The sequence below is a fragment of the Paenibacillus sp. FSL R7-0345 genome, from assembly GCF_038595055.1.
Lineage (GTDB): Bacteria > Bacillota > Bacilli > Paenibacillales > Paenibacillaceae > Paenibacillus_AQ.
Window position 1 is genome coordinate 5,723,015 of sequence record NZ_CP152002.1, and the last position, 57,671, is coordinate 5,780,685.

59 protein-coding genes (1 of these 59 cut by a window edge) are annotated in these 57,671 nt (G+C 50.7%); 12 read left to right on the forward strand and 47 right to left on the reverse strand.

Features of this window, described 5'->3' with window-relative positions:
• The 11 genes from NST84_RS24640 to NST84_RS24690 form a co-directional block, all read right to left on the reverse strand.
• Positions 1 to 589 carry the 5' portion of a beta-N-acetylglucosaminidase domain-containing protein gene (locus NST84_RS24640; protein ID WP_342562735.1) on the reverse strand. Its footprint begins 1,172 nt before the window's first position, so only the first 589 of its 1,761 coding nucleotides appear in the window; the start codon lies at positions 587 to 589; the stop codon falls past the left edge of the window.
• A gap of 24 nt (positions 590 to 613) precedes the next feature.
• Positions 614 to 2,347: a family 10 glycosylhydrolase gene (locus NST84_RS24645; RefSeq protein ID WP_342562736.1), complete on the reverse strand. Its 1,734-nt coding sequence runs from the start codon at positions 2,345 to 2,347 to the stop codon at positions 614 to 616.
• Positions 2,348 to 2,393: 46 nt separating this feature from the next.
• Positions 2,394 to 4,040: an extracellular solute-binding protein gene (locus tag NST84_RS24650; RefSeq protein WP_342562737.1), complete on the reverse strand. Its 1,647-nt coding sequence runs from the start codon at positions 4,038 to 4,040 to the stop codon at positions 2,394 to 2,396.
• A 34-nt stretch (positions 4,041 to 4,074) separates the two neighbouring features.
• The gene (locus tag NST84_RS24655; protein ID WP_342562738.1) at positions 4,075 to 4,965 is read right to left on the reverse strand and encodes a carbohydrate ABC transporter permease; all 891 of its coding nucleotides are present in this window, start codon (positions 4,963 to 4,965) and stop codon (positions 4,075 to 4,077) included.
• Positions 4,966 to 4,992: 27 nt separating this feature from the next.
• Positions 4,993 to 5,919: an ABC transporter permease subunit gene (locus tag NST84_RS24660; RefSeq protein ID WP_342562739.1), complete on the reverse strand. Its 927-nt coding sequence runs from the start codon at positions 5,917 to 5,919 to the stop codon at positions 4,993 to 4,995.
• A gap of 24 nt (positions 5,920 to 5,943) precedes the next feature.
• Positions 5,944 to 7,242 carry a 6-phospho-beta-glucosidase gene (locus NST84_RS24665; protein ID WP_342562740.1) on the reverse strand — a complete coding sequence of 433 codons (1,299 nt, stop codon included), beginning with the start codon at positions 7,240 to 7,242 and terminating at the stop codon, positions 5,944 to 5,946.
• Between the two features lie 2 nt (positions 7,243 to 7,244).
• The gene (locus NST84_RS24670) at positions 7,245 to 8,216 is read right to left on the reverse strand and encodes a BadF/BadG/BcrA/BcrD ATPase family protein (RefSeq protein WP_342562741.1); all 972 of its coding nucleotides are present in this window, start codon (positions 8,214 to 8,216) and stop codon (positions 7,245 to 7,247) included.
• Positions 8,217 to 8,237: 21 nt separating this feature from the next.
• Positions 8,238 to 9,227 carry a LacI family DNA-binding transcriptional regulator gene (locus NST84_RS24675; RefSeq protein WP_342562742.1) on the reverse strand — a complete coding sequence of 330 codons (990 nt, stop codon included), beginning with the start codon at positions 9,225 to 9,227 and terminating at the stop codon, positions 8,238 to 8,240.
• A gap of 705 nt (positions 9,228 to 9,932) precedes the next feature.
• Entirely contained in the window at positions 9,933 to 10,910 is a 978-nt protein-coding gene (locus tag NST84_RS24680) for a LacI family DNA-binding transcriptional regulator (protein ID WP_342562743.1), read from the reverse strand.
• 233 nt (positions 10,911 to 11,143) lie between these two features.
• The gene (locus tag NST84_RS24685; RefSeq protein ID WP_342562744.1) at positions 11,144 to 11,905 is read right to left on the reverse strand and encodes a SagB/ThcOx family dehydrogenase; all 762 of its coding nucleotides are present in this window, start codon (positions 11,903 to 11,905) and stop codon (positions 11,144 to 11,146) included.
• Between the two features lie 155 nt (positions 11,906 to 12,060).
• On the reverse strand, positions 12,061 to 12,285 hold the full coding sequence (locus NST84_RS24690; RefSeq protein ID WP_039876697.1) for a helix-turn-helix transcriptional regulator: 225 nt from the start codon (positions 12,283 to 12,285) through the stop codon (positions 12,061 to 12,063).
• Between the two features lie 305 nt (positions 12,286 to 12,590).
• On the opposite strand from NST84_RS24690, the gene NST84_RS24695 reads away from it, so the two are divergent.
• Both NST84_RS24695 and NST84_RS24700 read left to right on the forward strand, forming a co-directional pair.
• Positions 12,591 to 13,073 carry a DUF2975 domain-containing protein gene (locus NST84_RS24695; RefSeq protein ID WP_342562745.1) on the forward strand — a complete coding sequence of 161 codons (483 nt, stop codon included), beginning with the start codon at positions 12,591 to 12,593 and terminating at the stop codon, positions 13,071 to 13,073.
• A 10-nt stretch (positions 13,074 to 13,083) separates the two neighbouring features.
• Positions 13,084 to 13,296 (forward strand): helix-turn-helix transcriptional regulator, encoded by a 213-nt coding sequence (locus tag NST84_RS24700; RefSeq protein ID WP_342562746.1) that lies wholly within the window; start codon positions 13,084 to 13,086, stop codon positions 13,294 to 13,296.
• Between the two features lie 109 nt (positions 13,297 to 13,405).
• Here NST84_RS24700 and NST84_RS24705 read toward each other — a convergent pair whose 3' ends face one another.
• Positions 13,406 to 13,591, reverse strand: coding sequence for a hypothetical protein (locus NST84_RS24705; protein ID WP_342562747.1), 186 nt, complete (start codon positions 13,589 to 13,591; stop codon positions 13,406 to 13,408).
• 387 nt (positions 13,592 to 13,978) lie between these two features.
• Between NST84_RS24705 and efeO the strand changes: the two genes are divergently transcribed.
• The 8 genes from efeO (at position 13,979) to NST84_RS24745 (ending at position 23,517) form a co-directional block, all read left to right on the forward strand.
• Positions 13,979 to 14,881, forward strand: coding sequence for an iron uptake system protein EfeO (gene efeO / locus NST84_RS24710; RefSeq protein ID WP_342562748.1), 903 nt, complete (start codon positions 13,979 to 13,981; stop codon positions 14,879 to 14,881).
• A gap of 5 nt (positions 14,882 to 14,886) precedes the next feature.
• The gene (efeB, locus tag NST84_RS24715) at positions 14,887 to 16,203 is read left to right on the forward strand and encodes an iron uptake transporter deferrochelatase/peroxidase subunit (RefSeq protein WP_342562749.1); all 1,317 of its coding nucleotides are present in this window, start codon (positions 14,887 to 14,889) and stop codon (positions 16,201 to 16,203) included.
• 98 nt (positions 16,204 to 16,301) lie between these two features.
• Positions 16,302 to 17,336: a hypothetical protein gene (locus NST84_RS24720; protein WP_342562750.1), complete on the forward strand. Its 1,035-nt coding sequence runs from the start codon at positions 16,302 to 16,304 to the stop codon at positions 17,334 to 17,336.
• A gap of 32 nt (positions 17,337 to 17,368) precedes the next feature.
• Positions 17,369 to 18,157, forward strand: a complete 789-nt coding sequence (locus NST84_RS24725; protein ID WP_342562751.1) for an FTR1 family protein — start codon at positions 17,369 to 17,371, stop codon at positions 18,155 to 18,157.
• 255 nt (positions 18,158 to 18,412) lie between these two features.
• Positions 18,413 to 19,291, forward strand: a complete 879-nt coding sequence (locus NST84_RS24730) for a MurR/RpiR family transcriptional regulator (protein WP_342562752.1) — start codon at positions 18,413 to 18,415, stop codon at positions 19,289 to 19,291.
• Positions 19,291 to 20,019, forward strand: a complete 729-nt coding sequence (gene nagB, locus NST84_RS24735) for a glucosamine-6-phosphate deaminase (RefSeq protein ID WP_342562753.1) — start codon at positions 19,291 to 19,293, stop codon at positions 20,017 to 20,019. Before NST84_RS24730 ends, nagB begins: the two co-directional genes overlap by 1 nt.
• The gene (gene nagA / locus NST84_RS24740) at positions 20,007 to 21,206 is read left to right on the forward strand and encodes an N-acetylglucosamine-6-phosphate deacetylase (protein WP_342562754.1); all 1,200 of its coding nucleotides are present in this window, start codon (positions 20,007 to 20,009) and stop codon (positions 21,204 to 21,206) included. The genes nagB and nagA overlap by 13 nt, the downstream gene beginning before the upstream one ends.
• Before the next feature lie 907 nt (positions 21,207 to 22,113).
• Positions 22,114 to 23,517 carry a transposase gene (locus NST84_RS24745; RefSeq protein ID WP_342562755.1) on the forward strand — a complete coding sequence of 468 codons (1,404 nt, stop codon included), beginning with the start codon at positions 22,114 to 22,116 and terminating at the stop codon, positions 23,515 to 23,517.
• A 425-nt stretch (positions 23,518 to 23,942) separates the two neighbouring features.
• Here the strand turns inward: NST84_RS24745 and NST84_RS24750 are convergent, their stop codons facing one another.
• Entirely contained in the window at positions 23,943 to 25,004 is a 1,062-nt protein-coding gene (locus NST84_RS24750; RefSeq protein WP_342562756.1) for a YhcN/YlaJ family sporulation lipoprotein, read from the reverse strand.
• A 182-nt stretch (positions 25,005 to 25,186) separates the two neighbouring features.
• Between NST84_RS24750 and NST84_RS24755 the strand changes: the two genes are divergently transcribed.
• Positions 25,187 to 26,257, forward strand: coding sequence for a glycosyltransferase family 4 protein (locus NST84_RS24755; protein WP_342562757.1), 1,071 nt, complete (start codon positions 25,187 to 25,189; stop codon positions 26,255 to 26,257).
• 78 nt (positions 26,258 to 26,335) lie between these two features.
• On the opposite strand, the gene NST84_RS24760 is transcribed toward NST84_RS24755, so the two are convergent.
• The 27 genes from NST84_RS24760 to NST84_RS24890 form a co-directional block, all read right to left on the reverse strand.
• A complete protein-coding gene (locus tag NST84_RS24760) occupies positions 26,336 to 27,382 on the reverse strand; it encodes a glycosyltransferase family 4 protein (protein ID WP_342562758.1) in 1,047 nt (348 codons plus the stop codon).
• Positions 27,379 to 28,101 (reverse strand): glycosyltransferase, encoded by a 723-nt coding sequence (locus tag NST84_RS24765; RefSeq protein WP_342562759.1) that lies wholly within the window; start codon positions 28,099 to 28,101, stop codon positions 27,379 to 27,381. Before NST84_RS24765 ends, NST84_RS24760 begins: the two co-directional genes overlap by 4 nt.
• Before the next feature lie 27 nt (positions 28,102 to 28,128).
• Positions 28,129 to 28,704: a class I SAM-dependent methyltransferase gene (locus NST84_RS24770; RefSeq protein ID WP_342562760.1), complete on the reverse strand. Its 576-nt coding sequence runs from the start codon at positions 28,702 to 28,704 to the stop codon at positions 28,129 to 28,131.
• Between the two features lie 41 nt (positions 28,705 to 28,745).
• Positions 28,746 to 29,465: a glycosyltransferase gene (locus NST84_RS24775; protein ID WP_342562761.1), complete on the reverse strand. Its 720-nt coding sequence runs from the start codon at positions 29,463 to 29,465 to the stop codon at positions 28,746 to 28,748.
• Entirely contained in the window at positions 29,462 to 30,424 is a 963-nt protein-coding gene (locus NST84_RS24780; RefSeq protein ID WP_342562762.1) for an NAD(P)-dependent oxidoreductase, read from the reverse strand. The genes NST84_RS24775 and NST84_RS24780 overlap by 4 nt, the downstream gene beginning before the upstream one ends.
• Positions 30,421 to 31,260, reverse strand: coding sequence for an SDR family oxidoreductase (locus NST84_RS24785; RefSeq protein WP_342562763.1), 840 nt, complete (start codon positions 31,258 to 31,260; stop codon positions 30,421 to 30,423). Before NST84_RS24785 ends, NST84_RS24780 begins: the two co-directional genes overlap by 4 nt.
• Positions 31,257 to 32,243, reverse strand: a complete 987-nt coding sequence (locus NST84_RS24790; RefSeq protein ID WP_342562764.1) for a polysaccharide biosynthesis protein — start codon at positions 32,241 to 32,243, stop codon at positions 31,257 to 31,259. Before NST84_RS24790 ends, NST84_RS24785 begins: the two co-directional genes overlap by 4 nt.
• Entirely contained in the window at positions 32,236 to 33,327 is a 1,092-nt protein-coding gene (gene wecB / locus NST84_RS24795) for a UDP-N-acetylglucosamine 2-epimerase (non-hydrolyzing) (RefSeq protein WP_342562765.1), read from the reverse strand. Before wecB ends, NST84_RS24790 begins: the two co-directional genes overlap by 8 nt.
• Before the next feature lie 218 nt (positions 33,328 to 33,545).
• A complete protein-coding gene (locus NST84_RS24800) occupies positions 33,546 to 35,021 on the reverse strand; it encodes a glycosyltransferase family 4 protein (RefSeq protein ID WP_342562766.1) in 1,476 nt (491 codons plus the stop codon).
• A 326-nt stretch (positions 35,022 to 35,347) separates the two neighbouring features.
• Positions 35,348 to 36,481, reverse strand: a complete 1,134-nt coding sequence (locus tag NST84_RS24805) for a glycosyltransferase (protein ID WP_342562767.1) — start codon at positions 36,479 to 36,481, stop codon at positions 35,348 to 35,350.
• A 29-nt stretch (positions 36,482 to 36,510) separates the two neighbouring features.
• On the reverse strand, positions 36,511 to 37,599 hold the full coding sequence (locus NST84_RS24810) for a glycosyltransferase (RefSeq protein WP_342562768.1): 1,089 nt from the start codon (positions 37,597 to 37,599) through the stop codon (positions 36,511 to 36,513).
• Between the two features lie 780 nt (positions 37,600 to 38,379).
• Positions 38,380 to 38,553 (reverse strand): aspartyl-phosphate phosphatase Spo0E family protein, encoded by a 174-nt coding sequence (locus tag NST84_RS24815; RefSeq protein WP_342562769.1) that lies wholly within the window; start codon positions 38,551 to 38,553, stop codon positions 38,380 to 38,382.
• A gap of 89 nt (positions 38,554 to 38,642) precedes the next feature.
• Positions 38,643 to 40,079: a hypothetical protein gene (locus tag NST84_RS24820; protein WP_342562770.1), complete on the reverse strand. Its 1,437-nt coding sequence runs from the start codon at positions 40,077 to 40,079 to the stop codon at positions 38,643 to 38,645.
• Between the two features lie 8 nt (positions 40,080 to 40,087).
• Positions 40,088 to 41,995 carry an LTA synthase family protein gene (locus tag NST84_RS24825; RefSeq protein ID WP_342562771.1) on the reverse strand — a complete coding sequence of 636 codons (1,908 nt, stop codon included), beginning with the start codon at positions 41,993 to 41,995 and terminating at the stop codon, positions 40,088 to 40,090.
• A gap of 195 nt (positions 41,996 to 42,190) precedes the next feature.
• Positions 42,191 to 43,390 (reverse strand): hypothetical protein, encoded by a 1,200-nt coding sequence (locus tag NST84_RS24830; protein ID WP_342562772.1) that lies wholly within the window; start codon positions 43,388 to 43,390, stop codon positions 42,191 to 42,193.
• On the reverse strand, positions 43,390 to 44,040 hold the full coding sequence (locus NST84_RS24835) for a sigma-70 family RNA polymerase sigma factor (RefSeq protein WP_342562773.1): 651 nt from the start codon (positions 44,038 to 44,040) through the stop codon (positions 43,390 to 43,392). The genes NST84_RS24830 and NST84_RS24835 overlap by 1 nt, the downstream gene beginning before the upstream one ends.
• A gap of 538 nt (positions 44,041 to 44,578) precedes the next feature.
• Complete coding sequence (locus NST84_RS24840) at positions 44,579 to 45,217, reverse strand: ABC-2 transporter permease (protein ID WP_342562774.1); 639 nt, start codon at positions 45,215 to 45,217, stop codon at positions 44,579 to 44,581.
• Positions 45,210 to 46,079, reverse strand: coding sequence for an ABC transporter ATP-binding protein (locus NST84_RS24845; RefSeq protein WP_342562775.1), 870 nt, complete (start codon positions 46,077 to 46,079; stop codon positions 45,210 to 45,212). The genes NST84_RS24840 and NST84_RS24845 overlap by 8 nt, the downstream gene beginning before the upstream one ends.
• Positions 46,076 to 46,456, reverse strand: coding sequence for a GntR family transcriptional regulator (locus NST84_RS24850; RefSeq protein ID WP_039876742.1), 381 nt, complete (start codon positions 46,454 to 46,456; stop codon positions 46,076 to 46,078). Before NST84_RS24850 ends, NST84_RS24845 begins: the two co-directional genes overlap by 4 nt.
• A 136-nt stretch (positions 46,457 to 46,592) precedes the next feature.
• Positions 46,593 to 46,943: a hypothetical protein gene (locus tag NST84_RS24855; protein WP_342562776.1), complete on the reverse strand. Its 351-nt coding sequence runs from the start codon at positions 46,941 to 46,943 to the stop codon at positions 46,593 to 46,595.
• 254 nt (positions 46,944 to 47,197) lie between these two features.
• On the reverse strand, positions 47,198 to 47,413 hold the full coding sequence (locus tag NST84_RS24860) for a hypothetical protein (protein ID WP_342562777.1): 216 nt from the start codon (positions 47,411 to 47,413) through the stop codon (positions 47,198 to 47,200).
• 423 nt (positions 47,414 to 47,836) lie between these two features.
• Positions 47,837 to 48,046 (reverse strand): hypothetical protein, encoded by a 210-nt coding sequence (locus NST84_RS24865; RefSeq protein ID WP_342562778.1) that lies wholly within the window; start codon positions 48,044 to 48,046, stop codon positions 47,837 to 47,839.
• A 53-nt stretch (positions 48,047 to 48,099) separates the two neighbouring features.
• Positions 48,100 to 48,306: a hypothetical protein gene (locus NST84_RS24870; protein ID WP_342562779.1), complete on the reverse strand. Its 207-nt coding sequence runs from the start codon at positions 48,304 to 48,306 to the stop codon at positions 48,100 to 48,102.
• Between the two features lie 11 nt (positions 48,307 to 48,317).
• Positions 48,318 to 48,881 carry a hypothetical protein gene (locus NST84_RS24875; protein ID WP_342562780.1) on the reverse strand — a complete coding sequence of 188 codons (564 nt, stop codon included), beginning with the start codon at positions 48,879 to 48,881 and terminating at the stop codon, positions 48,318 to 48,320.
• A gap of 127 nt (positions 48,882 to 49,008) precedes the next feature.
• Entirely contained in the window at positions 49,009 to 50,244 is a 1,236-nt protein-coding gene (locus tag NST84_RS24880) for an IS110 family transposase (protein ID WP_342562781.1), read from the reverse strand.
• A gap of 218 nt (positions 50,245 to 50,462) precedes the next feature.
• Positions 50,463 to 50,720, reverse strand: a complete 258-nt coding sequence (locus tag NST84_RS24885) for a hypothetical protein (RefSeq protein ID WP_342562782.1) — start codon at positions 50,718 to 50,720, stop codon at positions 50,463 to 50,465.
• Positions 50,717 to 51,514, reverse strand: a complete 798-nt coding sequence (locus NST84_RS24890) for a recombinase family protein (protein WP_342562783.1) — start codon at positions 51,512 to 51,514, stop codon at positions 50,717 to 50,719. The genes NST84_RS24885 and NST84_RS24890 overlap by 4 nt, the downstream gene beginning before the upstream one ends.
• 182 nt (positions 51,515 to 51,696) lie before the next feature.
• Here NST84_RS24890 and NST84_RS24895 point away from each other — a divergent pair, with 182 nt between their 5' ends.
• On the forward strand, positions 51,697 to 51,906 hold the full coding sequence (locus NST84_RS24895; RefSeq protein ID WP_025694734.1) for a helix-turn-helix transcriptional regulator: 210 nt from the start codon (positions 51,697 to 51,699) through the stop codon (positions 51,904 to 51,906).
• A gap of 251 nt (positions 51,907 to 52,157) precedes the next feature.
• Here the strand turns inward: NST84_RS24895 and NST84_RS24900 are convergent, their stop codons facing one another.
• The 7 genes from NST84_RS24900 to NST84_RS24930 all read right to left on the reverse strand — a co-directional run bounded on the left by NST84_RS24900 (position 52,158) and on the right by NST84_RS24930 (position 57,593).
• Entirely contained in the window at positions 52,158 to 53,063 is a 906-nt protein-coding gene (locus NST84_RS24900; protein ID WP_342562784.1) for a hypothetical protein, read from the reverse strand.
• 133 nt (positions 53,064 to 53,196) lie between these two features.
• Entirely contained in the window at positions 53,197 to 53,814 is a 618-nt protein-coding gene (locus NST84_RS24905) for a helix-turn-helix transcriptional regulator (RefSeq protein WP_342562785.1), read from the reverse strand.
• A 121-nt stretch (positions 53,815 to 53,935) separates the two neighbouring features.
• Positions 53,936 to 54,385 (reverse strand): hypothetical protein, encoded by a 450-nt coding sequence (locus tag NST84_RS24910; RefSeq protein WP_342562786.1) that lies wholly within the window; start codon positions 54,383 to 54,385, stop codon positions 53,936 to 53,938.
• 11 nt (positions 54,386 to 54,396) lie between these two features.
• Positions 54,397 to 55,185, reverse strand: a complete 789-nt coding sequence (locus NST84_RS24915) for an RHS repeat-associated core domain-containing protein (protein ID WP_342566517.1) — start codon at positions 55,183 to 55,185, stop codon at positions 54,397 to 54,399.
• A gap of 27 nt (positions 55,186 to 55,212) precedes the next feature.
• Complete coding sequence (locus NST84_RS24920) at positions 55,213 to 55,983, reverse strand: DUF4163 domain-containing protein (RefSeq protein WP_342562787.1); 771 nt, start codon at positions 55,981 to 55,983, stop codon at positions 55,213 to 55,215.
• Complete coding sequence (locus NST84_RS24925; RefSeq protein ID WP_342562788.1) at positions 55,980 to 57,029, reverse strand: WG repeat-containing protein; 1,050 nt, start codon at positions 57,027 to 57,029, stop codon at positions 55,980 to 55,982. Before NST84_RS24925 ends, NST84_RS24920 begins: the two co-directional genes overlap by 4 nt.
• Positions 57,030 to 57,116: 87 nt before the next feature.
• On the reverse strand, positions 57,117 to 57,593 hold the full coding sequence (locus NST84_RS24930) for a hypothetical protein (protein ID WP_342562789.1): 477 nt from the start codon (positions 57,591 to 57,593) through the stop codon (positions 57,117 to 57,119).
• Positions 57,594 to 57,671: the final 78 nt, after the last annotated feature.

Below are 57,671 nucleotides of genomic sequence, written 5' to 3' on the forward strand. Positions count from 1 at the left end.
CAATCCGGGCAAAGGTATCCTCCGGATAAGGCTCACGCCACAGCTCACGGTGATAGGGGTCATCCTTGGGGGCATACATAAAAGTGTTCATCCGGTGAGCCGCCATATACTGTACAGCATCCTTCCGGTCCTCAAAGCTCCACGGTGTGCCATAGAATCCCTCAATGATGCCGCGGACCGGAAAAGAAGGCTCATCGTGTATGGCCGCCACCGGCAGCCTGCACTTGCCGTCTTCAATGCCCAGCAGCCGGTGCAAGGCGTCTATCCCGTACCTTAAGCCTCTTTTGTTGGAGGCGGCCATTGTTATTTTACCGTCCTTACTGATGTCCAGCCGATAACCGTCCGGCTTAAGCGTAGCCTCATACTCAAGCTCCAGAGTAACATTAGCAGGCTGACCCGGCTCCCCTCCTTCCGTCTCTTCAACAATTACAACCGGACCATCTTCTGCAAGCGGACTCCCGAGTTTCTGGGTCATGGAAAATTTCGATGACAGCTTGCACCGCAGCTGCTGCCCTTCCAGTATCAGCTCCTCACCCTGATCGTAATAGTCGCGGAAGTAATACTGCCGTTCTCTAAGCGGCATAACCATATTTACGCCTCCATTGCGTTACACTTAGTTGGTAATCTTCACATTCCCGAACACGGCCTTATTCCGTGAGTCATCTCCGGGATTACTGACGGCCAGGCCGATATACACCTTGCTCGTCATCGGAACCTGAACCGATCCGACCGTCTGCCAGCTTGTTCCGTTGGAGGAAATCGCCCCGGTGAAGGTATTTCCGCTCCGGGTCAGCTTCAGCCATTTAGGAGCCGTTGCAGCGGTAGTATGGTCGGCGGTAATACCGGTGGTCGCTGTACGGTACTGGAAGCTTGCGCCGTTCTCAGGAGTAAGCATCATATCGACATGCTTCGCATCATGATTAAGTGTCTCGCGGATCATGACTCCCGCCTTGGCCCAGCCGTCCAGACGGCTGAAGGACTGCACTTTGACCACAATCTCGGCATTGCCTCTCAGGGATTGATAAATATAGTTCAGCTGATCACCATTTCCCCAGATATCCGTAGAGCTGCTGCTCACTGTGAATTGCTTATTAGAGGAACTGTAAGTAACAGTCCCCGGCAGGGAACCGATATTCCGCGCCTTCCAGCCGGCCGGCAATTGGGCAGCATAGTCCTCATCCTCAGGTGACGTCCAGTCCGGTGTCGGCCAGGTTTCACGTTCATGGATTTTGATCAGCTCGGATTCCGGCCATGCCCCGTAAGCAAAGAAGGACAGCCGCTTTACGCCCGGGTAATTCTGGCGGATTCCCTGATAAATCTCCTGATATTGATCGTCGGTCCAGTCATTATCCAGCGTCGCGACAATTTCCGCACCGCTGCCGCTGATCCGGTCGCTCGTATCCTTCAGGATTCCGTAGGATGTGCTGTATACCCAGTCGCTGTTGAAATCCCAATCGTCAAAGTAAGCCATCGGGGCGACAAAATCGATATCATCCTTGAATTTGGCTACATTCTGCCCGACTTCCGTAAATTCAGGCGGCAAAATATACACGCCGAGCTGCACATCCGGGTTAGCGGACTGGTCAATATCCTCCCGGATATCCCCTACATACTCGCCAATCTGCTCTGTTCTCCATTCATTCCACTGCTGGCGCTTTGCCGAATCTGTATTGAAATTAATGGTGAGCGGGGAATAGCCGAACTGCGCCTGGTATTTTGCCACCGTGTAATCGCTGACGTCCATGTTGTAATTGTCGAAACGGATCCAGTCCAGCACAACCCCGTCAACATCATAATTATCGATTACTTCCTGAATGATGGAGCGTTCATACTGCTGCACTTCTGCGCGGATCGGATTAACAAAATATTCGTTGCCGTTCGAACCCTTAAACGGTATCCGAACCCCGTTAACCAGCGCCTGCATCTGCCACTCCGGGTGTTTCAGAAAGGCCTCCTGATCATGGAACTGCGGAATCCAGGCATGAACCTTGATCCCTGCGGCATGGGCAGCCGTAACTACCTCCTGCAGGGCATCGAAATTCTCATAGCCTTGGGCAATCGGCGCGATATCGCTCTGATAGAACACCCGGCCGGACGGGACCTCGTCATCCTCATCCTGCTTCACGTTCATGCTGATGACATCAACACCGTAGGTTTGGGACAGCGCGATGAAATTTGTGACATCCGTCTTGTTCTTGAACTGATTGACCGTCCGTACAATAACTTCTGTTTCAAAAGGAGTGTTGCTCTCCCCCGCTGCCTTGACAGGAGCAGAAGTGCCGATGACCGGCATAACCAATAAGAAGCTCAGCGCCGCAATGAATCTCTTTTTGAATCCAAATGTCATAATCCCGCCTCCGTAATAGTAGTCTTATTCAGCCTTCAAACAAGCATTATTTCGTCGCGTTAATTTTTTGCACATTCTCCTGCCACTTTTCAGTCTTGAACGCAAGCAGCTTATCCAGTCCGGCTTTATCGGCATTCTTTCTGGCCTTTTCCAGCGCTGACAGCACTTCTTCATCGGATTTCGCCTGCACCATCTGGGCAAAAGCCAGCGTATGAATATCCTGAATATTCTGCGCGATGATGCCGGTTTCTGTCTCCGGAACCGGATCGGTATTTACGAATTCCGTAATATCCAGCGCGGTCTTCCAGGTGACTGTCGATTGCGCCACCGTTTCCCACGACTTCTGGTTGGCGGAGAGCGAAGCCTCAAGGCTCATTTTGGCCGTATCGATAAAGGTTGTGTTGCCCGCCCAGTTGAAGTCCTCGAATTTGCGCATCGTTTCCGTACGCTCGTTGGCCGGCGTTGTCTTGTATTTCTCATTTGGAACCGGCGCCCCGTCCGCATCCTCTTCATCCCAGTACAGGCCTTTCGGACCGAAGAACAGCACCTTCTGCCCCTCCGGACCCGTGATCCAGTCAAAATAAGCGAAGATCGCCTCCGGATCCTTGGCTTTGGTCGTAATGACGTTTACGTTCCAGCCCAGCGTCTCAAATCCGCTGACAAACACCTTGTTTTTGTCCAGTCCCGCTTTGTGCACCGGCCAGATGATCTCATATCCGCTATCCGGATTGCCTGCTGTCAGTGCCCGGTGACCTTCGGCCCCGTACGTTGTGATATTGGATTCGACCATAACCGCTACACGCCCGGTATTTACCTTTTCTTTAACCGCATCCTGGGTCTGCTGCAGCGCATCCTGGGTGATCAGCCGTTCCCGGAACAGCTTGTTGATGTACAGCATCATCTCCTCGAACGCAGGATCATCATAGACCGGGAGCAGCTTGTCACCTTCCGGGTAGCCCATGAGCGAAATGAATTTGCTGGTGGCATTTTCCCGGAAACCTCCGTACATGATCTCCAGGCCAGCCCCCTTCTCACCGACCTCGAGCGGCACTACATCCGGATACTTGTCTCGTACCTGGAGCAAATATTGATACAGATCGTCGAAGGTTTCCAGCTTCGGTTTGCCGAGCGCATTGTATATATCCTTATTAACCATCCAGCCGCCGTTGCCGAATTGCCCTGAGGTGTACCAGTTCGGGATCTGATAGATCTTGCCGTCTTCCGAGCGGAGCAGGTTCAGGGTGGATTCTTTTACATATTTCTTGAAATTCGGATACTTCTCATAGTAATCGTCCAGCGCAACGAGTCTTCCCGCCTGCACCAGCCGTTCCACTGTGGATCCCCTGTCGGTGAAAATAACATCCGGCAAATCGCCGCTGACGATCATAGTGTTAAGCTTTTCGGCGGAGGCTCCCCCCGATTGCACCGGTTCAACGGTAACCTTCCGGTTCTCCTGAATCCAGCGGGTCGCCTCATTCTCCGCCCAGGGCGCTGTCGTCAGCCAGTCATAGTTGCCATAGAAGCTGAAGGTTACAGGTTTAATTCCGCTGCCGTCCTCCGCCACAGTTCCGGTATTCGAGGGCTCCCCGTTTGTATTTTGTGAAGATCCGGAATTTCCGCCTCCGCTGCAGGCCGTGAGCAGCAGCAGCAGGGAGAGCGACAGAAACGATACCCCTTTCAAGACATTGCGCATTGCGTTCCCTTCTTCCTACATAAGATGGAGACTGCTATTCTTTCAATGAACCAATCAGCACACCTTTAACGAAATATTTCTGGAGAAAAGGATACGTTAAAATAATCGGAATCGTAGCAATCATCATCGTCGCCATCGTCAGCGATTTCGTGGTAATCGTCCGGTTCCGGTTCATATGATCCAGGGCAATGGCATTCGAGGACCCGATTTCGGTCATAATGTTGGAGTTCATAATTTGCCGCAGCAGGGTCTGTATCGGCAGCAGATCATCCTTGGTAATGTAGATCGCCCCCGTAAACCAGTCGTTCCAGTAACCCACCGCCGTAAATAAAGCAATCGTGGCAAGCACCGGACCCGAGACCGGAATGACAATCCGGAAAAAGATGCCGTAGTTGCTGCAGCCGTCCATTTTTGCCGATTCCTCCAGCCCGTCAGGCAGCGCAGCGAAAAAGGTGCGGATGACAATCATGTTATAGACGCTGATGATGCCCGGGATAACCAGGACCCAGAAGGTGTCGAGCATCCCCAGAGAGCGGATCAGCATATAGGAGGGAATCAGCCCTCCGCTAAAAAACATCGTAATCATAAAAAACACCATATATTGCTTGCGGAACAGCAGTGTCTTTTTGGACATGCCGTAGGCTAACAGTGCCGTGAAGAAAACGGATAATGCCGTGCCGCTCAAGGTTCGCAGAATCGTAATCATGAATGAATTCAGCAGCCGGTGATCCTGAAACACAATATAATAGTTCTCCAGCGTATACGCTCTCGGCCACAGGGTTATGCCGCCGAGTGCCGTATCGCTTCCCTGATTAAAAGAGATGACCAGCGCATTCCAGAACGGGTAGAGCATGATCACCGACATCAGTGCCAAGAGGAGATAAATACTCCGCTGCATCATTTTGTCGCCCAGGCTTAGCCTCATTGTTCGCCCCTCCTATAGGTTACAGGTCTACCAGAGACTGACGTCGGCCTTGCGGGCGATTTTGTTGGCTGTTACCAGCAGAATTACACTGATTACCGCTTTGAACAGCCCTACCGCTGTCGCATAAGAGAATCTGGCATTAAGTATTCCAACACGGTACACATAGGTGTCGATAACATCGGAGTAAGGCCGCAGGATTGGATTGGTTGCCAGCAGCAAAATGTCTTCAAAGCCCGCACTGAGCAGATTGCCGATGGCCAGAATCATAAAGATGATAATGACAGGAGAAATACTGGGGAGTGTTATAGAAAAGATTTGCTTAAACCGGCTTGCGCCGTCGATCGAAGCGGCCTCATACATAGCGGGGTCAACACCGGCGATTGCAGCCAGGTAGACGATGCTCCCGAATCCAATCTCCTTCCACACATTGACGCTCACCAGAATGGACCAGAAGTACTCCGGTACTGCCAAAAAGTTCACCGGCTCCTGTATCAGGTTCAGCCGTTCCAGCAAAAAGTTCACCGTTCCGTTGTCCACAGACAGCAGCGAGAACACAAAGCCGGAGACAATGACCCAGGACAGGAAATAAGGCAGATAGCTGACGGTCTGGACAAAGCGTTTAAAGCCCATATTCCCGACTTCGTTCAGCATCAGGGCAAGCAGGATCGGAGCCGGAAAGGTGATAATAAGCTTGAGCAGGCTGATGACAATCGTATTGCGCATCACATTCCAGAACTCGGGCGCTTCGAAGAACATTCTAAAATGCATTAACCCGGCCCACGGGCTTTCCAGAATACCGTTAAAAATATCGTACTGCTGAAACGCCATTACCACGCCGTACATCGGGATATAACTGAATATGGCAACAAAAATAATTCCCGGCCAAACCATGGACTGCAAATCCAGCTGATTGGTCCATTTCTTCCATAAACCTGGTTTAACGGCCGCCTTCATCCGCTTCTCCTCCTCTGGCGCCAACTAGTTAAATAACGGCAGGTACGTTTTATTCTTCTCCAGCATTTCGTCCAGCAGCTGCTCCGCCACAGTGACCGAAGGCACCAGCGGATGATGGACCAATGCCTGCAGGGCAATATCGCGGTCTCCGTGTACGGCAGCCTCGATGGTCAGGCTCTCGTACTGCTTGACTGCGGCCAGCAGACCTCCGACGGACTGGGGAATCTTGCGCAGCGGAACCGGCAGCGGACCTTGCTTGGTCACTATACAGTTGACCTCAATCGAGGCATCGTCCGGCAGGAAGCTGATAATGCCGTTATTGCGCACATTCAGCGTCTGGATATCGCGGGCATCATTATAAATCGACCGCATCAGCAGGACTGCCGCCTCCGAGTAATAGGCCCCGCCGCGCTGCTCCAGCTGCTTCGGCTTCTCCTGCAGCTCTTCGTTCCGGTACAGCTCGAACAGCTCCTCTTCGACCCTCTTCACCACCTCGGCGCGCGAGCCGGTTGTGGCTGCCGTTTCCTTTTGCTCTGCCAGCATGGCGTCCGTCATATAGAAATAGCTCAGATAATAGGAGGGAATAGCCTTAAGCCCGTTCAGGAACCGGTGGTCCCAGGAATCAAACGGCACATTGCTTGCCTTATAGCTCTGGGGATAATCTATCAGCTCCTGCAGCTTGCTCTCTCCGTTCACCACAACATCGGATACCCAGTGCAGATGATTGATGCCGACAAATTCGGAGTAGATTTTCTCGGCCGGCAGGCCGAAGAAGCCGGAGAGCCATTTTTGAAAACCGATCGGCGAATTGCACAGGCCCACACTCTTAACCGACGAGTACTTGTGAACCGCCTCGGTGACCATGCCTGCAGGATTCGTAAAATTCAGCAGCCAGGCATCCGGTGCAAGCTCCTCAATATCCCTGCAGATATCCAGAATGACCGGGATCGTCCGCAAGCCCTTCATCATTCCTCCCGGGCCGGTCGTTTCCTGGCCGATGACATTGTACCGAAGCGGAATAAGCTCATCCCATTTGCGTGCTTCCAGCATGCCCACCCGGATTTGCGTGCAGACAAAATCCGCTCCGGCGACGGCCTCTCTGCGGTTAAGTGTTTCCACTACGGTAATAGGCAGCCCGGCCTTGGCAACCATACGCTTGCTCAGCTCCGCAATCGTATGCAGCTTCTCTTTCCCTTCCTCAATATCTACAAGCCATACTTCACCAACGGGCAGCTCATGGTGATGCATGATGATGCCTTCCATAAGCTCGGGCGTATACGATGATCCCGCTCCGATAACAACCAGCTTCAATGCCTCTTTCATGATCATAGCCCCTCTTCACCCTGTGATAGACGATCAAGAACCTCCTGATACACATTCATACCGCTGCTTTCCATTGCCAGAACGACCGATCCTACAACCGGCTCCCGGGTTAAAGCCCTTAAAGTGCCATTTGGAGCCAGTGGTTTCACTCTCTGCTCTATGGCCCGCCGGATGATGCCGGAGCGGTCCCCTTTGGACAGCAGGCTGCCTGCAAGGACAATGTCAAAGCTGTCCTGCTCCATAGATAATTTCCGGATTGTTGCAGCAGCGGCTAATCCCAGCTCATCCCCTTGCCTGGCCAGCAGCCCGGCGGCCACCTGGTCTCCTTCATCTGCCGCCTGAAACAGCAGCTCGGCTATACGGGGAGGCAGCTCCCTGTAATGATCCAGATAATCCTCTCTCATCTCTGAAACAGTGGTATAACCCAGTAAATGAATCAGACGTTCACTTAAAACCGTCTTGTCGCCTCTTCCATCATCTGCACGCAGAACGCTGCGGAACACCTCAACACTTAAATCATAGCCGCCGCCAAAATCACCGAACCGGTAGCCGAACCCGCCGCACTGGTATTCAGCTCCTTGCGGATTTTTCCCGGCGCAGTTCACACCGGAGCCGCAGATCAGCACGACTCCATAGCTCTTGTCTGTCCCGGAGCGCAGCGCATTCCAGGTATCGCAGGAAATCCCGGTCCGCGGATGGCCGAAGCGGCTGATCATCGGCCGCAAAATCTGAAAGTCCGTCTCCCGGTCCGCCCCTGCCAGACCGAACCAGGAGTACTCCAGCTGGTCCTTGGTCAGCCCCGATGCCTTAAGCGCTTCCGAGACGGCCTGCTGCAGACTGCTCTCTGCCTGCTCCCGGTTTTTCTGATGATTTCCGTTCCCTCCCCGGCCTGTGCCAATGACTGCACCCTGTTCATTGGCAATCATGGCGTACGTTTTACTGCCTCCTGCATCTACTCCCAAGTAATACTTCACAGATCCGTTCACTCCTACTGTTCAGGTTAATCTTACAGATGCAGTCGATTCCCGCACGAGAAGCTGAGGAGCAAGCTTGGTGACAGCGGGCGGCATCGCCTCTTCATTGATCCGTTTCATCAGCAGATCAACGCCGATGCTGCCCATTTGCGCTTCAGGCTGCCTGACCGTCGTCAGCCGCGGATAGAATTCACCTACGATCTGCTGATCATCAAAGCCGACCACCGAGATATCATGGGGAACGCGGATGCCCTCTTCCCGCAGCGCCTGCACCAGTCCCAGGGCAATAAAGTCATCCCCGCAAAAGAATGCCGTCGGCAGCTTATCCTCACGCATCCACCGCTTGGCTACCTCATAGCCTCCGCTGACCGTAAATCCGCAGGAATCTGTGCCGAAGGGCGCCAGCCCTGCTTCATCCAGCGCCTGGATAAAGCCCCGTTTGCGCTCCGCTACGCTCAGGAACACTGAAGGGCCGCCGATATAAGCAATCTGGGTGTGTCCAAGGCCAATCAGGTGCCGGGTAGCCTCATATCCTCCCAGAAAGTTGTCGACGACGACGCTGGGAACATCCTCATGCTGGAACTGGTTATCCAGCAGGACAAACGGAATGTTCTTCCGCTTCAGCTCTTCTACGTATTCCTTCTCCTCAAGCGGGGACAGCAGGATGATTCCGTCGACGCGGTCCTTCTGAAACAGAAAGTTTACGCCTTCCTCCTCATTTCCGGCAATGGACAGGGCCAGAAAATAACCCTGCTCTGCCAGCTTCCGGTTCACCACGCGAATCACCCGGTCATAGAAAGAGTCGTTAAAGTTGGTAATCGACATCCCGATGACCCCTGTCTTGCCGCGTACGAGACTCCGCGCCGCCGAATTGGGCGAATAATTCAATTCCTCCATGGCATTTAGCACTCTCTGCCTGTTGCTCTCACGTACAGATGGTGAGTTGTTAAGCACTCTGGATACGGTTACTACAGAGAGCCCCGACTTTTTGGCTACATCATGAATATTCATCTAAGCTTCCATGCCTCCTGATCCAAAAGTTTAAACGTTTTAACTTTTAGGGTAAAAAATGAGATTGATAAGTTTAGCTATAACTATACACCAACTAAAAAACCGTACATCACATGTGAGTCTCTCACTTTTTTAACAAGTATTAAAACCCTCACTAAAGTTAAAAGGTTTTTACTTTGAGATGATTTTACCTCCATTCCCAAACTTCGTCAATCCATAAATTGCAAAAAAGCCTTCCATCCTCCTGACGGAAGAGTGGAGGTTTGTAAGCGTTACCTATTGCGTGGTAGATAGAATCTTTAAGCGGGGCCTAATTTACAGGACCAGTTGAATATAATTTGAATTCGTTCATGTCAACGACGAATCCATATGTTTTCAAAATATCCAGACCGAGCAAGCCTTTATGGGTCTTGGGGAGAATTCCGACATCAACTTCAATATGTTGAAAATCGTATGAGACGAACCCGTATCTATAATGATATCTGTTATTGTCAGGCTTTTCCCGCGATAGCAGAGCGTTATTGAAGCAGTCAGGAGTTGCCCATCATAGGTTAAGTTCATGAGTTACGTCTCACTCTCATGAGAGGGTCTCTACGTAGATGAATAATGCATTCCTCATTGGAGGTATGTATCATAAATATTTTATCACTCTTTATCCGTTGCTGCACTTACTCCGAAAGTTTGATTCAACGAAATTCAGCCTCCCTACACCGTCCCCCGCTCAATAATCTCATAATCCAGCTTACGGTATACAGGCTGCCGGCTACCTGTACGGATCTGTTCGTGAATAATGCGGAAGGCGGCGGCGCCCATGTCGTAGAGATGGTTGTCGATGGTCGTAATGTCCAGTAGCCGGCCGATCGGCTGGTTGTCAAAGCCCATAACAGCAACATCCTCCGGGATACGCAGGCCATGCTTACGCGCCTCGATAATCAGGCCTGCCGCAACATGGTCGCCGGTCACAATGAACACCTCCGGCCGTTCCGCCATCTGAAGCAGCGAACGGGCAACTGCCGCCCCGTCCTCCTCCTGCATGCAGTCAAACACCATCCATTCCTGCCGGAAGGGCAGTCCGTGTTCAGCAAGAAAAGCATGAAAAGCCGTCTGCCGGATCGAGGCGCTGCTGCCGTTCTGCCGGCCCTCGCAGTAGCCGATTTTGCGGTAGCCTTTATCTTTTAAGTACTCCAGCCCATGCCGGAAAGCCGCATAATGCTCAATATACACAGAGGAAAAACGCCGCTCCCCGCTGTCCTGGCAGCTTACAACCGGCCCGTACTCCGTATACTCCTCAATGACCTCCGGCTGCAGTGCCGTCGACACAACGACCACACCGTCAATCTCTTTATTGCGCAGCATCTCCAGCACTTTCAGTTCTTCATCCGGGTCATAGTTGCTCTGGCAGAGAATCAGCCGGTACTGCGCCAGCAGCGCCTCATGGGCCAGCCCGTCCATCACCACCGAGAAATAGAACAGATTAATATACGGCAAAATCACCGCAACCGTCCCCGTCCGCCCGGTACTCAGATGCACCGCATTCATATTCCGCGCATAGTTCAGGTGCTCTATTGTCTGGAGCACAGCGGCCCTCTTCGTCTCACTCACATAAGGATGATTATTCAGCACCCGCGATACAGTCGTAACGGAAACACCGGCGATGCGGGCGATTTCTTTGATATTAGCCATTCGACCAGCTTCCTCCTGACATTAGGCATATACTGGTTTTATTTTACCACACCGCCTCCTTAAATTTTCCCCCGATAAAAAAGCTTGCTATGGAACGCATTTCATACTTTAGACTGGATGTGTAACAGCTTACCGGATTAAACCGGCGTTACCGAAAGGGCGTGACGGACCGGTTAAGTTATCCTTTCCGCCGAATGAGGCGGTTTTTTTATTACAGGGCTTTTTGCAGGCAGCTATTCCCGTTTCTTCCCGACCGCACCAAGATAGATCACGAACTCTTCCTCACCGTCTAACCCCAGCACCTCATCAATCAGCTTTTGATCATAGATTCCAATGGCACAGGCGCCTGCACCGATAGATTCACTGGACAGATACAGGTTCTGGCAGACATGCCCCACATCGATGAGGATTTTTTTGTGAGCCGATATATCATACTTCCATTCAGAGCGGTACGGTGTAGTACTCCACGCAAACAGCACAGCCGCCTTCTTCGCAAAATTAGGGACAAACGGCTGATCCAAAGTAATAGCGTCAACCTTCTGCTCGATCTGTTCCAATTCAAACATAAACAAGAGCTTGTGCCCGGCAGGCAGGTACCTGTAAATCCCTTGCTTCACACCCTCCACCCGCATAATCAGTAAATAGGTTTCAAAAGTATGCGTCGCCCCGCTGCAGGGTACCGTCCGCAAGGTAAGCCCATTAGGGTTCATCCCCGTAATGCCCTGGGTGGCCCATAATAAATAAGACAATTCATCCAGGCTTAGCGTTTCCGCAGAATAGAATCTTGTACTTCTTCGCTGATCTATGCAATCAAAAATATTTTCCTTACGCACAACGTCCCTGCTGACTTCCGGCAAATCAATGATTGGCGAGTCCGGATGATAGGATTTAACAATTGGCGGTTGGGCAACTCCCTTGATCTTGTCTGTTTTTATATGTTTGAATTCATGAAAATTGGATTTTAGAAATTGCCGTTCCTGCTCGTATCTTGCCATTTAAAGACCCTCCTAAATTTACAGTCGTGATTTTAATGTATCACGTTATGTGAAATAGTTTGTGATGGGAATCACAAACTAACCAACAAAAAACCTCCCCCCACCCCGAAAGATAAGAGAAGGCTTAAACGTGTCACTGCAGCAGACAAGGTCAGCTATATTTTCAGCTCCCCAAGCTTGATCAGCTCGACAACCGCTTGCGAACGGCCTTTAACGTTTAACTTTTGCATGACGTTGGAGATATGGTTGCGGACCGTTTTTTCGCTGATAAATAACAATCCGGCAATATCCCGTGTAGTTTTGTCCTGCACTAGGAGCTCGAATACTTCGCGCTCACGATGCGTTAACAGAAATTTGCTGTGATGATCGTTCCCCTTCAATGGTGTCACCCCTCCTTGCCCTGGGTTTGTTTGGTATAACAAGGTAAAGGGATACAGTCAAAACATACTATGTATGCGCAATGTCAATGGTGCGGTTGCTGACCTAAATTGGGCGGGGGCAAATGACCTGCCGGGGACAAGCTTAGTATAAATCGTACAGCAAATTGCACAGCAACACTGCCCATCACTACTCAAATAATCATTATAACAACAATAAATTATTATTTTTCACTATTAATTTATTGTAATACAATAAATACTGTGTTAAATTAAGATCAAAATTACACATAAGTGAGGGGCTTGTTATGGAACGTGGATCCACACTCTTTTTGAAGGTGGCGCTTATTCTCATCAGTATTCCGGTGCTGGCGCTCTGCATCTTTCTGGTACCTGAAATCGCAGCTTTCACCGGCGAGCTGTATCCGGATCATTCTTACCTGAAGGTGCTGGTATTCGCCGATTTGTATGCGTCAGCGCTGCCTTTCTTCTTTGCGCTGTATCAGGCGTTTAAGCTGTTAAGCTACATTGACCGGAACAAGGCTTTTTCGGAGCTGTCTGTACAGGCGTTAAAGAAGATTAAATATTGTGCCCTGGCCTTCAGTGCGGTGTATGTGCTGGGTATGCCACTCTTTTATCTGCTGGCGGAGAAGGATGATGCCCCGGGGATTATCGTGATCGGGATGGTGCTGGTTTTTGCCGGGATGGTGATTGCCGTCTTTGCCGCCGTGCTCCAGAAGCTGCTTAAAGACGCGATCGAACTAAAATCAGAGATTGACCTGACGGTCTGAGGTGACGACAATGGCGATAATCGTAAATATTGATGTGATGCTGGCTAAGCGGAAAATGAGCGTAACCGAGCTGTCGGAGCGGGTGGGCATTACGATGGCTAACCTGTCGATCCTCAAAAACGGCAAAGCCAAAGCAGTGCGGCTATCTACACTGGAGGCCATATGCAAGGCGCTTGACTGCCAGCCCGGGGATATTCTTGAATATAGAAGCGACGAGGCATAGGATATGATCTAAAAAATAAAAGACCGCAGCACCGGAAGCTCTCCGGGTTGGCGGTCTTTTGCTCTAAGTGGGTTAAAGTGAATGGCTTATCTATTCTCTTCAGCCGGTATCAGTGGTAAATGACCGACTTGATCCGGGATTGCTCTTCATAAGTTAGCGGGCTGGCTGACTGCGGCGTGTGCAGATGCTTCTGCACGGTGTACTCCATGTTCAGATAATCATCCTCTCCTGAAGCCGCCTGCGGCTGCCAAAATCCGATGACCTTATTCTTGAATTCCTTAAGGGTTTCCAGCATTACCTTCATCCTCCTTGAGCGATGAAATCATAAATTCATAACTATTTTGTTTACGCTTTCATTATAACATATTCCAAGGATGTGTCCACTGGTAAAAGACATTATTTTGCGTTTTTTATTTGATATTATAACGTTTCAAAAGGGAAATGTGTATTTAAAGAGGACTAATGTTCCTGTACAGGAGACACTTTATTTTATACAAAAGTTTCCCTTCCTGGTTGAGAATATACCACGCATTTCTAACAGGTTATGCACTTTAATCAGAGCCTGCCGGTTTACAGTTGTGAGAAACATCATATTTTTTTATTGACAGTCCCCATGTCCAGATTTATGATAAGTCCAGCTTAATTGATAATGGTTCTCATCTAATACTAAGGGGTGTTCTGATTGAAATTTAGTTATGCTGTTCCCGCCGGTCTGCTCGCGGCTTCCATCCTGTTCGCCGGATGCTCAAGCAATGACAACAATGCCGGCAGCAATCCGGGAAATGAGGCAACTGAGAGTAGCAGCACGGCAACTAATGCCCCCGCCTCCACTACTGAAACCTCCGCAGCGGCAGACGCTGTAGACTTAACTTCTGCCATAGAGCAGTACCGGAACTACGTAATCGAGCAATGCGACGAGTTCGTTAAGCAGACTGAAAGCTTCACTACGGCGGTCAAGGCCGGGCAGCTGGAGGAGGCCAAGGCGCTGTACGCTCCTGCCCGCATGTACTATGAACGGATCGAGCCGATTGCTGAAGCACTGGGCGACCTTGATCCGAATATTGATGCCCGGGAAAATGATGTCGACCCTGCCGACTGGCGCGGCTTCCATAAGCTTGAACAGGCGCTCTGGCAAAACGGGATCACTGACGGTATGAACGATACTGCCGACCGGCTGCTGAAGGATGCCCAGCTGCTGCGTGCCAAGGTAGAAACCACAGATATCGACGCTACCCTGCTCGTTACCGGTGCCGTCGGCCTGCTGAACGAAGTCTCCTCCTCCAAGGTTACTGGTGAAGAGGAACGTTACTCTCACACAGACCTGTATGATTTTGTAGCCAATGTTGAGGGTGCACAGAAAATCTACGAGCTGCTGAAGCCGGAGCTGGCCAAAAAAGATCCTGCCCTGGAGCAGACAATCGGCGAACGGTTCACCTCCCTGCTGGACGAGCTCGCCCCGTTCAAATCGGGTGACGGCTATGTCTCCTATGAAACCCTGGAGGAAGATGAAATCCGCAAGCTGAGCCAGAGCCTCGATGCCTTGGCTGAGCCGCTGTCCAATATGGGTACTATTCTGGGAGTGTGACCGGCATGAAGAAAAAAGTGAAGTTTGTAACACCTTCGACTGAACAGGAACAACAGAGTGAACCTTTATTGGAACAGAAACTAAGCCGCCGCGATATACTGCGGCTTACCGGTGTCGGCGGACTCGGGCTGCTGCTCGGCGGAACCGGCGCAGGCAGCCTCATGGCCGCCCGCAAACCGGCCGCTCCCGGACCTGCTGCTGCGCAGGCCTCCGGCGATGCCATCCCTTTTTACGGAAGCCATCAGAGCGGCATTCTGACCCCGGCACAAAATTTCATCTGCTTTGCGGCCTTTGATCTGACAACCGTCAAGCTTGCCGATGTAAAAAAGCTGATGCAGGACTGGACCGCTGCCGCTGCTGCCCTGACCTCAGGCGGACTGATCGGCAGCGTTAATGATAATCCAAATCTGCCCCCGTCGGATACGGGAGAGGCTGACGGCTTATCGCCTTCCAAATGCACCATTACCTTCGGGGCGGGGCCTGCCTTATTTGACGGACGGTTCGGACTGGCTTCCAGACGTCCGGCCACACTTGCCGATCTCCCGGCTTTTGCCGGAGATGCGCTGGAACCGCAGTGGTGCGGCGGCGATCTATGCGTTCAAGCCTGCGCCGATGATCTGCAGGTAGCCTTTCACGCCATCCGCAATCTGGCCCGCATCGCCCGGGGCACAGCGGTGCTGCGCTGGACCCAGGAGGGTTTTCAGCGGACCGGCAGCGCTGATCCCAAAGGCGGGACGCCGCGCAATCTGCTCGGCTTCAAAGATGGAACCGGCAATCCCGATGTCACTGATGCGGCTGCCATGCGGGAGATTGTATGGAGCGGCAGCGGTGACGGTCCCGCCTGGATGAACGGCGGCACTTATATGGCCGTCCGCCGTGTGCAGCTGCGCATCGAGGTATGGGACCGCTCGACGCTTAGCGACCAGGAGACGACGTTTGGCCGCTACCGGCAAAGCGGCGCTCCAATCGGGTCCAAGGATGAATTCGACGAGCTGGACCTTGAAGCCAAGGACCGCAGCGGCCGGCCGGTTGTGCCTGCCAACTCACACAGCGCACTGTCCCATGGCGACGGCTCGGTCAAAATCCTCCGCCGCTCCTATTCTTATTCCAGCGGCATGAATCTCAAGACAGGCCAGCTGGATGCCGGGCTGCTGTTCATCAGTTTCCAGAAGGATCTGGTCAAGCAGTTCGTCAGCATCCAGCAGCGCCTGGCCAAAAGTGACAAGCTGAACGAATACATTCTCCATACCGGCAGCGCTGTCTTCGCCTGCTTCCCGGGTGTCCGGGAGGGCGGGTATATCGGGGAGACATTGCTGGGCTGAGTGCAGCCGGTGAGGCTAGTGCCGGATGCAGCGGGTGAGGATGCAGCCATCCCGGCGCTGCGCCCGGCACGGATAAATGATGACAGGGGGACTCCGGAGTGGGATGGAATATACAGAGAAAGTGGGGCCTGATGCTGGCCGCCGCGCTTTTAGGCGGCCTGCTTCTGCTGCTGCCGGGGAGACCGGCAGCCTTTGCGGCGGCGGACCCGCCGCTCGACGAGCTGCTGCCGCCGGTCGGCAGCGCGCTCGTGGAAGCCGGCCAGGGCCGCTGGGACGCGGCCGCCGCCGATGTAGAAGCGTTCGCGGCGCTGTGGCGCACCGCGAACGAAGGCACGCCGGACCCGGCACTTGCCGGTCCGGCTGCTGCCGTTGACGCCGCGCTTGAAGCGGCGGCGACTGCCCTTGATGCGGGCGGAGACGCGCCCGCATCAGAAGCATTGTCCACGCTGGCCAAAAGCGTGGACAGCTACGTCACTGCCGCGTCCGGCGGCAGTGACGTAAGCGCCGCGGGGCGCGCAGCCGCGGCGAAGCTGCTGCCCGCGGCCCGGGCCACGCGGGACGCAGCGCGCAGCGGCGACTGGACGGCGGCGGCAGAAGCCTACCGTACCGTCGTGAACAGCTGGGCGCCGGCGGAGCGCGGCATCCGGATTGACAATCCAGCCGTCTACGCCCTGCTGGAGACCAAAATCAGCCTGCTGCGGATCGCGCTGCAGGCCGAGCCGCTGCGCACGGAGGCAGCGGCCGCGGAATCGGAGGCCTTGTACACGGCGCTGTCCGATTACAGTGAAGGCAAAGCTGTGAGCACAGGAGCAGCTTCAGCAGAACCTGCCTCGATTGCAGGACTGGTCAGCTACCTGAATCAGGCCACAGCTAAGGCAAAGGCCGGAGACAGCTCCGGTGCGGCCGCAATCATGGAGCAGTTCATTGCCGCCTGGCCCTCAGCCGAAGGCCAGGTACAGATTGCCTCGCCCAAGGTATATACCCATATTGAGAACGAAAGCGCAGAGGTCACAGGCAATCTGCTCTCAGTCCCGCCCAAGCTTGAGCATGCGCTGGCTGTAATGGATAACATGCTCAGCGAGCTGACTCGCTGGCCGGAGAGACAAGCTATACCGCCTGGGATGCCGGCCTGATCCTGCTGCGCGAAGGTCTTGAGGCCATCCTTGTGCTCTCTGCCCTGCTGTCCTATCTCAAAAGAGAAGGCGGCCCTGGTACGCAGCGCTGGATCTGGTCAGGCGCTGCATCGGGTCTGATCCTCAGTATTGGTCTGGCTGTTCTGCTTAGCTATACGATTTCACAGGCTGCCTCAGGGAGCGCCCGCGAGCTGATTGAGGGAATTACCGGCCTCGTTGCGGTTGCAATGATGCTCACCATCGGACGCTGGCTGCACAGCAAATCGAATACTGCAGCCTGGAATCAATACGTCGGCCGCCAGGTTAACGGCGCTTTGGCCAAAGGCAGCCTGTGGTCTTTGTTCGCCGTGGCCCTGCTGGCGGTGCTGCGTGAAGGCGCGGAGACGACGATTTTTTATGCCGGGATGGCTTCTTCTATTGCAGTCTCCCAGCTGCTGCTGGGGATCGGAGCCGCATTAGCCATACTTATTGTTATCGGCTATGCCATTATTGTGCTGAGCGCCAGACTGCCTCTGGCCGCCTTCTTCCGTGTAGCCAGTCTGCTGATCTACTACCTCGTGTTCCGGTTCCTTGGCGAGAGCATCCACTCCCTGCAGGTCGCGGGTAAACTGCCGGCACATGTGGAAAATGGACTTCCTTCCGTAAGCTGGCTTGGGCTGTTCCCGACCTGGGAAACGCTGCTGCCCCAGATCCTGATCCTGGTGTTTATCGTCTGGGGATGCTGCGCGGCAAAAACAAACAGAATACACGTACCGCCAGCTAATATTGCTTCATGCCCGGTCTCGGATGACGCAAGGGTTGCAGGAGCGGAGAATCATTAACGGAAAGTTACCGGAGATTCTCCGCTTTTTTGTGTGCATTCAACCCACCCACGTTCAGTCATGCCGATCACCTATTTTACACTTATATAGACTTCAATTGTGTTATTGCTCTGGTTAAAGTACTTCTTGCATCCGGAGACAATTTGTTTTATTCTGGTTATGAAAATAATTTTCTTATTATATATACATTTTATTAAAATAATTTCAATGTTCAATCTGATCCCGGATCACTCTACAGAAAAGAAGGTGGAGCTATTGTCTCCTATACTTCATGCCCTGGAGCATGAGCAGGCAAGCTTCTCTCAAATGGAGCGCAAGCTGGCGGAACGTATTTTGTCATCTCCCGGTGAGATCGTCCATATGGGAATTACAGAGCTGGCGGAGCAATGCGGGGTTAGCCCCGCTACAATTACACGTTTTTGCAAGGTGCTGCATTTCAAGGGTTTTCCCGATTTCAAAGTCAAGCTGGCGGCAGAGATTGCCCATGGCGATGCTTTGCCGCAGGACGGAAGCTCCTCCTATCAGGACATTGTTGCCGGGAACCCGCTGTCCGTCATTGTTGAAGCTATGCAGGCCAATCACCTGACCTCGATCAGGGATACAACGGCGCTGCTTGATCTGGAGCGGCTGCAAAGCGCGGTTGATCTGCTCTGCAATGCCCGCCGGGTCGATCTGTACGGGATGGCCACCTCGTCGATTGTCGCGCAGGATTTCTATCAGAAGCTGGTGCGTATAGGAGTGAATTGTACTGCTTTTGCCGATTCGCATATGCAGATTACTTCCGCCTCTTCCCTCGCCAAGGGCGATGTGGCGTTTGCCGTGTCCTATTCGGGGGAAACACCGGAGACGATTGATGCCCTCAGCTGTGCCAGAGACAGCGGCGCCTCCACGATTTCGCTTACTTCATACGGCAGCAGCACACTTGCAGCACTGGCTGACATTCCCCTGTTCTCTTCCTCACTGGAAAAAGGGATGCGCCGGGGGGATATGGCTTCACGGATCGCCCAGCTGCATATTATCGATATTTTGTTCACCGGCATGGTCAGCACCCGGTTCGGGGACTTCATTCCCAAGCTGGAGCAGTCTTATCTGAATGTCCAACATTACCGTCATAAACGGGGAGGTCAATCCTAATGAACATACTTACTTTTAAAAGCCAGGAAGATTTCGCGGAAACCGGTGCTAACCTGATCGTCAGCCTGCTGCAGAGCAATCCCAGAGCCGTACTCGGCCTTGCTACCGGCAGCTCTCCGGTCCCTGTCTATGCCAGACTGGTGGAAATGCACCGCAAAGGGCTGGTCAGCTTCGCCAAAGCCTCCTCCTACAATCTGGATGAATATGTCGGCTTGCCTGAAGGCCATCCCCAGAGCTACCGCAGCTTTATGAATGAGCACCTGTTTAATCATGTCGACATCGACCTTACCCGCACCCATGTGCCTAACGGGAATGCACCGGATCTCGCAGCGGAATGTCTGGCTTACGACCGGATGCTCGAGGATAACGGTCCGGTTGACCTGCAGATTCTTGGCATCGGCAGCAATGGCCATATCGGCTTTAATGAGCCGGATGCCAGCCTCAGCAGCGGCACCCATGTAGTGGATTTGCTGGACGAAACCCGGGAAGCCAATGCCCGCTTCTTTGATAAGCTGGACGATGTGCCCCGCCAGGCAGTGACTATGGGCATCGGCGGCATTCTCAAAGCACGGCAGATTGTCCTGCTGGTACGCGGGGAAGAAAAGGCGGAAGCCGTCCGTAACGCGCTGGAAGGTCCGATTACCACCCAGTGTCCCGCTTCACTTCTGCAGAGCCATCCCAATGTCGTCGTGCTGCTGGACGAAGGAGCTGCCAAATGGCTGAAATAATTAAGGAAGCAGAACTCACCGGATACCTGCTCTACGGCAGGGTACTGACTCCGTCCGGGCTTATAGCGGAAGGTGTCATTGCCGTCTCAGAGGAGGCCATCCATTACGCAGGCGAAGCCGCCTGGCTGCCGGCCGCCTATGCCGGCTGGCCTGTAAGCGTTACTGAGCGCAGCGGTCTGCTGATTCCCGGATTTGTCGATGTGCATGTGCACGGCGGTGCCGGATATGACTTCATGTACAGCGACAGCAAGGCGCTGGACACCATTACCGGGTTCCATGCCTCGCAGGGGACGACAACGATGCTGGCCACAACGATGACCGCCGCCAAACCGGAAATCGACAAGGTACTGGCGGAGGTCCACGCTTATCGCGGGGCCGGAATGCCTTACGCCCAGGTGGCCGGCGTTCATCTGGAGGGTCCGTTCATCAGCCAGAAATGGCCCGGTGCGCAGAATCCTGAGCACATCGTCCCGGCCAATATCGGCTGGCTGGAGGCTTGGGAGCAGCAGTATCCCGGGCTGATCCGCCAGGTCACGCTTGCCCCGGAACGCGAAGGGGCGCTGGAGGCTGTCTCCTGGCTGCGCACACATGGTATAACGGCAGCATTAGGCCACACCAATGCCACCTTTGAGGAAGTTATCGCTGCTGCCGATGCCGGACTGAATCAGGCAGTGCACATGTACAACGCCATGACACCGCTCCATCACCGCAAGCCGGGCACCGCCGGAGCTGTAATGTCCGACGACCGGATCCGGGCCGAGATCATTGCCGACGGAATCCATGTTCATCCGGCGGCCATTCAGATCGTGTCCCGGCTAAAAAACAATGCCAACCTGCTGCTGATCACCGACGCCATGTCCGCAACCGGGCTGGATGACGGTGAATACACCATCGGCGATCTGCCCGTGCTGGTCAGCGGCGGTGTAGCTACGCTGAAGGAGCATCCTGAAGCGCTGGCCGGAAGCACACTGACGATGATCCGCGGCTTCCGCTATCTGGTTCAGGAGGTGGGACTCAGCCTGGAGCAAGCCTCGCAGGCTGCCAGCCTTACACCTGCAGTATCACTTGGCATGCAGCGCTCGATAGGTACACTTGAGGCCGGCAAACGCGGGGACATCCTGCTGCTGGATGACCAGCTTGAACTGCAGCGCGTCTGGATCGGCGGCCGGGAGATCTTAGCGGAGTGACCATCGGGGTGACCTTTGGGGCGATCTATATGTAGGCCATTAGGTAGACTCTGGAGCAATCTCATTTACAAACCTTTTGGTGACCTAAGAGACGTTTGGGAGAGTTGTTGGTATATGTAACATATAAAAGCTTCGTCTAACGGGTCTGCGTTGCATGAAATAGCATGCTTCTGTAAATAAACTTAAATAACAAGAGCAGCGGTTGTCCCTGTCCAGTCGGGATAGCCGCTGCTCTATTTTATTGGCTGGTTTTTTCATCCAGCTTATAAAACCCGCTTTCCGGCTCAGACGCGAATAGACATTGCCGGCCTCAGTTATACTATTTTATGCGACAGCGTAACAAGTTACTCACCCGTTACTTCCGGTGCTGCAGCGCTGCAAGCTACTCAACCCAACACATTTGGTGCTGCAGCGCAACAGTTTTCTCCATCGTCACTTTCGATGCTCCAACGTTACATGCTAATCATCCGACACACTTTGTACTGTAGCGCAAGAAACTACGCTATCGTCAATTTCGATGCCGTAGCGCAACAAGCTCCACCGTCACTTTAACTGCACTTTATACAACTAAAATGCTCACTTTTCCTTCTCATTTCCTTTTAACTGTATTCTGTACACTTAAAAAAAAGGGGGAGCTCATTGGGATGTTTACTGCTGTTTTAGTTGCACAAACTGCGCTTAAAAAGCAAAAATGCTAATTTTCAAGCCTTTTAGTTGTATAAAGGAGACAATTTCATAATTCAAAACCCTTGCTACGCCTGGTTTTTTTGAGTATAGAAAAAGGAGTACCTCCCCAAGTTCTCGAAGTTATAGGCGACCAAACCGACACCCGAGAACAAAAAAAGGAGGTAATCCCTATCTACTCTATTCGACAAGAAGAGCTGTTTCCTTCGAGGAATTGCTCCAAATGCGCCCGGAAGATAAATATAGTCAAATCTTTGAACACTTAAACCTGGCTCCGGTCCTTCACGTACTCCGGAAAAAGAACCATCGTGGACGGCCACAGGAGCTAAACCTCCCTGCCATGATCTACTCGCTGCTCATCTCAAAAATGGAGGGCATTGAGTTTGTTTCTTCTCTGGTTAGACGCCTTAAGCACAGCGAGGAATTTCGGGTGCAGTGCCGGTTTACCGGCTCAAACCCTATTCCGAGCAAGGCTTCATACTCCCGTCTAATTTCTGCGCTTGAGCAAACGGGAATGCTTGAGCAACTGCAGGATAGCTTGGTGCTGTCTGCCATGGAAGAAGGCTTTATTACGGGCACGCACCTTGCCGTTGATTCCTCCATTGTTGAGGCTTGGGATTGCCAATTCAGTGAATCTGCGTCGAAACGCCGAGCGGCCCGCCGTACCAAAAAGCCAAGTGAAACGCCAGAAATTCAGCAACTGGAGTTCGAGAATGTCGAGCCAGAGCCTCAGCCAGCGAACGAACCGCTTAAAAAACCAGTCTACCGACGTGGGCGGGCTTCTGCGGAAGAAAAAGAGCGCCGGCGTCTAGAACGGGAAGCTTATGAAAAGACTCTAGCACCCTTTGAGAAAACGATTGAAGCGATGCTGCCTTACACCTATGACGAGCTCCTGAACACGATCCCCCGGCACGCTGCACGCTTTGACAAGAAAAATACGAAGGGCAGACTCACCAGTTATTACGGATTTAAGGCGAACGTACTGGTCGATGCGGATTCTCAGTATGTGCTAAGCGGTGTTTTTAGTTCGGCGAATCTGAATGACCAGCGGATGGCCGTCCTGCTTCTAAAGGGGCTACACCTGAAGTTTCCTGGGCTGAAGGTGAAGCATGTCTTGGGCGACAAAGGGTATGACAGTTCGGCCATTTACCAGTTGATTCATTCCTTAGGCGCTTTTCCTATTATTAAAATGATTCACCACAAAAAACCGCCCGAGGGGATGAACCAGGATTACACCCCTGTGTGCTCGCAGGGACACGCCTACCGTTACGACAGTTTCGATACCAAATACGAAACGCTGCGTTACACCAGGCCCAACCATTGCAAAGACTGTCCGTTTTCTGCATCCGGCTGCCAAAAAGTGTTTAAGATTCGAATCCAAACCGATTTGCGGAAGCACGCTTACCCAGCAAGAGGGAGCGAGAGCTTTAGGCAACTGTATAACAAACGAACGGCTGTAGAACGTGTTTTTGCCTACCTCAAAGAGTATTTTGGGATGAAGCGCACACGTCACCGCGGCGTCCGGGCAAGTGTCGATTTCCAGCTCAGCACATTGGCCTACAATTTGAGTAAGTTTGCGCTAGACAAGTTGAACAAGCAGTTGAGTAACTCCCAGCAAGTGGCCTAACTTTTTTAAAAAACAAACTCAGATTTTGGCCCAGTCTTGCTATCCAGCAAACTGAATTATGAAATTGACTCTAAAGTACACTTATCTCGGGTTGTGATATTAGGAAAATGAGGCTGGGTGCTGAAATGCCGGAGCTCTGGTTGAGTTGGTTAAATTCTGGTTGAATGGAGTTTTGGTTGAGTTCTGATGGAGTCCCGTTGGAGTTCTGCCGGAGTTTTGGTTGTGATGGTCGAGTTCTATTTGAGCTCTGGTTGAGTCTGGTTGAGTCTGGTCGAGCTCCGGTTGTGTTTCGCTATGCTGCAGGAGTGAACCCACACACTTCATATGTATCCGGCAGCGCTGCAGACTCCCTCCCTGCCCGCAGCGCTGCCGGTTAAAGCTTTGTCCCAGTTAGGCCTGTTACAGTCTAATAACCTGCTGCAGCCTTAATACCCGCTGCGCGTAGGGAAAATCCGCTCAACCATTGTGCCGAATTCTCTGGCAAAGCCCTTCAGCGGATGGCCTGCACGGGCCTCCTTGGCATAATAGTCTGCCCGTTCCACAAAGTCGGGATTGGCTGAGACGTAGACGTTTTTGATCGCCGGATTATGCTTTTTGACCTCGGCGGCGATCCGGTCCTTCATGTCGCCGGTTACATCATTGCTGGTGTTCATCCGGTAATTGTTATTTGGAGCGACACTGCGGATGCCGATCCCGCTGCCCAGGCTATCGTCAATATCCTGCTTCATCCGGGTTCCATCTGTATAATTACTGCCCGACAGGACCCCGTTTCCGCCATTCCCGGGGTAAGCTTGCGGGTCAGTCATGCCCGTTCCTCCGGTTGTTCCTGTCCCGGTCAGGCTTTTTGGCACTCCGGCCGTGGAGCCGCCCATACCTGTAACGCCCGGTGTGCCGGTTACACTCCCCCGTCCGCCGGTTATTGCACCGTTATTACCCATACTTGCTCCGTCGGCTATGTTCCCGCCGCCCATACCTGCTCCGCCCGTCATGTTCCCTATACTTCCTGCGCCACCGGCTATGTTCCCGCCGTCCATGCCCGCTCCGCCTATTGTATTCCCTGTGCCGCCAGCTCCGCCTGTCATATTTCCATTATTCATCCCGCCGGTGCGCGGCAGGATACCGGAAATATTGCCGCCGTCGTAGCTGTAAGAACGATAATTGCGGGTACCGATATTACGCGGCTTGCCGTTAGTGTCATCAAGCTTCACGGCAACATAGGCGCTTTTTCCAACCAGCAGGACATTGGCCGAGCTTACCTCCGGCATTGCCGTTACGCGATCGGCAAGAGCCTGGCTCGTCTCCATTTTGTCATAGGTATTGCCGCGTACGGCATTTGTCTGAATCCGGCCGCCGTTATTGCCTTTGACACTGTTTGTATGCACATTGTTACTGTCTGCGGCATGATTCGCTCCGCAGCCGGTAAGACTGACCATTCCCAGCAGCAGAGCCGTTGAAACTACTGACGCGCTGAATTTTGAACGTAACATATTTATCCTCCGCCTCTTCAATATGATGTATGAAGCATAGCAAGGCTTAGCTTGACCCGCGGCAGACCGCACTATCCTGAAAGGATTTGCCACGTGCTGCCCGCATGCTGTCACAAGCCGGGTAACCTTCGCGTATCCTATAGACAGTAGGGCTCCGCAAGGTGAACTCAGGAGGGTTGAGCATGAAGGTATTATTTACATTTTATGTACCCAGCGGCGGGGTGGAGACTCTAAACAAGCTGCGGTGCGAAAGTCTGCAGCGTGAAGGCATTGAATGCCATGTTCTATATCTCATGCCGGGTTCCGCGCAGCAGATCCAGAACAAATTTCCGGTATTCATTACTTCCGGTGATGAGGAAATCCTCACACTGCTCGAAAGAGAGCGATACGATGCGATCATTGTAACCTCTGATTATCTGCTGCTGGAACGCCTGCGCCGGCTCGGTTTCGGCGGTATTTTGATCTATGAGTCCCAAGGGCTTGGCAAACGCGAAGATGCGAAGGATATGATTATAGACGCCGTACCCTATTTGCGTTCTTATTGCAATTCCGTGCTGATTCCGCCCACCGATCATCTGGTGGAATTATTTATTTCCATCTGCCCCTGGCTGCACCGCTATATCATTCCCAACATCGTAGATCTCCAGTCTTTCTGCTTTATTCCCGGCGAGATCCCGCATGATCCTGTCATCGCGTGGGTGGGAAGACTTGAGAACAACAAGAACTGGCGCGAGTATCTCCAGATTGCCAAGGAAATCCGCAACAGCAAGCCGAATCTGCATCTCTGGATGTTCCATGATCCGCAGCTGGCCAGCGAGGAGCAGAAACAGCTTTTTAATGAAGAATTGCACAGGCTGGGGTTAAACGACAGGCTGGTGGTCTTCACAAATATCCCGAATCACGTTATGCCAATATACTACTCTTCCATAGCTGTTTCCGGAGGGTTTCTGCTGTCCACTTCGGTAACAGAAGGATTCGGATATGCCGTAGCGGAAGCAGTCTGTTGCACCTGTCCCGTACTTAGCACCGATTCTGACGGTGTCCGCTCTTTTATCGTCCATAATTACTCCGGGAAGTTCTACCCGCTGGGTAATGTCGGATCGGCTGTACAGGAAGGCCTGGAGCTGATGAACAACCTGGAGCTGCGGGACAGCATCCGTATCCATGGCAGAGCCCATATGGAAGCCCGTTTCGGCTCGGAGCGGTATGCGCAGTCTTTCCGTGAGATGCTGAACTCCTTTTCCATTTTTTAGCCGCATGGAGCCAAGCAAAAGAACCCTCAGTCCCCGGTACCAGCACCGGAGCTGAAGGTTCTTTTTATTATCAGGACTCTATACTCCGCCTTGCTTCGCCACAATATCAAACAGCTCACCCTGAAAAATCTTCATGCTCCGCTCCCAGGTGAACCGCCGGGAATCACTCTCCCCTTTGACGGCAAGGCGCTCACGCAGCTCCTTATCCCGGATCAGGGTGACGATATCCTGTGCCAGCCTGTTCTCAAACCGGTAGGACATCAGGCAGTTATGCCCATGTACGCCGTATTCCAGATTCCCTCCGGAATAGACCGTAGCCAGTGCCGCCCCGCAGCGCATCGCCTCAAGTCCGGGCAGCGAGCCGGTATCGAACGTGCTGGAGCTGACAAAAATGTCGCTTTCATTATAATGGTAGCACAGCTCAATATCATTGGAGGGTGTACGCGTCTGGTAACGGGAATCGGCGAGGATCGCCTTCAGTGCAGGTGAATCAGCATACTCCCCGGGCGGTGTAATGAGATAGATCTGGACCTCGGGATGCAGCTCTTTTACCGTGTTAAGCTCCTGCAGCAGATATTCCTGCTCCCGGTGCCCGGAGAATCCCCCTTCCGGCTTGCGCAGGATCGCGGACACTACAAGACTTCTGCCCGGCACCCCGCGGAGATGCATATTGTGAAAATCCCCGTTCACGCCAACCGGTACAATCCTCCCTTTAATGCCATGGTTGATCCGGACAATCTCCTGCTGCCAGCGCGAGAGCACCATCAGGTTGCGGGTAATGCTGTAGGAGGCAAACGACTGGTTATTATCCGGCAAAAAAGTCGGTTCATAGCAGAGGGCAAGCCTGACATGTATGCCTTTTCCCTGCTCACTGGCCCTCTGGGCTGCCAGCACCGTTGTATAGTAGTTGGAAACAATGACATCCCCGTATGGAAAATCATGCTCTGTCAGGGTAGCCGCCGGCGAGTGGATCACCTGGCAGAACATCTCGTATTCTACGGTGCCTCCCGCGGGCATCAGCACGACCACATCATGACCTGTGCTGCTAAGGCGGTTGGCCAGCTCAGCCAGCATCCGCTGCGCGCCTCCCCTGGACAGGGTCAGAACCGGAAATATCAACCTCATGGCCATCCCTCCTTTTTGAGCAGCTGGGCAAGAATCTTGTTATGCTTGGCCTGTACCATCTTAATTTCCCTGCTCTGCGCCTCGTTGTGAATAACAGAGCCCATCGCCTGATGCACCCGGTAATCCAGCAGCGGCTCTTCAATATAGGACCAGCTGTAATGCGGCAGCATCCGCATCCACAGCTCATAGTCCTGGGTATAGAGAAAGTTTTCATTAAATAGTCCGACTGCCCGGAAAATATCCATACTGAGCAAAACAGAGCTGCCATTAACCGGACAGCCCGTCATCATCGTTCGAATCAGCTCAAGTCTGCCGGGAAACGGAACACTGATGACGCCGGATACCCGCTCTCCCTGTTCATTAATGTAGTAGTAGGCAGTATGGTTAAAAAGAGTTCCCGTGCTGCGCATCTCCTGCAGCTGGCGCTCAATTTTGTGCGGATGAAACCGGTCATCCGCGCTTAGCCAGGCAAAATAGGCTCCGCTGGCTGCCTCGATCCCCATATTGAGCGCAGAGCCGGTGCCGCCGTTTGCTTTGCGGAGATAGACGATTCGGTCCCTGTAGGGGGCAAGCTTTTCGGTATACAGGGAAGATCCGTCGTCAACCACAATCAGCTCAATATCAGGATAACTCTGGGCCAGCACGCTTTCTATCGCCTCATCAATGTAAGGACAATTATAAAAGGGGATTACCACCGACACCCTGGAACTCTGGTTCATACGCTCACCTCCTTCCCGAAATATGGTTTAGACCGTCTTGCAGGCGAGCAGCGCATCCAGCGGTGCATGATCCATCCCAAAGGCTTCCTGAAAAGCGGGATTCTCCGCATGGTGATATCCTTTCAGCACAGTTACTGAGTAACCGAGCTGCATGAAGTCCTCCGGCTCCCAGCCGCTGCGGTGTCTTTGGTAATACTCACCCTGCAGATGAAAATGATCCGTCCCTTCCTGCGGAAAAAACCCGCGCGGCGTAAACACCACTACACGGTTAGAGGCAATGATCTCCGCCTTTCTGAGCAGCTCTTCCCCTTCGTCCATTGTAAAATGCTCCAGGGAATCAATCAGTGTGACCGCCGAAAAGGTTCCCGGCAGAAACAGCTTGTCGATGTGGCTGGCATTGGCATTAACCGGAATAATACAGGGCGACGTATATTTGCGGTTCAGCAGATAAGGCCGGTGAATATCCAGGCCGACGATCACAGCAGCTTCATAGCGTTCAAGCAGTGCACCGGTTCCGCTGCCGACATCCAGAATGCTGTCGGAAAATTTCAGCTGCTCCAGCAGGACCGGCAGGAAATCCTTTACTTGAATTTCCCGGTACATACGCTTCCCTCCCCATTATGTTCTTGGCGCGGCTGCGCGGCCTAGCCCCCCATAGAGGCAATCAGTCCGCGCAGCTGGCCGTTATATCGGGCATTGGTCGCCGCAGCCTCTGCCATAATGACATCATAATGCTTCAGCGTTCCCATCCCGCTGTGCCGCCGGTAGGCTGTTAAGGGCTGGTTAAGCATAACCGGCGGGTAGCCGTTCAGAATCGCCCGGTACCACAGATCGTAATCATGCGTGTAGGGCAAAGATTCATTGAACAAGCCGATTGCACCGAATACCTCACGTTTGAACATAACCGTACAGCCGTTGATGGGATTGCCGTGCAGGAAGCACCGCAAATATTCCAGCTGGTTCGGAAATACGGGCGAGGCGTTCATTTCCGTCAAATGGGATTCGCCGTTAATATAGTGGAAGTTGGTATAGGAGATTAGCAGGCCGTGCTGTTCCATGAACAGTACCTGATTATTGATCTTGTCATGGTAAAACATATCGTCTGAGCTGAGCCAGGCGATATAATCACCGGTAGCATGCAGAATCGCATGATTCAGGGCAGAGGCCGTTCCCCCGTTGGCTTTACCCAGATAATGAATTTTGTGCAGATAGGGCGCAATCCGCTCGGTGTGAGCATAAGAACCGTCATCAACTACGATAATCTCATAAGGCTGCCAGGATTGCGATAAGGCGCTTTGCAGCGCCTGCTCGATATAAGGGCAATTATAGAACGGTATAATTACCGAAACCTTCGGTCGATTCATGACAACCTTCCTTCCCTGCCGGAGCGGCAATAGTCCACAATCTCTTTCAGCGACTGCTCAAGGCTGATTTCCGGCTTCCAGCCGAGTGCTGCAGCATTCTCCACTGCTTCGTCTGCAGCATCCGCTTGCGCAGCCCCTGCCGGTTCCGGCGCCTGTCCGGGGGCTTCCGGTCCCCAGTCCATCCGCACTGGGGCTTTCGCATGGGCCAGCAGCTTCGCGGAGATATCACCTAATGTCCGCTGTGTTCCGGAGTCGATCCGGTAGACTGTTCCTTCCGAACCAAAGCGGAGAATAGAATCGTAAGCCCGCACGGCATCGCGCACATCCAGAAAGTCGCGCAGTGCCTGCCGTGAGGAGAGCCGGAAGGCCTGCGGCGCATCAGCCCCGCCGGCTGCTGCTGCTTCACTTTCCACAATATGCTGTGCCAGCAGGGAGCAGAAGCCGGTGGAGGGGCCGGGGCCAATCAGGTTGCAGGGCTCTGCCAGCAGAACCGGCTGTTTGAACAGGGTCCCCCAGGCGAGGGATACCAGCTCCTCCAGTGTTTTGCTGAGGCTGTAGGGATGGGGCGGACCGGCGGCGGTTCCCGGCTGGTACTTCAGCCGGGAGCCTGCAACCAGAATCCGTCCTGCCGGGCGTGCCCGGAGTGCTTCCAGCAGATACAGTGTCGCCATCACGTTCGTCTCCATGTAGAGCAGCGGGTCCTGCCATGATTCCGGGACAGAGTTGCGGCCGGCCAGATGCAGCACCTCATCCGGCTCTGCCTCGGCAACCATCGCCGCCACAGCCCGGCGGTCGCTCAGGTCACAGACCTGCTGCTTCACTCCTTCCGGCCAGTTGACCCCGGCGGACGGACGGCGTACCACAGCGGTAACCTCTGCTCCGGCGGCGTGGAAGTAACGGACAGCATGCGCACCGGTAAAACCCGCGGCTCCGGTGATCAGCAGCCTCCGCGCCTTCATGTGTACATCGCGGACTGGTTCATCCAGTCAGCCAGTTCTTGGAGCATTACAGGATATGCAGGCAATTCAAAATGAACATCAGCTCTTGTACTCACGAGTGTGCGGTCCTGAACATGAACGGAATCCGGAATGATTTCTACATCGTTTTTATCGAAGGCTTGCTGCATATGGCGCAGCAGCTCATATTTGCTAAGCGGCTGCGGGTGGGCCAGATGAATCAGGCCGGACACCGGCGAATCCAGCATCCGCTCTACCGCTTTGGCCAGCTCCAGTGTCGTAACCCCGTTCCACATCACCCGCTCATAGCCGGACACCGGCCCCTTCTGGGCCAGAAACCATTCCATCAGCCCGATGCCGCCGCTGCGGATCTCCGGACCGATGATCGAGGTGCGGATGGTCAGATGGCCGGGGGCGCGGACTTCACCGAGGCTCTTGGTGATGGCATAGACCGAGGTGCCGTCGGCAGCATCCTCTTCCGTGTAACCGCCGCGTGTCCCCTCGAACACGCAGTCGGTGCTGATATGAATCAGCCGGGCACCCGCAGCATCTGCAGCCCGGCGCAGCCGGTGCGGCAGAAAGCCGTTCACATGATAGGCCGTAACCCGGTCAAGCTCGGCAAAATGATTAAGGACACCCATTGCATTAATAATGCAATGGGGTGATACGATTTCAACCAGCTTCTCAACACCGGCAATATCGTCGGCATCGACATACAGCCCGCCAAGATCACTCTTATCCCGGGTTGTATGGAAGACATGATGTGTGCCCTGGCGGCGAAAATACGCCGCCAGCATATGACCCGCCATACCGTTTCCGCCGAGGATAAGCAGCTTCATTGCAGGAACCCTCCCCGGATCAGAATATCCTTGATCTCCTCCTGATCCATCAGGTTATTCTCCGAGCTGAAGCTGTTGAAGGAGACATGCGGATAGCTCTTGTAGTGGGCCTTCAGCTCCGGCATATCCAGCGTCGGAAGAATCACCAGGTACTGCTCATCGTAGACAACGGTCGTCAGGCTCTCGAAATCACTCATCAGAATTTCATGGATCTTTTCACCCGGCCGGATGCCTGCCTCGATGATGCTGACATCACTTCTGCCGGAGGCTTCAATCAGCACCTCAGCCAGATCAACAATCTTGCAGGTCGGCATGGTCATGACGAAGATTTCGCCGCCGAGGCTGACTTCAGACGCTTTGAACAGCAGGGTGATGGCATCGCGCAGGGTGAAGAAGAACCGGGTCATATTCATATCGGTAATCCGGACCTGGCCTTTATCCCGGATCTGCTTCATGAACAGGTGAACGACACTGCCGTTCGTTCCCAGCACGTTGCCGCCGCGTACCGTTACGAACCGGGTGCGGGAGCCGAGCAGATTGGCGTAGACGAACAGCTTTTCGCCGATGGCTTTGGTCATGCCGTAGAAGTTGGACGGATTGGCTGCTTTGTCTGTGGAGATGTAGATCGCTTTTTCCACATTGTTGGCGATGGCCGCTTCGATGACGTTCTGGGTACCGACCACGTTGGTTTTCAGCGCTTCATACGGCTGATCCTCGCAGACCGGAACATGCTTCAGCGCAGCCAGATGGAATACATAATCCACTCCGCGGCAGGCTGCAACCAGCGCTTCCTTGTCACGGATATCCCCGATTACGAAGCTGAGGCGGTTATCTTCAAATTCGCGGCTCATTGCCACCTGTGCAGATTCACTGCGGGAAAAAACGATGATCTCCTTGGGATTTTGCGGCAGCAGCTGCCGGATAAGCTCATGCCCCCAGGAACCGGTGCCGCCGGTGACCATAATCCGTTTATTATTAAACATGCAGGTTCCCTCCAAGCAAAAATTTAACTACCTTGGCCGAGACATCCGGGGTCAAATAGCCTTCCGGTGCCTCCCATTTCGGACTCAGCGACGTCATCAGCCGGACACTGCGCAGAATGCTGTTCTGCTCCACTCCCGACACTACATTGCTTCCGCAATCCACCGTCTCCGGACGTTCTGTCGTCCGGCGGATCGTTACGGTCGGCACTCCCATCAGGCAGCATTCCTCCTGTACAGTTCCGCTGTCGGTGATTGCACAGAGGGCATGCTGCTCCAGATGGACGAAATCAAAAAATCCGAAAGGCTCATGGAATTCTACCAGCGGGTTCATGGTCAGCGGGAACTGCTCTGTCAGCTTGGAACGGGTACGGGGATGGATGCTGCAGATCAGGCGGAGGCCAAACTGCTCAGCCACCAGGTTAAGGCCTGACATGATCTGCACCAGCGACTCAGGATCATCCACATTCTCCGCCCGGTGGGCTGTAACGAGGAAGTACTGGCCGGAGGTCAGTTCCAGGCGGGATAAAATATCGCTGCTGCTGATCTGCGTCTGATAGTGCGTAATCACTTCATGGATCGGGTTGCCGGTAAGCACGATACGCTGGCTCGGAAAACCCTCGCTGACCAGATGGCGTTTGCTCTGCTGTGTATATGGCATATTAATGGTGGAAACGGCGTCGATGACACGGCGGTTTTTCTCTTCGGGCACTTTCAGGTCGTAACAGCGGTTGCCCGCCTCCATGTGGACTACCGGAATGCCCATCCGCTCAGCGAGAATAGCGCACAGTGCGCTGTTCGTATCGCCAAGCAGCAGCACCCGGTCCGGCTGCTCCTTCAGCAGGATGCCTTCCAGGCTGCCGAACATGGCCGCCATCTGGCCGCCCAGTCCCGCCTGCTTATCCTGCAGCACATAGTCCGGTGCCCGCAGGCCAAGCTCTGCGAAGAACACCCCGCTGAGGCTGGCCGTGAAATTCTGGCCGGTATGCACCAGCACATGCCGTTCCGCATGCTTATCCAGCAGCGGTATGATGACGCTGAGCCGGATAATTTCGGGCCGTGTGCCCAAAATCGTCATGATCTTCATGGGTTCACTCCCTTTGATGTTGACCCTGCCTATGGTGGGCAGGGTGGTGTTAGGGTCTGAGTAAGGCAAGGCCCTCGGGTGGCTGCGAGGGACGCAGCCTCGCTAAAGCCACGGGCCTGCGAGGGGCGCGGCCTCGCTAAAGCCACAGGCCTGCGAGGGGCGCAGCCTCGCTAAAGGCACAAGCCTGCGAGGGGCGCAGCCTCGCTAAAGACACAGGCCTAGCGGCTGCGCTTCCGCCGCCCGGCCTTCCTGCCGCGGTGCCTGCGTCCGCGGCTGCTCTTCCGGCGCGCGCTGCCGCCCGCGCGCCGCTTGCGGCCCGGGCGCTTGCCGCGGCGCGCCCGGGTCTTGGCGCGGCTCAGCCTGCCGCGCCGGAGTTTCGCGCGCCGCAGCCGTGCTGCGCGGCGCGCCTTGGCCGGCGGCGGGGCTGTGCGCGCCGCCGGTTCGCTCCCGCCCGGTGCCTGCGGCACGGGCATGGCTGGGGTAGCGCCGCCGGGCTCAGGCGGCGCCAGGCAGTAGCGGAGCTGCCAGCGCTCCGCGAGGCCGAGCAGGCGCGCGCGGTAAGCCGCCGGTCCGTAGACGGCGTCGATACGCTCGCGCGCCTGACTGCCGGTGGCGGCGGCAAGGCCCGGCTCCGCCAGCAGGGCATTCACGCGCGCGGCGAGGGCACCGATGTCCGCCGCCGGGGCGAGCAGGCCGCCGCAGCCTGCGGCCTGCAGCACTTCGCACAAGCCGCCGGAGTCATAGGCAACAACCGGCTTGCCAAAAGCCATGCCTTCCAGCGCCGTCATGCCAAACCCCTCACGGATCAAGCTGGGAACCACCAGCAGATCCATGGCACAGTAAGCGGAGGGCAGTGAATCCTCGTACCCGTAAAATTTGAAGCGGGAGGTCAGCCCCTCCAGCTTCACCTTGCGTACACAGCGCTCGTAGTAGCTTTTATCTCCAGGAGTGCCGATGACCACATATTTCGCTTCGGGGTGCTGTTCGCTGACCAGAACAGCCATTTTCACAAAATGCTCCAGACCTTTTTCTTTATTAATGAAGGAAGAAATATAGCCGATCAGCAGCTCGCCAGGGGCAATCCGCAGCTCCCGCCGCCGTTCGCTGCGCAGTGTGCTCCAGGCCGCCATCAGCAGCTCCTGGTCATTCCAGGAAGGCGGAAGCTGTGTCACCTTGCTGTCGCGGATCTCCTGCGGGAAGCATGCCGCCGCCGTATGGGAGATTGCCAGGATCTCATCACTGTTCCTGTGGATCAGGTCCACGCTGATTCCGGTGTATTCGTTATCTGTAATCGTCTCGGAAATCTTCCACACTACCGGAATGCCCAGCGACTTCGCCGCCAGTGCCGGCAGGGCATGCACACAGGTGCTGGAAATAATGAACGCCGGCCGGAGCGCAGCAAGCCAGTCTTTCAGCTCCAGGTATTCGCGGCCCTCCTGAAATTTGCGGATATCCGCCTCAAGCCCGGCATACGGGGTATACATTCCGTAGACCAGCGGGATCGGAATTACCTGCACATTCAGGCCGGCCCTGCGGGCCTGCTGAGTCAGCTTGCCGTCTTGGGGTGCTACGAGAATACAATTGAAGTAACAGGACAGCTCGCGGGCGAAGAACAGCAGCAGCTTCTCTGCACCCGTGATGCTGCGGGTATTGGATACGTGGGAAAAGAGGACGATTGCAGCTTTGTCGGCCATGGTGTTTCGGCGCTCCCTGGCAAGGGGCCTCGAGCAGCCATTCACCTCCTTCAAAGTTTTACGAAGCATTGGCTGCAGAGCTTTTCTTCGCAGTAAAACTCGCTTCGAAAGCATACGCTTAGGTTTACGAAGCATCAGCTACAGGGCACTTCTTCGCAGTAAAACTCGCTTCGAAAGCATACGCTTAGGTTTAAACTTACCGTCCGCCGCAGAGGGCGGGTGCCAAGGTCCAGTACTCAGTATATTGAGGGGGAACAGATGCCGGCACGACACCTGTCCCCCGGTAAACGCACATTTTTATGGGGCATACTTCCGTGCAGCAGCGCTTATCCGTAGATGACAGTCAGCAGCTGATGCAGGCGCCGCGTGTAGGTGTGATCCTTCAGCGTCCGCTCAAAAGCACGCAGGGCCATGTTCCGGCGCTCCTCCTCGTGAGTCAGGTAATAACGGATTTTATCCATCATCTCCTGCGGGCTGGAGAACGTGTCGATCTCCTCACCTACCTTGTAGAAAGTGCCCATATCATCTCTGGCATCACTCAGCTGCAGGGTGCCGGCGGCGGCAATTTCGAAGGTGCGCGGATTCGGCGAGGCCGCCGGAATCAGCAGCGCATTGTTGTTGTCTTTTTCATCAACATGGGCACGGTGCAGGTTAATGACAATTTTGGAGCCGCTGTAGGTGACGGCCGTTTCCTGCGGAGTCATCCACTTGCCGATTTCAATCCGGTCCCCGTAGAGCGGGGCTTCGGGCAGACGGTCCCACCAGATCCCGTTAATGACGGTGTTGTAGCTCATCAGCTCAGGCATAATATCCCGGAAAAAATTGATCCGGTTCCAGTAAGCCGATCCAATAAAGCTGACGTCCCGCTGGATCGGTGAACGGCCGGTCGTCGGACGGTAGTGCTCCCGGTGGGCGGCAAACGGCAGGTAATGCACCTCCGGGCAGCCCAGGCCGCGGTATACCTCCACGCAATTGCGCTCCAGAGTGAACACGTAATCGTAGTGGGCAACGATTTTCATCGTAAAGTCGGTATAATACGGGTCATCTGTCAGCCAGATTGCCGTCTTGATGCCTCTGCCCCGCAGCTGGGTAATCTGCTCCAGCGGCAGCTCCATTCCGTCCAGTACGAGCACGAGATCCGGCCGCTGCACGGCTGCAAGCTCCGCCAGGTTCTGCCGCACATCCGATACCGTAACCTGGGTGGTCAGTCTCTGAAGAGCAAAGAGGACAGCGTCATCCAGCGGAGAATAGGGATAGCCTTTGCCGGAAGCCACATACATTACATGAAGATTCCGCACCGGAATCGGCTCCTCCGGCCGTCCGTCCAGGATCGCAAGCCGTCCGCGCAGGTAACCCTCGTCGTAGCCGGTCTTGAAGCCGGTCAGGCGTCCGCGCAGCTTTTCTTCCTCAGCCGGTGTCCGTGGCAGTGGCGGCGCGGGCATGATAAATTCGTTATTCATGAGTAATCGCTCCTTCATCCCTTTGGATTTCACATTTGTGAAGTGAGAACATTTAACAGCTGAGGCAGCCTTGCCGTAAAGGTGTGATGGCGCAAGGTCGTCTGCAATCCCCGCAGCGCGAATTTCCGCCGCTCGTGCTCATGCTTCAGGTAGTAATCGATTTTGTGCTTCAGCTCTTCCGCCGAGGCAAAGGTCTCCAGATCGTGGCCCGGACGGTAGTAGCTGTCCAGATCCTCGCGGATATCCGTCAGCTGCATCGTTCCGCAGGCGCTGATCTCATAGGTACGGGGATTAATGGACCGGGATGGCAGCTGAAAGGTATTGCGGTTATCCAGACCGCCTTCCCACGGCCGGTGAATGTTGATGACCAGCTTCGCCCCGCTGTAGTAATTGGCTGTTTCCTCTGGAGGAATAAACCCGCTCCGGATAAACGGCGACAGCTCCTCAAACTGGCTCAGCCGCTCCCAAAAGCCCCCGGCAATCAGCACTTTTTTCCCCTTCAGATAGGGTGCCAGCTCATCAAAGAGTGCTGTGCGGTTGCGGAACGCGTTGCCGATGAACACAATGTCGAACTGATGCTGCGGCCCGGTCCGGCGCGGGTAGAACATCTGCGGATTGACGCAGAGGGGAAGGTAATGGACCGATTCCGCCCCCAGTGAGCGGTAGAATTCAACACACCCCAGCTCATGGGTAAACACATGGTCATAATGCAGACAAATAACGGAAGTATCCTCGGTAAAATAGGGGTCATCCGCAAACCAGATTGCTGTAGCGATGCCCATTTTTCTGATCTCATCCATTTGTTCCAGATGATTCTCGGGAAATACATGCAGTCCGTTCATGACCAGCACAGCCCCTGGCTGCTCACGCGCTGCAACCTCCAGCATCGTCTCAGGACTTGCGAGAACCAGTTCACTGACCAGCAGCCGGAGCGCTTCTGTGATCCCTGTATCTATCGCTTCAAACCCCTGGGGGACATACATCAGCTTAAAAGGCCGGCATGCCTCCACCTCCGGAGAATTCAGGCGTTTCACAGCTTCACATAAGCCGAGACGGTATCCCTCCTGATAGCCGTCCCGGTAATCCCGCGGACGCGTTCTTCTCTTTTTTGCTTTCACGGCTTTCACCCTGCCCCGTCATATTCTCAAGACAGTAGTACTATATGCGGAGTCAGCATCCGTCTCATGGACATCTGCCATGCCCGGCAATAAATTGGCAGATGCCCGCTGTCAATCACCCCGGGTTGCCCGCACCTTTGCTGATTCCTTCCACTCCAGCCACCGTCTCGCCAACACAAAAAAAGAGTGCCCCAGGCAGCCAAACCGCCGCCGGAGCACTCTTTACAGGTAATTATGTTAGTAGCCAGCTTTGTTACTCATTCAATCTATAAAACTAACTATTATTGGTTGTGCAAAATCGGCCCGCCAAGAGTGTGCGTTCAGCCGTACGTTCCGCGGTGTGCGCATCCGTGTGTGCATCCATGTGCTCATCCGTCCGATCCGCTGTTTACCGATCCGTGTGCTCAGCCGGGTTAAACTAAGTGGATTTTCGCCATCTATTTCTCAACTATATAGCTTTTTTAAGAAATCAGTTGGAAAAAAGCTACTTAATTGTTCCGAATTTACTCCAAACAGGCGACACACCCCAACCTAAGTAACACTTTTCCACTTAGTTACCGTAAACTCGAATAAACCAGGAAATTAAGTAGCAAAAATCCACTTAGTTCCCCCCATCTGCCCGCTTCCACCCGATTCAGAGGCACTTCTGCCTCTCCTTTCCCCCACCTGGCCACTCCTCCTCGCAGACAAGTACATTTCATCCCCAACACCCATAAAAAAAGGACACCCAGACGGCCAAGCCGTCTAAATGTCCAAGATATTCAACACTGTTCTCTTATGCTAATAGGGCATGTCATCCTTGTCGGTAAGACATTCCGTATACTCATTCAGCAGCGCATCCAGCTTAACGGACTGGCGCAGGACTCTGATATCCTGCACTCCGTATAAAAGAGCCAGCCGGTTCAGCTCCTGTCTTGCCTGCTCGATTCGGTCCCTGTGTTCGTCATTACCCATAGCGGCCCCCTTACTCAGATGAGGCTGTAAGCCATTGTTAATCTTTTACTCAAGTTCCAAACACATTGTATTCGATTATGCACCCAGGGTCAATTCCCCAAAGTCCCATTCTTGCGCCCCAAAAATCCTGCAGTAATACGCACAATTCCGCCGAGCATGACTACCGCCATCATATCAAAGCTCACATTGAACAGGAACAGATGCTTCCCGATATCCGCCCGTCCGTCGCCGAGAATCGGCACCAGGAAAGAGAACAGCCCGATCAGGCCAAGCAGCATGAGCAGCTCTCCGGCAATCCGGCCGCGGCGCTCCGCTGTACGGAAATAATAGAACAACACTCCTGCGTAATAGACCAGGTAAAAGAGGCCAAGGAACCAGAGCGAATCGGGCAAATGATTGTTTTTGAACTCACTCCACCCGCTGTATGTATAGGCTACCGCCCCTGCCGGCTTACCCAGGCTCTGCTCATAGCTTCCCAGATAATAGGGACGGATGGACATACTGTTCTGCGCCGCATACTCCATATTATCTATCAGCCGCGAGGGATGTTTTAAATAGAAGAAAAGGACATCCTTATGCGAGATCCGGTCATAAAAATCCGGCTTCAGCGAAGGATCATCCTGCTTAATCGCCGTATCCCCCTGAAAATAATTCGTTCCCGCCAGCACCTCAAGCCGCTCCGGCAGCCCGAGATCACGCAGATCGCCGCGCACATCCGGGGACTCATTCAGAATTCCGAAGAACACCGTCTGATACAGGTTGATATGCTTCAGCTCTTTGGGCGCAGTCACGTACAGAACCACCGATACAAGCGCAACCGCCACAGCGAACCGCCGGGCCAGCTTCCGGAAGCTCCCTTCCCGTTGCAGAGAACCCATACGCCAAAAAATCAGCATAAACGCAAGACCGACCGGTGCGTTCTGGATTTTGGAGCAGACGAGAAACAGCACAGCAATGAAGAAGAGCGTCAGCCCTTTATTGGTCGGATTCTCCTGCATCGTCAGTCTCAGGCCCAGGACAAAGGTCAGCAGCATAAACACCATCGACACCGGCTCACCGAACAGGGAGTTGAAATAAGCCAGATACCCGATATCGTAAAAAACAAACAGCATCCCGGCACCAAGCACCAGTCCCATAACTGTGGAGTGCTTAGCCCCCAGCTTCACAGTCAGCCAGGTCGCGGCCAGCAGCAGCACGGCATACACCGCCCCGAGAGCGCGGATGTCGAAATAACTGCCGTGAACCAGCCCGGCCAGCAGCCGCGGCACCAGCACCAGTAGAATCTGGGAAGAAGGATAGAAGCCTCTGAACAAGTTGTCATAGGCAAACTGCGAATGGCTGAAGCTGAAAAAGCGGTCGGCATAGCTCTCCGCAGCATTATAATAGTTCAGTCCCACCGTATTCATCATCCGCAAAAAATCGCCATTATCGGCCACCCCCACAAACGGCTGCAAAAACAGCAGATACAGAATCAGTCCGCCTCCGGCCAGGGTGACCAGAACCTGCGGCTTTAGTACTCTTTTCATAGCTCCTCCTAGCGCTGCGGCAGCAGCTTCACATATTCATCAGACAGCTTCATCAGCTGCAGAATATAGTTATAATCACTCTCATACTTGCTGTAGTCTTCTACAGGCTGAAATGTTTGAAGTGACACAGCTTCACCGTCAGCAAAGCTTTTGCCTGGCACAAACATAATCTCATCGTTGAAAAAAGAGCCGGACGGCATGTAATAACGCATCCCGATTACATTGCGCTCTATATTGAGCAGGTCGTGCCCGAAGGCCGTAAAGCCTTCTGCTTTCAAGTCCAGACCCAGCAGATTGGCTACGGTCGGTAGAATATCCAGCTGCCCTCCGACACGCGTTACTGTCCTGCCCTCAGTCATTCCCGGCACATGCACAATCAGCGGAATATTGAACCGGCTGATACGCGGGTGATACGAAATACCCAGCGCTTCCCCCACCTGCTCCGGCTGTACATCCTGCGGCTGCAGGCCGAAATGGTCGCCGTACAGCACCAGCACCGTGTTCTCCCACAGCCCCTGCTGCTTCAGCCCCTCAATCAGTGTACCGATCGCATAATCGGTGTAGTTGATTGCTGTCAGATAATCGCCCAGCATGTTGCCTTCCAGCGAATCCGGCATCTTGATCTTCCGGAAGCTGTCCGGAACCTTAAACGGATGATGGCTGGAGGCCGTCACCAGCTGCGCATAAAATGGCGTCCCCTGCCGGTTCAACTGCGCCAGCTTCTCTACAGCGGTAACATACAGCTGCTCATCAGAAGCGCCGAATGAATTAAAGTGATCATTGATGAAATCACCCTTGTCATAGTACCCGTTAAAGCCCAGCGCCGGATACAGCTCATTGCGGTTCCAGAAGCCGACTTTATTGACGTGGAAGGTATAGGCCTCATAGCCTTTTTCGCGCAGCAGACGCGGCAGGCTCGGCAGCTCGCGGTCCCCGAAACCGGTGGACATCGCCAGCGTGCCGATCGGGTAGATTGAGGTGTTGCTCATAAACTCGGCGTCCGAGGTATTGCCCGGGCCGATCTGCTGGAACACACGCGGAAAATAAAAGCCCTCACCTGCCAGCTTGTTCAGTACCGGCGTCAACTCCTGCCCGTCCAGTGTCTGAAGCAGCGGAAAGGCCTGGAATGCCTCCAGCTGGATAACGATGACGTTTTTACCTTTTTGCGAGCCAAAATAGTCCGGAACCGTTCCGGCTGGCTTGCTGCTGTAGGGATAGGATGCTTCAAGATTGTTTATTTTGGCAACCGTTTCATTAATATCGCCCGTGCCGATCAGCCCGTTATCCTCCTGCGCTTTGAGTACCGCCACCACCTCATAGTTCAGGAACCCGGCGCTTTCCGCCTGCACCAGCTCATTGGTAATACCGCGTGCAGAATGTACAGAGTATGCAGACAATAAACCTCCGCCGATAATCGACACCAGTATAACAACAAGCTGGATTCTCGTGGAGGCCGGACGTGCTCCGCTACTGTAACTCCGGCTATGATAGGCTGGCCCCCGCTGCCATCTGCGTATTCCGGCGTAAACGCCCATTACTACAAGGTCAGCGAAGAACAGGTAATCCACCAGCTCAATCGTCGATTCCACACTTTCTTTAACCTGGAATACCTGATTTAACTCATAAAAAGCCAGATAGGTCGGAACCGAACCGAAATGGTTAAAATAAACACTGGCCGCAAACAGCAGCAACGATAAGATGACATTGAAGCTCCAGTAGGCAGCCGTCTTGATCCGCCGGGGCAGCAGTACCGTCAGAATACCCATAATCAGCAGCACCGGCGCCAGATCCATGGCAATCCATTCCCAGGCGATCCGTTCAAAAAACAGCAACCGCAGCAGCAGCAGCTTCAGCCAGACCAGCCCTGCTACAACGTAGAACTGCACCGGCAGCATTCTGGTATTTTGTTTGTTCATAATGATCCCTCTTACTTCCATACCATATTTCTGTTAACTAAATTCCACTTTTTTGTAAAAGTTCAGATTTATCTAGTATAGCAATTGTTGTTTTGTTACGCAAAACAACCCCGTAAACTATAATTCTTTAACAGCAAAAAGAGACACAGCCTGCTGCAGGCTGTGTCTCGTCTTGATCATGTATAAATCACTTCATTAATATAGGGTTGTGTTACTTTCTCTTTTTATAATGAAGCTGTACATGACACCGTCCAGATTGTAAGAGGCTTCAATCGCCGGCGCACCGCTGCGGCTCTCGAACGTAACCACTCCCGGCCTTGAGCCGTTCTTATCCATCCTGTAATCCTCCTCCAGCCGGATGCCGTACAGCTTATCCGCGATGGCGGCAGCTGCGCTCTGCAGCTTGGCGCTGTCCATTTTGAGCAGCTGCTCTTCTTCGTCCTTGGTATATTTGAGATTGGTGGTCTCTATGATGCCCAATGTATTATTGTATACATCCAGAAGCGCACCGGTATCATAATTGAAGGCAACCGCCGTGGTGATGTTCTCCACAGGCCCGTAAATAAGCGTGATCTCCTCCGGCATTCCTTCTATTATAGCTCGGACTGCCCTGTTCAGCTGCTCTTCCCCGTCGCTTCTGATCAGCCTCAGCCCCTGCAGTGCAGTCTGCTTCATTTCCTCATTAACCTCGTTCAGCTCTACGTCAAAGTAAGCGGCTTTAAAGGCCCCGTTCGCAAATTTTATGGCGGCATCTGCTGCAGTAATGACGTTTTGCACCTGTATGCTATGATCAGCCGTACGCCCGTAGTCTATATAACGTGTATACCCTGTAACTTCAAACTTCCCTTTATAGCCAAGCTCCAGCAATTTCTCTCTGGCTTCATCAATCAGGCTATTGTCCGTTCCTTCTGGATCGAGTACTGCATTCATGGTATAATTCTTCGCTTCTCCTGTCTTTACATCAATACCAATGGAAGCGTAAGCCTTGCTGTACTCACTATACTCCAGCTGTACGTATTCCGTATTCCGCACATGCTCCAGCTTTTGAAATGGAATGTCCCGGCCAAGCTGCTCCAGTATCAGCTGCTCTGCGATCTTTTTTAGCGCATCATCGCTTAGCTCCGTTTGCTCCTCTGCAGGAACCGTAACACCTGTTGTGTTATTAACGTCCAGTGGTCCGTTATCCAGATTAAGTGCTGTCGCTCCGGCCAGCAGCAGGAGGATGGCGGCAGCCATGATTCCCAGCCTAAGCTTCCAGCGTGTGCGGGGACGAGCCGGTTCAGCTCCGGCCCGCAGCCTCCGCATCACCTGATCGGCAGAGGAATCGGTAAACCTGGTCTCCTGGAACGGCCCCTTGCGGGCCTGTTCATACCACTGCGGCTCACGTTCATCCATTATTGTAACCCCCTTAGTTTATCCTGGACTTTGCGGCGTGCCCGGTGCAGCCGCGATTTGACGGTTCCCGGCGGCAGCTCAGTCAGAGCGGCAATTTCATTGATGGACAGCCCGGCCTTCAGATCCAGCACAAGCACCTCCCGCAGCTTATCCGGCAGCTTCATAATAATGCTCCAGATGTCCCGCGTCTGCTGGTTACCCATGTACTCCATCTCTGCCGAGCGTGTTGTGCCTAGCAGCTTTTCCGCTTCTGTCTCCGCTCCGTGGTAATCCCGGGCCGCCGGCGTAATGCTCTGCACTTCTCCCCACAGGCCGGTGCGGAAGAAACGCGACTTACGGTACGTGAACACCGTGTTCCGCGCAACCGTTAACAGCCAGGACTTCAGGCTGGATGTTCCCTTATACGTGCCGATCCGGTAGAAGCATTTTACAAATACCTCCTGCGTCAGATCATCCGCCTGCTCCATGTTTTTAGTTAAATAGTAGATATAATTCCAGATATCATTGCCGTACAGGCTCATAATCTCCCGCAGCTGGTCTTCATCCATCGCTTCAGCGGGTTTGAGCTTCTCCTCCAGCCCATTCTTCAGCTTATACCTTAGCTCAACCTTGAACTCACTCTTCAGCCCGTTTAGTTCCAAGCGCTTCACCTCACTTAATACGACCCTGTTAATATAGGAAAGGTTCCCTTTATTTTCTATTAAGAATATCTCATCCCTGCTTAATTGCACTTAATTGCACTCTGTACACTTAAAACGCCACTTTTTCCGCCCAAAGCCCGTTTAAGTGTATTCCGTGCAGCTATAATGGGCAGATAATGCTCGTTTGGACCAATCCGGGTAGAACTAGTTGCACAAACTACAGTTATATGGAAAATAAACCATTTACTCATCGGTTTAGCTGTATAAAGTACAGCTATTTGGTCCGGCGGAGGGGATGGTGGGTTTGCAGAACAGATTGGCGGTGGCGGGTTTGCCGTGGTGGGTTTGTGGTGGCCGGCTTGCGGTGGTGGGTTTGCGGTGGTGGGTTTGCGGTGGCCGGCTTGCGGTGGCCGGCTTGCGGTGGTGTTTCAGCAAGCACAGCCAGTCAAGTTACATTTACCGGAAACAAAAAGACCCCCGGCATCTCCAGAGGTCATCGCATTGTTTATATAGCGCTACTTTTGCAAGCAATGCGGGTTATTTTACACTAAATATCCTTGGCAGTGAACACCCGCAGCGAGATCAGATAAGAGCAGAATAGAATCAGCACATAACCGAGGTCGGCAATAACCGGCACCAGCGGACTGTCTGTACTGCCGTTGCTCACCCATTCTGCCAGTCCGGGAAACCATTCCATCAGCTGTTTTATCGCAGCGAAATTAAGCATAATCAGCATGATAAACACCATATTGACCACCTGCGTTCCTTTGCGGCCCAGCCAGTAATGAAGCGGAAGATAGAAGGAGGCCAAGAGCGGAAAACCGGCGATGCAGAGCAGCAGCTCTCTCCAGGCAAGCGGATCGGTAGTCCGGCCGGCTGAGAAGGCGACCAGATAGAGCAGTACAGTGCAGGCGTAGCTGAGGATCGAGTAAGGGAGCATCGCCAGATATTTGGCCAGCACAATCTGCTGTCTCGGAACAGGCAGACTGACCAGGAACTTCTGGTTATTATGCTGCACATCCATTGTGCAGGAATTGATCAGGAGCAGCATGGCCGGAAGCAGGGCGAACACAGTGTAATTATCAAAGTTCGTAAAGCCCATGACCAGATAGTACGGGATCAGCAACAGGATAAACTTTTGCACAATAATGAAGTCTTTGCGGATGAGATGGAATGAATTATACACGCAGATCGCTCCCTTTTACCGAGAAATACATAATTTCCTCCAGCGTTGGCGTCTCGCAGATCCCCGTATCCTTAAAGTAACGCTCGCCCTCCGCACGGTTGCCCATCAGCCCTTCAAAGCCGTGTGCGCTCTCGCGAAGTCCCAGGAACAGACGGCGGGTGTCGCGGTCGAGCAGCTCTTTGCCGCCTTTGACGAGCAGATACTTTTCCGCCAGCGCTTCCTTCATCTCATTGAACACAATCCGTCCGTCATTCACAAACACAATATAATCGGCGATCCGGTCGAGATCGGTGGTGTTATGGGTGGAGAAGAGAATGGATTTTTTCTCGTCCTGGATGTGTTCGGTTAACAGATCCAGCAGCTCCCGCCGGAACACCGGGTCAAGCCCTGACGTAGGTTCGTCCATAATAAGCAGATCAGCACCGTGGGATAAAGCGATGGCGAGCGAAAATTTGATTTTCATCCCCTTGGACAGATCCTTAATCTTCTTGCCCGGAGACAGCCTGAACAATTCCTGGTACTTCACATATGTATCCTCATCCCAGCGGCTGTAGAAGGGGGCGATCACCTTTTTCATCTGCTTGACCGTAAGCTGCTCGTAGTAAATATTCTCGTCCGATACATAGCCGATCCGTTCCTTGACCGCTGACTCCTGCTCTTTATTCTGCCCGCCAAATAACTGAACGTCCCCCCGGTCCGGGCGGACCATGCCCATAATCATCTGGATCAGCGTGGTTTTGCCAGCGCCGTTGGGGCCGATCAGTCCGGTAATATAGCCTTCCTTGATGCCCAGCGAAATGTCCTGCAGCGCAAAAGCCCCATAGCTCTTATGTACATGCTCCAGCCTGATACAATCGCTCATTCCTGCTCCTCCTCGTAGATAAGTTTCAGCATCTCTGCCAGTTCTGCATAAGACAGCCCCAGCTGCCTGCTCTCCTCAATGACTTCCTTCAGCTTCAGCTCCAAGATCCGCAGCCGCTGCTCCTTAATGAATTCCTGATCCGCCCCGGACACAAAAGAGCCCTTCCCTACGATCGAGTTAATCAGACCCTCCCGCTCCAGCTCCTCATAAGCCCGTTTGGTCGTAATCACACTGATCTGCAGCTCCTTGGCCAGCTGGCGGATGGACGGCAGAGGCGTCCCCGCTCCCAGCTCCCCCTGCAGAATCAGCTGCCTGACCTGCGTCACAATCTGGGCATAGATCGGCTCTCCTGATGTACTTGATATCAAAATGTTCATGCTGCGGCACCATCATCCTTCGGTGAAATGTGTTTAATGTATATATTTAATATATACATTATATAAGGAGGGGTGTCAAACATAAAAAAGACCTTGAAGATGAATCTCCTCAAGATCTTTTAAGTACACATTAACTTTAATATTGTTTGCTAAAAGGCAGTTCGAACATATCCAACTCGTTTTCATCCACTTTTACTCTAAACGCGACTACAAAATAACGCTTATCATCTGATGATAAAACAGTGATTTTTTCACGCTCTACATCCTTACCGGTTTTCCCTCTGATATAAAGAACGTCACCCTCTTCAGCTTCTTCGATCCTTAAATTAATAAGGCTACGCGGTAAATCTATATATGTAACATCAATAAAAATAATATCAATATTTTTAGCGTGATCAGCGCTTTTAATGCTTCTTATAAGTAATTCCCCGTGACTGATGTGATAGTACCAAAGTTTAAAAACTCTGCTGTCATCAAAAGATCTCAACACGGCTATGTCCTCCTCCTTCTTGTGATATATCTATAAAATTCATCTCTAGGCAAGCATTTTACATTAGTCACACCAAACCTCAGCATAAAATCGTTGTATTTCTCAAGATAATTTTTCTGAATAGAATTGCAGAAGTCGTACTGATTTTGAAAGGGGATCATCTCCCCATTGCTATTAATTAACTTCAAGTGAAAAATTTGATTATGGATGATTTGAGTTACCTTATAAACTTCAAGCATACACTCGTGGAACTAGGAAAAGCAGCCCTCTATTGATATTTCAGAAATTTCATCATTATTTAAATGAAGCGTCATAATTAAAAAATTGTCCAATTTAAATTCGTTCGTTCCTCTGGATTTATATTTTATTTTCAGGTCAGCCAGATTGCTTAGAAAATAAGGTATGGAGCTATTAGTTTCTACAAAATCTGAAGCGAACAATTTAACATAAAAACTTTCTGCTCCCATTCATTTCACCGCCTTTGTATATATTATCGTCTTCCTTCTCTTAGGGTAAGGCCTCTTTTGGGTAGCCTTTATCATAAATGAAACAGGGGAGAAGAGTGTACTCCGTGTGTATGCCATGAGTTTAAAGTTTTTTTTGATGGATTTGTTACAATTAATTTTGGGAAATGTTTTGAGATAGAGCGTTTGCAAGGAATTTAATGAATACGATGGATTGCAATAGGGCGAATACAAGTGTTAAAGAAAGTACTGACGTTCTCCATATTTACGAACATAAACACCTCTTGCAGCATCGTAGAGAGGTATAGTGCCTTGTCTAATTTATAGAGCGCTGGATAGGACTTTAACTAAAAAAAGAAACCACATGGAGTATTATTCACATGTGGTCCTAACTAAATTAGTTTAATTCATCAATTTTGAAATACATTAATCAATCGACCATGGCTCAATTGTTTTCACTGCACTCAGCGGAATTAACCGCCGTGTATCATCATGGTCCTCTTCAGGCATTATCACAATAGTATTGTTGAATGAATAATAATTAACATACAATCCTATTACATGTAAATTATCAAGAAATGTTATCTTTATATATTGATCCAAATAATTCTCCATAAAAATTTCTTGTTTTTCCATGGTAGTCCTCCTAATACTAAAGTAACTTCCATCTCAAGCCTGCAATCAATTTCCTAATTAAACAAACGAGCTATTGTTTTTATTGCACTTAGCGGAATGAAAAGACGTGCATCATCATGTTCATCTTCAGGAACAATGACTATAACATTATTAGAATAATAATAATCAACATAAGTCCCCGTTACATGTAAGTTATCAAGAAATGTTATCTTGATAACGTCATTTATATAACCCTTCATAAATATCTCTTGCTTTTCCATGATAAATCCTCCTAAATAACCTCTGGCTTTCTTTCATCAAAAAAGTATATTCCTTCATTTGTCCAAACTTGAACATCATACCTGAACGGTTTGTCTTCAAAATAATTGTACAATTTATTGCTTAAATTGATGATATCTATTAGTTCAAATTCAACATTTTTAAATGTCAGATCATAGATAACAACATCTGCACCTTGCTTCTCTATCCCTTCTTTAATTGCATTATATGCACTACCTAGTTTGAACTCACCTGTTTCAGAAAAGGATGTCTTTAATTCAACCTTGTAATAACCGTTTATTTTGAAATCATATTGATTTGAAATACCTTTAGCTTGTGGGTTTAAATAAACATCTTTCCCCATTTTCAACAACAAATTAAAAACATACTTTTCTTGATCTTCAAGTTTTTTCTTTGCATTATTACTTTCAGCAGTATATAACCCTCTACATACTGGTATGTTTTCTGGATGATAATCTGAAAAAGTTATCCCGAAAAATTCTAGTGCGAGATTACCGTCAACTCTCACTTTAACACTACCGCTTGGATCATTAAACATCAGAGGATTGTTTTCCACGTAAGTATACAAATTCAAACTCAGCGGATTATCAATCTGCCCCTCATACGTATCCTAGTTTATAAAGCGGGGCTTTGAATAAAGAAGGTGGCAACTGAGAATTCAATCCCAGCTACCACCCATTCTATCATCCCGCCTGCTGTGCAGGTGTATTCGGCATCACGTAGGCTGACTTTTTCTTCATCATGACATAGATGATGTTTACCAGCTTCCTCATTAAGCAGACCACCGCTTGTTGTTTCGTTTTCCCCTCAGCTATTTTCCGCTCATAATAAGCATAGAAATAGGCATTCTTTGGTTCTCGCTTGGTACGTGTGACACCAATCTGACGAATTGCAAGACTCTTGATAATATCATGCAATTCCCGATTGCCTTGCTTACTCTTGAAATTTCGTGACTTATTTCCTGAACCAACCGTTACAGGTGCTATTCCAGCAAATCGGGCAAGCTTATCAGAGGAAGAGAATCGGTGAATATCGCCAATCTCTGCCACAAGCTGCGCCGCTGTCACCACATTGATCCCTGTCATGGATTCAAGCTGGAAGCCAAGCTGCTGCATCAAATGCTCAATCTTACCCTCGATACAGACCAATTGTTCTTGAAAAAACCGAGCGGATTCCACTTGACTCACCACTACTGAATCTCTTGAATCCTGAAAATCCCGATACGTTTCTCCGTCTGCGTCGATCAGAGTAAGAATTTGATTTGCCTTCTTATGAGACAATCCATTGTTGCTGTGCTTTCGCAAGAAGGCAGCAAGGACTTCCTCAGACATGTCCTTCAAGGTATACGGTGAAGGGTAAGTCTCCCAGAAGGAAAGCGCCGTTTTCCCCTCTACTTCAGAGAAGAACTTTTTGTAACTGGGATAGGAATAGCTAATCTGCTGGTGCATCTTTTTTACCGTTTCCGTTAAACTGTTAGCCAACCATTTCCGCTGCGTCACAAGCTGGCTAATCGCCCAGAACAGGTCAACGGGTTGAGCATCCGGCAGGCGCTCCAACTCGTCTCTGAGCACCTTGGCAACGCATTCCGCATCCCAGCTATCCGACTTCTGAACGGTCACATGACTCTTTCTTCTGGCGTTAGCGAGCTTTGCATTCACTTCCTTCACCCAGCAACGATTGTCCTTCAGATAGACGGCGAGTCCCCTGCCGTAACCTCCGACATCCTCCAGTCCATAAACAACGGACAAGCCCTTCTTGATGTACTTCTTAAGTTCCTTGAGCAGTAAAGGAAAGGCAGACGGCTTGTTATCGAATTTTAGTTCTCCTAACTTCTTGCTCCAGCAGTCAATAATGACGGCTGTATGATGCTGTTTATGCAGGTCAACTCCTACATAGATTAGATTCTGCTGTTCAATCATGCTCTTTTGCTCCCTCTGTATTTGAATTGTTACTAATGGATTCGATTCGTTGCATTCAAGAATCTTTGCTGTCTTTATCGCTTGATCTGTATGTATCCAGCCCATTAGTAACCACTCAAACGAGTGGCGAAAACATCATGGATAAACAAGTTTGCATCCTCAGTTCGAGCGGTCGGTGCCGCAAAGATACGTTAGCAATCTCTTGTTTACGATAATGCTTAGAAAGCTGTAAGTTTTAACATCCCAGCAACATGTGACTTCTCCAGACGTACATAAAGCAGGTCTAGCCGCAGTTCTTCTGTGTACTCGTGAATCTTATCTATGATTTTCTCCGCTGTCGGCAAGTGAATCTCCGCAGCTTGTTCATGTGTAATTTGAAAAATAGCATTTTCATAAGCGGCAGTGGTTCGGAGACTTGTTAGAAGCTGATCTTCTTGCTCAACCAGCGATTCATACTTATCTTGTAATATCGTCACAAGCACATTCCTCCTGACGGTAGGATCGCTTGATGTTTACCGTCTGCTTCGATCTGCCCATAACGATACGTTCCTTGGTAAAATGCTTTACGATCTAGGATTCGTTTCACCTGTACTTTGGTGAATCTCTTCCCTTGTTCCGTTGTGAATCCTTCTTCGTTTAGCGTCTCTGCTAAAGCCGACAATGACCATACAGGGTATTGCTCTTTTAATTGAAATAGCCGCTGAACCGTGGATGCCTTCTGTTCGTCAATGAACATTTGCTTTGATCCCCGTTTTCCTTTGTAACCAAAAGGAATACCCCCACCTGCAAACTTGCCTTCGGAAGCCTTTTTGTTTCGTCCACGTCCCAGCTTCATAGCAATCTCCAGCCGCTGATAAGCATCCAGCAATTCCATCAAACCGTTAATCAAGAAGTCAGACGGGTCTTTCTTAAAAATGCTATAGGTCGGTTGTTCAATACTCCGAATGTCAATGTTGCGCTTTTTAAGCTCCCGATGAACAAGGACTTTGACGATATCGCTTCTCCATAATCTGCTTGTGTTCAGGACAACAACGTAATCCACCTTCTGAGTCGATACATAAGTCAGCATGTCTTGGAAGCCCTCTCGTTCGACCTCTAAGGCTTCCTCGTCCACTTTCGCTCCACTGATGCCCTCGTCGGTAAAAACCTGAACCAGATGCCAACCTTGCTGCTCACAGTACGACTGAATCTCGTCTTGCTGGTAGGACAAGCTGTAGCCATCCTTCACCTGACCTTGTGTACTGACCCGCACATAGCCTATGACATTCATAGGTTACCTCCCCCCGTTACCTTAGCGTTACATGAATTAGAATTGCTGTAACACTACAACTATATACCCTTAAGAGTATATATCGATTATAGTACCTTTAAGCGTAATATCAATGCTAGATTGGATACAATGTGATATAGTACGGTTAATAGTACGTTTTTACGTTGGAGGATTATTTCCCTATGAAATTAAAGATTCGCTTAAAAGAAATACTTGCCGAGAAAGGAATTTCTCAACGTCAACTCTCTATGCAAATGAACATTCGCTACGCAACGATCAATCATCTCTGTTCCGATTCAGTAGACAGAGTCTATATCCGAACGCTGGAAGCGATATGTGAAGCTCTAGACATCTCCATCCATGAACTGATTGTTGAAGATTCGGAAGCTTAAGGTGCTTAAATGTAAGTCGGGTCGGGCGCTGGATGTGCTACGCCCTATTCCTCAACAAGAATCATGCTTTTTGATGTAAACCACCCCCGGGTGTTTTCCTATCGTAATGGCGAACATTTCCCAGAAGGTAGGGGTTGAAATCTCTTTATTTTCAAGTAGAATAGAGACTATGTTATTTTTATTTCATCCAGCATGTTGGACTTTTTATCGTTATCGGCAAAATAACGTGTCCATCGGTGAGGATGTGTCTTCTAGCTATTTATAGCAAGACGATCTAGGCAGTTCCCTTGGGGGATTGCTATTTTTTTTGCTAAGTTTTTGCGATTGGCATAAGTCGATGGTGCATAAAGCTGCCTTAATTCAGGCTCATCGAATATGCTTTGCAGAAGTTGGAAACCAAGAACAGTTTCGATCTTGGATATGTTCTCTCTATTTTCCATTAGCCAAGACAAATCCATATCTCCAATTTCTTCTGGGTACTCGATCTGTGCAAGCGTCCTCTCCATCGTATAGTCAAAGAATGGTTTTTGGAGTAATTCTACTGCCTTTCTCGTTGTCGAGAATCTTCTCAGGTCGTTGTCACTAGGTCGAACTTCTATTCGAAGTATACCTTTAGAACGTTCAATAATCTCGTTTGATTCTTCTTCCTTTCGGGTCTGCTTATGCTTATCATAAAGCATAATTCTGCTGCTCTTATTCCGGTATTCAACGGTCTGGTCTTGGTTGTACGCTATTGTATTCTTGTAAGCAAGCTGCTGCCTACTGAGCATCCGCACATACTCACCGACCTTTTTACCTACTTGAAAATTGCAACAAACATCACATCGGCTTATTATCCATTCAGAGTGTGGAATATACACATCAAAGAGTTGGAGCAACCTCTCTTGCAATTGTTCAAAGAACAAGGGGATGTCTGCTTCTGTGAGCATAGTAACGTTGTCTCCATATAGAAACTTCGGCATGGATACTTGTACTGTGAGTGTTTGGCTATACTCGATATACTTCATGTACGGCAACTTTTCATCTTTTAACGTATAGCTTGTGTTTAATGCACCTGTTTCTTTGCTAAAGAATGTAGTTGAATTTCCGTTGTATTGATTCAATATATCTGGATCAATAGGAATAGGTTTTGCTTTCAGTATGATAGTGTCAAACATATGAAACCTTCTTTCATTTCTAGTAGTCTAAAATATTGGATGGGATTGGAGATGTTATAAGAATGAGAACGCACGGCTGGAGTCGGGCTATTGTTCAACTCGTGTCTATCTTTTTCATCGTGCTCACCACCTATTAAGGTTTAATTTCAGTTTCCTCGAACAGCTTGTCAAGCTTCTCAAAGAACTGTTTCTGTTCGTATTTTGCATAATCTGGATGTACTCCCCATTCGTTATCTCGGTGAACGAGATAATATAAGACCAATTCCAATGCTGTCTTTTTATTACGATTCTGTTCTTGAAATACTGTAACTACATCTTCAAGCCGTTTAAAATTCTCATTTTCTTCATCATTGACCAGTACTTCCAACTGTTCAATCAATCGTTCTTTTTTCTGCTCTTCATAGATATAGTCAACGAGCTGCCTATTATGCGAATAATGCTCAGTTGTTGTATATTCATATCCTTCGTCATCAACGCCTGTTATCTCAATTTCCTCATGTTCATCTGTTTTGGTTAAGTAAACCATAAGAATTTCCGACTTTTCGGATGGAAGCAACTCCTTCTGAAACAAGGTTTGATCTTCGATCCCAAATAACTCAGACAATTGTTCCAGACGTGGTTCAGGTATTTTACGTCTTTCTTTGATCCAGTCTTGAAATGTCTGCTTCGAAACCCCTATGGCTTCTGCTACTGATTTGTACTCCATGTGAAACGTGTCAGCTATAAATTGTAATCCAATCATCTCAATCACCGCCATACTTAGTATGTCTTTCTGCGATTAAATATATCACGCCATACTCAGAATGTCAAACGTTAAGTCAAAAGAAAAACCACATGTAGCATCCTACATGTGGCAAGAATGGATAATAAAATTAGTTTTCCGAAAGCCTTATTGCCTTTAGCAATGCCTCCGCTAGAGAAGACTCATTTAATTCTTTACCCAAGAAAAAGGTATTTCCCTCTTGATGAACATATCCCTTCTTATCTGAATACGTAGTTGGTGTAACTTGATAACCTTCCTCATCCCAATGTAAATTAACAACTTTCTTGTTTTTAATTGCTTTCTTGTAACCTTTTATTTTTAAGTGCTTCTCTATTGCTGTAACCTTTGGAAAATCATTATCGACCTCTTGCGAATAACACCGTTTAAAACTTTCTTCTATAGCAGATTGAAGTTCTTCAGTGTTATACGGGTGTCTAAGCTCTACAATATTGTTAACTTCAGCAGTAACTTTATGAACCGTCCATATTCCATGTGGTACAAAAAACAGATCATTGCTTTTATCCACATACACTGTCACATCTTTAAAATCAAAATTCAATTGATTCACTCCTATTCAACTATTTTAACGATTATTTGTATGCCTTGCTTACTGGCATCAGCAATTGCCTTATCCAATTCTGCAGCTTGACTTTTAGTTAGCTGTACAGGAGGAAGAGCAAGCTCCAAAATCCTCTTAGTTTGGGAATCCACCCTAACAGTTAAACCTCCATAAGTCGTGGTACTAAAATCATCCAATTTATTAACATAATTCATTAATGTACTATACAATTTATTTGATTTTTCATATGTCTTACCACTAATGTCTAGAGATTTTATACTAGTAACACTCTGTGCTACTCCGGTTTTCCCAAGAACAAACTTGTCTATGGTAGGAAAATTATTCACCATTCCACCTAAATCTTTTTCAATTTTATATCCTCGCTTAGAAAAACCAAGTGCCCACACACCAGTTTTAGCTTCTCTAAATTTCTCTGCCGTACTCAATGTTCTTCCAACATAAGAACCCGGGACAAATGGAAGAAATACAGATGCAGTATCCCACAATAGAAATGCAGCATTTTTCCAAGAAGGATGATTGTAAAACTCATAAGCGCTATAGCCCATACTTCCTATATCAATAATAGTTTCTACGACGTGTCCTGTTGGGTCAATATTGATAAGTGGATTATTATGCACATACGTATACAAATTCTGACTCAGCGGATTATCAATCTGCCCTTCATACGTATCCTCATTTATAAACCGACCAATACTCGGATCATAATACCGTGCCCGCAGGTAGTACAGTCCTGTTTCTTCATCGTAGATTTCCCAGGCATACTTAAAAGAGCCTAGAATCTTCTCTGTCTGGCTGTTATTTACTACTTATTCCTCAACTAAACCATACAACGCCACACTATCTTTCTTTACATTTTCACTTACATCCACAAAACCTATTTCCATCTCTAAATGGTCACCTACAGCGTGTGGAATGGAAATACTGACTCCGATTGAATCCTGGGTGATATAGCTAAATGTGCCTAATTGGTTTATCTGCCCCGCCTCATCTGCTTGTTGAAGATAATGAAGCAAATCCGCATCACTATACATACTCCAGATCTCCTCTATAACTCCTTCCTCCAATAAGTTTAAATTGTCATCATAGCTTTTATAGTTACCCTGTTTAAATTTTTCAACGAATGCTTCATTAATCTCCAACAAATCACTTAACTTAACTTTCTCTGCTTTTTTCAAATCAATATTAGACGTATAAAATATATTTAACGGGTGCGCTGCTCCTGTAGAGAAAAACGAACCCAAATATTGAATACTAAGAAAATCATTACTTCTGAACGTAACTCGATAATCTACATCCAGATTACCTTCCTCTAGTGAGTAGGATTCGATTATTTTTATTGCTTCTTTCTGAATCAGTTCATTTATTTCATCTTCGTATGTATCATTATCCAGATTAACTATTTTTGGATACGTTATGTTAATCTCGTCTTTAGAATAGTTTCTGCTTTCAATTTCGTAACTTACTGCTGTATTTAATTCAATACTATTTTTTGTTGTATCAGCATTCTGCTCAGTTTTTGCACTGCAAGAAATCAATATGAATAGAATTGGTATTAAAATGATTAACCGCGGCTTCACATTTCCTCATCTCCAGTATAAATTTCAATAATCCCCTTCTTATCCACACCATTCTCTACATTGATGACCATAGCGTAGGGACCGTTCATCTCTCCCAAAAAGTCAAAGCTTGGCGCAAGCCGTTGCTCTCCATGTAATCCCATTAAGCCATATTTGCGAACCTTCATACTTTCATCTGTAAATGCATAGCCAGGGATCACATTCAACTCCTTATCATAAGAAAAAGCACTAATGAAAAATTTAGAGTCACCCAAGAAAACATTATTCCCTTCGCTGTCGATAATACAATATAAGTCTTTTGAGACGAAAGCGAGCCCCTCCTTAAACTCTCCAACCTCAATCATCCGGCCTTCCGAAGCATTGTAAGGATAGAAATCAATAGCTATATTCCCATCATAATCTATGTACGCCCAGGCATCCCCATCCTCCGTGTAGTCCGATACTTTGACAGCGGCCTTGCCTTCACTAAAATTCCCGGCGTCATCATACTTTAATTCAACACTCACCTGCCCATCAGTATCGATGAATCCCCATTTATTGTTTTTCATGACTGCCGCGTATCCTTCATGAAAATCTTCCACCTGATCATATTGAGGCTGTATAATGAACTCGCCTGACCCATCGATGTACCCCCACTTGTTATCTAGTTGAACCAACCCTGCAGAATCACTAAACCGGCTTGTACTCAGATACCGCTCTTTTGTGATGCTTCTTCCCTTTTTATCAATGTATGTAGTTTTCCCGTCAATGCTTGCCACAGCAACACCGTCATAAAAACCGCCAATACTATCGTATTCATCCGGCAAAACCGTTTCTCCATTTGTGTCTATCACCTTATATTTCCCGTTGCTGCCCTTAACCGCAATCCAATCCTCATCGACAAAAGACAAATCCGCATATGTACCCGGCTCCACAACCCATTTCCAATTTAACTCATCGTTGTTAGTCGGCAATTGGGTTATTACCCGATCCGCAGCATTCGTGCTACCAGACTCTACACTAGAGCAGCCGGATAATAGCACAGTAGCTATAGTGATTACTCCCATTATTCTAAATAAAGTTATCATCTTCATCCCCCAGACATTCAAAAAACCACATGAAGTTCATCACATGCGGCTGTTTCACTTTACACCTTACTTTTCTATTTCGAAATAAAGAGTACCACTATTTAAGTCAAGATAAATTTTACTAATAACATACTTCGAACCCATCATAAAAGAATTAAATTCCTCGCTGTAACTCCATTTTTGAGCCTTACCATTAAAATCATACTCTATTTTAGGCTTTAAGCTCACAGTTTCCCAAGTATAAGAAGCTTTTAGATCCTGTATCGAAACATGATTCAAAAACACGTATCCCCTCATCCAATATGCAGTTGGTCCAAAATTATCATTAAATATTTTTGCGCTCCAGTAGACCTTTTGTATATTCTTTAAATTTGGAATCCGATTACTGACAGGTTTAATATCCGTTCTGTACTGAACCTCATTTTTAGTCGGCGAATATAAAGCGAAGGCTAATGCAGCAATAAATAGTAGGGGAATGGTACCAACAAAAATCAGTCTTTTTCTTTTTGAAATTTTCAGTTTCCACGCCTCCTTCTCCCCCAACAATTTGAGTCCACTAGTATTAGATTATCTTAAGTTTCCCGCAAGCTTAATTAATGATTTCTGTAGAAGTTTTGGACT

Bases quoted from the DNA above. Each gene is read 5' to 3' on its own strand.
- NST84_RS24645 (WP_342562736.1), bottom strand. From the start codon at position 2,347: ATGACATTTGGATTCAAAAAGAGATTCATTGCGGCGCTGAGCTTCTTA.
- NST84_RS24650 (WP_342562737.1), bottom strand. From the start codon at position 4,040: ATGCGCAATGTCTTGAAAGGGGTATCGTTTCTGTCGCTCTCCCTGCTG.
- NST84_RS24655 (WP_342562738.1), bottom strand. From the start codon at position 4,965: ATGAGGCTAAGCCTGGGCGACAAAATGATGCAGCGGAGTATTTATCTC.
- NST84_RS24660 (WP_342562739.1), bottom strand. From the start codon at position 5,919: ATGAAGGCGGCCGTTAAACCAGGTTTATGGAAGAAATGGACCAATCAG.
- NST84_RS24665 (WP_342562740.1), bottom strand. From the start codon at position 7,242: ATGAAAGAGGCATTGAAGCTGGTTGTTATCGGAGCGGGATCATCGTAT.
- NST84_RS24675 (WP_342562742.1), bottom strand. From the start codon at position 9,227: ATGAATATTCATGATGTAGCCAAAAAGTCGGGGCTCTCTGTAGTAACC.
- NST84_RS24680 (WP_342562743.1), bottom strand. From the start codon at position 10,910: ATGGCTAATATCAAAGAAATCGCCCGCATCGCCGGTGTTTCCGTTACG.
- NST84_RS24685 (WP_342562744.1), bottom strand. From the start codon at position 11,905: ATGGCAAGATACGAGCAGGAACGGCAATTTCTAAAATCCAATTTTCAT.
- NST84_RS24695 (WP_342562745.1), top strand. From the start codon at position 12,591: ATGGAACGTGGATCCACACTCTTTTTGAAGGTGGCGCTTATTCTCATC.
- NST84_RS24700 (WP_342562746.1), top strand. From the start codon at position 13,084: ATGGCGATAATCGTAAATATTGATGTGATGCTGGCTAAGCGGAAAATG.
- NST84_RS24705 (WP_342562747.1), bottom strand. From the start codon at position 13,591: ATGCTGGAAACCCTTAAGGAATTCAAGAATAAGGTCATCGGATTTTGG.
- efeB (WP_342562749.1), top strand. From the start codon at position 14,887: ATGAAGAAAAAAGTGAAGTTTGTAACACCTTCGACTGAACAGGAACAA.
- nagB (WP_342562753.1), top strand. From the start codon at position 19,291: ATGAACATACTTACTTTTAAAAGCCAGGAAGATTTCGCGGAAACCGGT.
- nagA (WP_342562754.1), top strand. From the start codon at position 20,007: ATGGCTGAAATAATTAAGGAAGCAGAACTCACCGGATACCTGCTCTAC.
- NST84_RS24745 (WP_342562755.1), top strand. From the start codon at position 22,114: ATGCGCCCGGAAGATAAATATAGTCAAATCTTTGAACACTTAAACCTG.
- NST84_RS24750 (WP_342562756.1), bottom strand. From the start codon at position 25,004: ATGTTACGTTCAAAATTCAGCGCGTCAGTAGTTTCAACGGCTCTGCTG.
- NST84_RS24755 (WP_342562757.1), top strand. From the start codon at position 25,187: ATGAAGGTATTATTTACATTTTATGTACCCAGCGGCGGGGTGGAGACT.
- NST84_RS24760 (WP_342562758.1), bottom strand. From the start codon at position 27,382: ATGAGGTTGATATTTCCGGTTCTGACCCTGTCCAGGGGAGGCGCGCAG.
- NST84_RS24765 (WP_342562759.1), bottom strand. From the start codon at position 28,101: ATGAACCAGAGTTCCAGGGTGTCGGTGGTAATCCCCTTTTATAATTGT.
- NST84_RS24770 (WP_342562760.1), bottom strand. From the start codon at position 28,704: ATGTACCGGGAAATTCAAGTAAAGGATTTCCTGCCGGTCCTGCTGGAG.
- NST84_RS24775 (WP_342562761.1), bottom strand. From the start codon at position 29,465: ATGAATCGACCGAAGGTTTCGGTAATTATACCGTTCTATAATTGCCCT.
- NST84_RS24780 (WP_342562762.1), bottom strand. From the start codon at position 30,424: ATGAAGGCGCGGAGGCTGCTGATCACCGGAGCCGCGGGTTTTACCGGT.
- NST84_RS24785 (WP_342562763.1), bottom strand. From the start codon at position 31,260: ATGAAGCTGCTTATCCTCGGCGGAAACGGTATGGCGGGTCATATGCTG.
- NST84_RS24790 (WP_342562764.1), bottom strand. From the start codon at position 32,243: ATGTTTAATAATAAACGGATTATGGTCACCGGCGGCACCGGTTCCTGG.
- wecB (WP_342562765.1), bottom strand. From the start codon at position 33,327: ATGAAGATCATGACGATTTTGGGCACACGGCCCGAAATTATCCGGCTC.
- NST84_RS24800 (WP_342562766.1), bottom strand. From the start codon at position 35,021: ATGGCCGACAAAGCTGCAATCGTCCTCTTTTCCCACGTATCCAATACC.
- NST84_RS24805 (WP_342562767.1), bottom strand. From the start codon at position 36,481: ATGAATAACGAATTTATCATGCCCGCGCCGCCACTGCCACGGACACCG.
- NST84_RS24815 (WP_342562769.1), bottom strand. From the start codon at position 38,553: ATGGGTAATGACGAACACAGGGACCGAATCGAGCAGGCAAGACAGGAG.
- NST84_RS24820 (WP_342562770.1), bottom strand. From the start codon at position 40,079: ATGAAAAGAGTACTAAAGCCGCAGGTTCTGGTCACCCTGGCCGGAGGC.
- NST84_RS24825 (WP_342562771.1), bottom strand. From the start codon at position 41,995: ATGAACAAACAAAATACCAGAATGCTGCCGGTGCAGTTCTACGTTGTA.
- NST84_RS24830 (WP_342562772.1), bottom strand. From the start codon at position 43,390: ATGGATGAACGTGAGCCGCAGTGGTATGAACAGGCCCGCAAGGGGCCG.
- NST84_RS24845 (WP_342562775.1), bottom strand. From the start codon at position 46,079: ATGAGCGATTGTATCAGGCTGGAGCATGTACATAAGAGCTATGGGGCT.
- NST84_RS24850 (WP_039876742.1), bottom strand. From the start codon at position 46,456: ATGAACATTTTGATATCAAGTACATCAGGAGAGCCGATCTATGCCCAG.
- NST84_RS24860 (WP_342562777.1), bottom strand. From the start codon at position 47,413: ATGGGAGCAGAAAGTTTTTATGTTAAATTGTTCGCTTCAGATTTTGTA.
- NST84_RS24865 (WP_342562778.1), bottom strand. From the start codon at position 48,046: ATGGAAAAACAAGAAATTTTTATGGAGAATTATTTGGATCAATATATA.
- NST84_RS24870 (WP_342562779.1), bottom strand. From the start codon at position 48,306: ATGGAAAAGCAAGAGATATTTATGAAGGGTTATATAAATGACGTTATC.
- NST84_RS24880 (WP_342562781.1), bottom strand. From the start codon at position 50,244: ATGATTGAACAGCAGAATCTAATCTATGTAGGAGTTGACCTGCATAAA.
- NST84_RS24890 (WP_342562783.1), bottom strand. From the start codon at position 51,514: ATGAATGTCATAGGCTATGTGCGGGTCAGTACACAAGGTCAGGTGAAG.
- NST84_RS24895 (WP_025694734.1), top strand. From the start codon at position 51,697: ATGAAATTAAAGATTCGCTTAAAAGAAATACTTGCCGAGAAAGGAATT.
- NST84_RS24900 (WP_342562784.1), bottom strand. From the start codon at position 53,063: ATGTTTGACACTATCATACTGAAAGCAAAACCTATTCCTATTGATCCA.
- NST84_RS24925 (WP_342562788.1), bottom strand. From the start codon at position 57,029: ATGGGAGTAATCACTATAGCTACTGTGCTATTATCCGGCTGCTCTAGT.